This is a genomic window from Burkholderia sp. AW49-1 (genome assembly GCF_053427845.1).
In genome coordinates, this window is record NZ_JBSAXF010000019.1 from 55,161 (window position 1) to 111,313 (window position 56,153).

Below are 56,153 nucleotides of genomic sequence, written 5' to 3' on the forward strand. Positions count from 1 at the left end.
GTTCTTGAAGAGGAAACGCTTGAGGGCGGCCGCCTGCGCGGCGATCGCCTCGCTGTGCGCGACGAGCTGCGGCGCGGCGCGCACGTCGTCGAGCGACGCGGGTGCGACGCGCGCGAGATTGCGCGTGGTCTCGTCGATCAGGTCGACGATCAGCGTGTTGATGATGCGGCGCACCGTCTCGTGGACGAGGCGGCGGCCTTCCAGATGCGGGAATTCGGCGAGCGCGGCGTCGTAGTGGCGCTGCCACAGCTCGACTTCGGCGAGCTGCTCGATCGTGATCAGGCCGGAGCGCAGGCCGTCGTCGACGTCGTGGTTGTTGTACGCGATTTCGTCCGCGATGTTCGCGAGCTGCGCTTCCAGCGACGGCTGGCGGCCCTGCAGGAAGCGCTCGCCGAGCGCGCCGAGCTTGCGCGCGTTCTCGCGCGAGCAGTGCTTGAGGATGCCTTCGCGCGTCTCGAAGCACAGGTTCAGGCCGTTGAACGCGCCGTAATGCTCCTCGAGTTCATCGACCACGGCCAGGCTCTGCAGGTTGTGCTCGAAGCCGCCATGCTCGCGCATGCACGCGTTCAGCGCGTCCTGCCCGGCATGGCCGAACGGCGTATGACCGAGATCGTGCGCGAGCGAGATCGCTTCGACGAGATCCTCGTTGAGCCGCAGGTTGCGCGCGACCGAACGCGCGATCTGCGCGACTTCGAGGCTGTGCGTGAGGCGCGTGCGGAACAGGTCGCCCTCGTGATTGACGAAGACCTGCGTCTTGTATTCGAGCCGGCGGAACGCGGTGGAATGAACGATGCGGTCGCGGTCGCGCTGGAACTCGGTGCGCGCCGCCGGCGGTGTTTCGTGATGGCGGCGGCCGCGCGACTGCGACGCGTGGGCGGCATACGGAGCGAGATGGGCTTCCAGCGCCGCCAGCGTCGGCGGCTCGGCCAGCGCCGCGACGGATGCGCGGCCGGCTTTGGACGGTTTGCTGCTGGATGTCTCGCTCACGTCTCCTCCATGTCAGGGGCGCCGGGGCATCCGGGGCGCCGTTACCGGGTCGTCTGCGCCAGCGTGGCGAACACGGCTTCGTCGGGCGCCTGGGTGATCAGCGTATCGCCGAATCGCTTCAGCAGGATGAACTTGATCGCACCGGCTTCGGCCTTCTTGTCGACGCGCATCAGGTCCATGTAGCGCGCATCGCCGAGCGCCGGCCCGCGGACCGGCAGGTGCGCGGCGGCGATCACCGCATCGAGCCGCTGCCGCGACGCTTCGTCGAGAAGGCCGAGCCGCACCGACAGGTCGCCCGCCATCACCATCCCGCAGCCGACCGCTTCGCCGTGCAGCCACTCGCCGTAGCCGAGCCCGGCCTCGATCGCATGACCGAACGTATGGCCGAAATTCAGGATCGCGCGCAGCCCGCCTTCGCGTTCGTCGGCCGCGACCACGCTCGCCTTGATCTCGCACGAGCGCTTCACCGCATGCGCGAGCGCGGCCGGCTCGCGGCGGTTCAGCGCATCGACGTTCGCCTCGATCCAGTCGAAGAATGCCGCATCGGCGATCGCGCCCGTCTTGATGACCTCGGCCACGCCGGCCGCCAGCTCGCGATCGGGCAGCGTGGTCAGCGCGCCGATATCGGCGATCACGGCCTGCGGCTGATAGAACGCGCCGATCATGTTCTTGCCGAGCGGGTGGTTGATGCCCGTCTTGCCGCCGACCGACGAATCGACCTGCGACAGCAGCGTCGTCGGCACCTGGATGAACGGCACGCCGCGCATGTAGCAGGCGGCGGCGAAGCCGGTCATGTCGCCGATCACGCCGCCGCCGAGTGCGACGAGCGTCGTCTTGCGGTCGGCGCGCTCGGTCAGCAGGCCGTCGAAGATCAGGTTCAGCGTTTCCCAGTTCTTGTAGGCTTCGCCGTCCGGCAGCACGACCGTCGACACGCGCTTGCCGAGCGGCGCGAGCGCCGCGCGCAGCGCGTCGCCGTAGAGCGGATCGACCGTCGTGTTCGTAACGATCGTGACCGACGAACCGGTGATGTGAGGAGCGAACAGCTCGGTGCGGCCGATCAGGCCGGCACCAATGTGAATCGGGTAGGCGCGGTCGCCCAGATCGACGTTGACGGTAATCATGCTTGTAGCGGCTTGGCGACGACGCCTGCCAGTTCGAGTTGCATCAGCACCATGTTGACGAGGCCGTTGACCGACGGACGGCCGGTCTCGATGATGAAGTCCGCGCATTCGCGGTACAGCGGATCGCGGACTTCGTAGAGCGCTTCGAGACGCGCCTTCGGATCGTCGGTCTGCAACAGCGGGCGGTTCTTGTCCTTGCGCGTGCGCAGCCACAGATCGTGCGGATTGGCGCGCAGATAGATGACGATGCCGTTGCCTTTCAGGCAATCGCGATTTTCGGGGCGCAGCACCGCCCCGCCGCCCGTCGCGAGCACGATGTTCTCGCGCTGCGTCAGATCGGCGATCACCTGCGATTCGCGATCGCGAAACCCGGCCTCGCCCTCCATCTCGAAGATCACCGGAATGCGCGCACCCGTGCGGGCCTCGATTTCGTGGTCGGAGTCGAAGAACGTCCTGTCGAGCCGGCGCGCGACCGCACGGCCCACGGTGGTCTTACCCGCTCCCATAAGGCCGACGAAAAATACGTTTGCGTGTGGGTCCCGCGCTTGCAACGGCTTCCTCTGCTTGAATCTTGCTGGTGTGTGGCGCAGCTTACTGGCAAAGCGGCTGCCTTGTCGAGCCTGCGCCACCGGCTTCCGGCCCCGTTTTTCCCGCATCTGCGTCGCCCGCGCCGGCCATTTCGCAACGCGCGCCGACGACCGTCGGCGTGATGAAGACGACCAGTTCGTTGCGCTGGTCGCGCCGCGCGCGGTGCCGGAAAAGCGCGCCCAGAACCGGTATTTTGCCCAAGAGCGGCACCCGCGTCACATCGTCCCGGTTCAGCTGCTCGTAAATCCCGCCGATGGCGACCGTTCCGCCGTCCTCGACCTCGACGCGCGTCTGGACGTGCTTCGTATGAATCGCAGGGCCGGCCGCCGTCGGCTCGCCGATGCTGTCCTTCGTCACGTCCAGGTCGAGCACGACGCGCCCGTCGGGTGTGATCTGCGGCTCGACCTCGAGCTTCAACGTCGCGCGGCGGAACTGCACGCCGCTCACGCCGTTGCCGACTTTCGCCTGGTACGGCAGCTCCGAGCCCTGCTCCACGATCGCCTTCACGCGGTCGGCCGTCACCACGCGCGGGCTCGAAACGATCTGGCCCCGCCCCTGCGCCTCGAGCGCGCTCAATTCGACGTCGAGCACGCGGCTGAGCGGCGCGGCGAACAACGTGAAGCCGGCCGTCGCCGCCTCGAAGCCGCCGAGCGGTCGCGCGGCCAGGTCGAGCGCGTTGCGCGTGTCCGTCGCGGTCGCCGCCCCGTCGGCTGCGGGAGCCCGCCCCTGGGCGCGCAGCGCGACGCGTGCGCCGAGGTTGCGCGAGAACCCCTGCTCGCCCTCGACGATGCGCGCCTCGATCCGGACCTGCCGCGACGGCCGGTCGATCGCGTCGATCAGGCCCGCGATCTGCTCGATGCGCGGCGCCAGATCGGTGACGAACAACAGGTTCATGCGCGGATCGGCCGCCGCGGCGCCGCGCTTCGACAGCAGGCGCTGGCCGGTCGCCCCGGCCAGCAGCCGCTGCACGTCCTGCGCACGCGGGTAATGCAGCACGAAGGTTCGGCTCGCGAGCGGCTCCAGCTCGGCCGCGCGTGCGTGCGTTTCGAAGCGCTCGCGCTCCCGCGCGGCGACTTCGGCCGCCGGTGTGACCCAGATCACGTTGCCGCGCCGGGACATCGCCAGCCCATGCGTATCGAGCAACGTATCGAACACATCGCGCCAGCGGACATTGTTCAGACGTAATGTCACGGTACCGCGCACCTGCTCGCCCACGATGATGTTCAGCCCGGTGAATCGCGCGAGCGCGTCGAATGCGGCGGCGAGCCCGGCGCCCTGCAGATTCAGCGAGATTCGCCGCGCGTCGTCTGCATCGCCGGGGTGCCGCGCCGCGGCGTCGCTCATGCGCGTCGGTGGAGGCAATGGAATCGGCGGCCCTTCCAGCTGGGGCACCGGTGCCGTAGTGTTCGCCTGAAGCGCCGCACGCGCCGCCTGGTCGAACGGCAGTCGACCATCGTGCGCGGGCGCGCCACCGCCCACGTCGTCCAGGCCGTCGGGCGCGCCCAGCGGCAGCGGCGTGTCCTCGGCATACGCCCGAAGCGATCCGATCGGCCAGCCGGCCGGCGGCAAAGGCGGTAGCGCCGCGTCCACGGCTGCCACGCTCGATCCAGCCCAGAATGTGATCACCCACCATCCATACTTCGTCATGAGCGGTCTCCGTCGTCCACGACGAACCGACGTGCGCCATCGGCCGTCGCGACCGTCACGGCACCGGCATCGACGCTCACCACACGCGACACCCCGAACGCCTCGCCCGGCGCAACGGTCGCGAATACGCCATCGCCGGCGTCGAACAGCGCGAGCCCCGTGCGTCCGTCACGAATGGTGCCGGCCAGGCGCGGCGTCATGTCGTTGGCGACCGTCGGCGAACCGGCGCCGCCGAATGGATCGTCGCTCGGTGCACCGGCGAGCACGGCCTCGGCGCCATCTTGAACCCGGGCCCCCGACAGCGCCGGAAACACGTCGATCGTCATGTCCACCCGCAGCGCGGCCGATTTTCTCTCGACACGCAGCCCCGACGGCACCACCAGCGCGGGAAAACTCGCCAACCCGCCCATCAGGCGCAGCAGCGCCGGAAAACCGCCATCCGCGACGATGTGCACCGTGCGCCGGCCCTCCGGCGCCGCATCGTCAGTGCGCCGCGGTTCGATCAACACAACCCGCAGTCCGCTTCCTCGGACCACGTCAGCCAGTTCCAGCATCAGCGCGGGCCACCCCGGCGCAAGCGGCGACCTGGCGTCGCGCCCGGCAGCCGGGGCCATATCGCGACGCGGCGGGGCGGCCGCGAGCAGCCGTTGTGCGTCGGCGGCCCGGATCCGCGCCGTTGCCAGCAATGCACGACTGCCTACGAGTCCGCTTCCATCGACGGCATTCATCAGATAAATGCCACCCGCCATCACGAACGCGAATGCCAGCGCGCAACCAACGGCGTGCACGGCGGCCGGCGACATCCGCGTCACGCGGCCAAGCCACTCGGCACCGTCAGGCATGGACCGATGCACCATCGTCGTCATGCGCCGCCTCCCGTTGCTGTCTGTCGCGCCGGCGCGTCGTGCCAGCGCACCTGCACGGAAAAACGGAACGGCACGGCCGAACCCACGAACGGCGTGGCCGAAGCCGGTGTCAGCGCACCGATGTCGAAGCGCCAGTCGTGCTGCTCGGCCGCGATCCGTGCGAGCCACCGCGCGGCCGTCCGATAACTCGTCGCGCGTGCGTCGAGCTCGGCGCCGGACGATGTCGTACGCAGTGCGTCGAGCCGGACGGTGTCGTCGCGCACCTGTGCCAGCGTCGCGAGCAGCCCCGCGACACGCCGGTACGGTGCGGTAAGCACGACCGCCCGTGCATCGCGTTGCGCGAGATCGGCTGCCGCGCCGGCGGTGCGCCGTGCGGCATCGATCTGCGGCTGCAATTGCCGCAGCCGCGCCTCCACTCGCGTGCGCTCGGCGTCTACGCGCCATCTCCACGCTGTCGTCGCCCCTGTCCAGATACAGGCCCCGATTGCGCCGAGCACGATCGCCGCCCCGCATTGCGTGGCACGGCGCCGCCGCAGCGCCTGCGCCAGCCGCGCGCGGTACGGCAGCAGATTGAAGCCGCCGAGCGCGGCGTGGCTGGCGGCGGCCCGGCCGAACCGCATATCGACCATCATTCCCACACCCCGCGCAGCGCCAGCCCAACCGCGAGTGCAAACGCCGGACCGCCCGGCGCGCCGGCGGCCTTGCGCGGCAGCCCGTCCCATCCAGTGCAGTCGAACGGCACCACGGCCGCCCCGAGCGCATCGCCGATATCGGCAGCCGACGTGCCGCAGCGGCCGATGCAGCGCTCGTCGCCGGCCACGAGCACACAGCGCACCGGCTCGAATGCGCACTGGCGCAATGCGTCAGGCAACGCCGCCTGCACGTCGCCGGACAGCGCGAGCACCGGCGCGGCGATTGCGCCGTCAATCCGCCAGCCGCGCACGCCCGTGTCGCTGAACCAGAACGCGGCATACGGGCCGTGCGCGTCGGGCTCGAACTGCGCGGCATAGCGCAACGCGCGCAGCGCGGCAGCCGACTGGCCGTCGACAGCCGTCAGATCGATGCCGGCCTGCGCGGCCACGTCGATCCGCCGCTCGAGCAATACCTGCGGCGCCACGGCGACCGCAATCTCGCCCGGGCACGCATCGTCGTCCTGCCGCCAGTCGAACGCGAGGTTGTCGGGTGCCAGCCCCGAGATTCGTTCGGCCGCCTGCCGGGCGGCATCCGCGACGTCGTCGCGCCCGGCCAGATCAAGCGTCGCCGTCTGCATCTCGTCATCGCGCAGCGCCATCACGCCGCGCGCTTCGCAGCACACGCCCGCCGCCGACAGCCGCGACACGGCCGCCGCCAACGCACGTGCGACCGCTGCCCAGCGCGCGTCCTCCGGCCCGCCCGCCAGTCCGACCGGCTCCCGCTCGAGTCCTTCGACCCGCACATCCGCAGCCCGGCCGCGCCGGCTCAGCACGGCCACCCTCACCTCGTTCGCCCCGACGTCGATGCCCGTCGAACGGTGCCTGCCCGGCGCGAACCGCGCCGCCCATCGTCCTGCCATCCCAGCCTCCCGCGATCGTTGCGGCCCACGCCGCGTTTCCGAGGCCTGATTCTGCAAAGCGGCGCACGCGCCCGACAGTCGGCCGGACGGCCAGTCGTGGCACGGAGCGGCCGCATGGACGCCATACTGGCGGCACCGCGATCCGTCGTGCTCCGGCGGACGTCCCCCCGCGTCGAGGACCGTCTTACCGGGCAGCTATAATCGCGGGACTGTTTTCCGGTATGCCTATGCAATCCACGTCTCCTACGTCCCCGCCTCCCGCGCCCGAGCCGAAGAAGCGGTCCTGGTGGCTGAAAGTCCTGATCGGCCTCGCTGCGATGTGCGTGGCCCTCGTCGTGGCCGGCGGCCTCGTGCTCGGCTATGCGCTCGTCGTCGCGTGGCCGAACATGCCGTCGCTCGACGCGCTGACCGACTATCGTCCGAAGGTACCGCTGCGGATCTACACGTCGGATCACGTGCTGATCGGCGAATTCGGCGAGGAACGCCGCGACATCGTCCATTTCAAGGACGTGCCCGACTCGCTCAAGAAGGCGATCCTCGCGATCGAGGACGCGCGCTTCTACGATCACGGCGGCGTCGACCTCACCGGCATCGCCCGCGCCGGCTTCGTCGCGCTGACGAACGGCCATGCGTCGCAGGGCGCGAGCACGATCACGATGCAGGTCGCGCGCAACTTCTTCCTGTCGAGCGAAAAGACCTACACGCGCAAGATCTACGAGATGCTGCTCGCGTACCGGATCGAGCGCGCGCTGACGAAGGATCAGATTCTCGAGGTCTACATGAATCAGATCTATCTCGGTCAGCGCGCGTACGGCTTCGCGAGCGCCGCGCGAGTCTATTTCGGCAAGGATCTGAAGGACATCACGCTCGCGGAAGCGGCGATGCTCGCGGGGCTGCCGAAGGCGCCGTCCGCGTACAACCCGGTCGTCAATCCGAAGCGCGCGAAGGTGCGCCAGGAATACATCCTGCAACGGATGCTCGAGCTGAACTTCATCACGCGCGAGCAGTACGACGAAGCCGTCGCGCAGCCGCTCGTCGTCAAGGGCGCGGGCCGCGAGTTCAGCGTGCACGCCGAGTACGTGGCGGAAATGGTCCGCCAGATGATGTACGCGCAGTACCGCGAGGAAACCTACACGCGCGGCTTCAACGTCGTCACGACGATCGACTCCGCCGACCAGCAGGTCGCATACACCGCGCTGCGCAAGGGCATCATGGATTACGAGCGCCGCCACGGCTATCGCGGGCCGGAAGGCTTCATCGAGCTGCCGGCCGGCGCCGACGACCGCGAGCAGGCGATCGACGATGCGCTGCTCGAGCACCCCGACAACGGCGAACTGGTCGCGGCGGTCGTCACCGCTGCAACTCCTCGCCAGATCACCGTCGCCTTCATCGACGGCAGCAGCACGACGATCGAAGGCGACAACCTGCGCTTCGCGTCGGGCGCGCTGTCGGCCAGCGCGCAGCCGAACCGCCGCATCCGGCCGGGCGCGATCGTGCGGGTCGTGAAGAACGACGCAGGCAAGTGGGCGATCACGCAGTTGCCGCAGGTCGAAGGTGCGTTCATCTCGATCGTCCCGCAGGACGGCGCGATCCGCTCGCTCGTCGGCGGCTTCGACTACAACAAGAACAAGTTCAACCACGTCACGCAGGCGTGGCGGCAACCCGGTTCGTCGTTCAAGCCGTTCATCTACTCGGCGTCGCTCGACAAGGGCCTCGGGCCGGCCACGGTGATCAACGACGGCCCGCTATATTTCAGCGCCGCGGAAACCGGCGGCCAGCCGTGGGAGCCGAAGAACTACGGCGGCGGCTTCGAGGGCCCGATGTCGATGCGCACCGCGCTGCAGCGCTCGCGCAACCTCGTGTCGATCCGGATCCTGAACCACATCGGCACGAAGTACGCGCAGCAGTACATCACGCGCTTCGGCTTCGACGCCGAGCGCCATCCGGCCTATTTGCCGATGGCGCTTGGCGCGGGCCAGGTCACGCCGTTGCAGATGGCCGGCGCGTACTCGGTGTTCGCGAACGGCGGCTTCCGCGTGAATCCGTATCTGATCGCAGAAGTGACCGATCCGAACGGCGCGATCGTCGCCCGCGCGCAGCCGCTCATCGCCGAGCAGAACGCGCCGCGCGCAATCGACGCGCGCAACGCGTATGTGATGAACAGCCTGCTGCAGAGCGTCGCGCAGCGCGGCACGGGCGCGCGCACCAACGTGCTGAAGCGCACCGACCTCGCCGGCAAGACCGGTACGACGAACGATTCGCACGACGCGTGGTTCGCCGGCTACCAGCACACGCTCGCGGCGATCGCGTGGATCGGCTACGACAACCCGCGCAGCCTCGGCGATCGCGAAACCGGCGGCGGCCTGTCGCTGCCGGTCTGGATCGACTATATGGGCGCTGCGCTGAAGGGCGTGCCGGAGTTCAAGCCGACGATGCCGGACGACGTCGAGGCGCTCGGCAGCGAGCTGTACTTCACCGAGTTCACGCCGGGGCACGGCTTCGTGTCGACGGTCGGCGTGCCGCAGGCGCCGGCGGTGCAGAACACCGACGAACCCGTGCCGCACGTCGACGAGCAGGAGAAGCAGGACATCATGAACCTGTTCCGCGGCCATTGACACGAACGGCCCGAGCAAGAAAAAAGCGCCCCGCGGGGCGCTTTTTTCTTGTGCTTCGTCCGGCGAATCGGATGCCCGGCCGAGCGAGTGCGGGGACGTTACGCGCCGAACGTGATCGGCAGGCCGGCCTGCTGCGTCGCGTAGTCGGTGAGCGCCGCGAAGAACTCGGTGCCGGTACGCGTATCGCGCCATTCACCGTCCACGAAACGGTAATGGAATCCGCCCGCCTTCGCGGCGATCCACAGTTCCTTCATCGGCGGCTGGAGATTGATGATGATCTTCGAGCCGTTCTCGAACGTCAGCGTCAGCACGCTGCCGTTGCGCTCCAGATCGATGTCGTGATCGCCGTCGTTCGCGGCATCCACGGTACGCTCGACGGCCGCCAGCACGGCCTCGGCACGGGCCAGGTATTCAGTATCGGACATGCTAAACTCTATCGGTTAAATTGTTCAGGGACGATCATGCGAGTCGTTTTCCGGATGAGCGCGATTGTAGCGGCTTTGGCGATAGTTGCCGGCTGCGGTCAAAGCGGCCCGCTCTATCTGCCCACTGTGCCGCCGTTGCCGGCGAAGCCCATCCAGCAACAGGACACGCCGCCGTCGGACGTCACGCCGACCGACGAAAACGCGTCGTCCGAGAGCATTCCCGATTCTTCCGGCACGCCGCTCACGCTGTCGCCGGAGCTGTCGAGCGATGCGTCGAGGGCCGCGACACCCGCATCCGGCCCGGCTACCGCGCAGTAATCGCACATCGCCGCTCGCGCGGTTCGTTCGCAACAAAGGCGATGACTTCCCGTCATCGCCTTTTGTTTTTTTCAGGCCCGCAGCGTCATGCACGGATGCGCCGCCAGCCCCATTCAAGCATCCGCCAGCCGAGCAGCACCGCGACGATCGTCGCATAGAGCTTCGGCTGCGCAAGATCGTGCTTGCCGGCCCTCATCCACCAGAAATGCAGCACGCCGAACAGCGCAATCGCATAGATTGCGCGATGCAGCGTCGCCCAGTGACGGCCGAGCCGGCGCACCATCGCGCGCGGCGACGTCGCGGCCAGCGGAATCAGCAGCACGAACGCGGCGAAGCCGATCGTGATGAACGGACGCTTGCCGACGTCCTTCAGGATCGCGACCACGTCGAACCACTTGTCGAACCACAGGTACGTCGTGAAATGCAGCGTCGCGTAAAAGAACGCGAACAGGCCGATCATCCGGCGAAAGCGCAGCAACGCCGGGACGCCCGTCACACGCCGAAGCGGCGTGACGGCGAGCGTGACGCAGAGCATCACCAGCGTCCAGCGGCCCGTCGAGCGCGTGATGAACTCGATCGGGTTCGCGCCGAGCCGGTCGGTCAGCCCGAACAGCACGAGACGTGCAAGCGGATAGAGGCCGGCCGCGAACACCAGCACCTTGGCGGGGCCGAGCCAGCGCGGCGAGGCGGTACGCACCGCGCCAGCCCCGGCGACACCGGGGGCAGCCGTGCGCGTGGCGGACGCGCGCGCGGGCGTCAGCGTCGAAGAAGGAGTGTCGTTTCTCACCGGCGCACTCAGAAGTTCTTTTTCAGGTCCATGCCCTGATACATCGACGCGACGAGATCGCCGTAGCCGTTGAACATCAGCGTCTTGCGCTTAGGCGTGAAGAAGCCGTCCTCGCCGATCCGGCGCTCGGTCGCCTGGCTCCAGCGCGGGTGATCGACGTTCGGGTTCACGTTCGAATAGAAGCCGTATTCGTTCGACGCATACGTGTTCCAGCTCGTCTTCGGCTGCTTGTCGACGAAGCGGATCTTCACCAGCGACTTCGCGCTCTTGAAGCCGTACTTCCACGGCACGACGATCCGCACCGGCGCGCCGTTCTGGTTCGGCAGCACCTGGCCGTACACGCCCATCGTCAGTAGCGTCAGCGGGTTCATCGCCTCGTCCATCCGAAGCCCTTCCGAGTATGGCCAATCGAGCACCGGCGCCGACAGCCCCGGCATCTGCGACGGATCGGCCAGCGTGATGAACTGCACGTATTTCGCGTTGCCGGTCGGCTGCACGCGCTTGATCAGCTCGGACAGCGGCACGCCGATCCAAGGAATCACCATCGACCATCCTTCGACGCAACGCAGCCGGTACACGCGCTCCTCGAGCGGTGCGAGCTTCAGCAGTTCGTCGAGATCGAACACCTTCGGGTGCAGCACCTCGCCCTCGACGCTCACGCGCCACGGGCGCGGCCGCAGCGTGCCCGCGTTCTGGGCCGGGTCGCTCTTGTCGGTGCCGAATTCGTAGAAGTTGTTGTAGGACGTGATGTCCTTGAACGGCGTCACCTTGTCGGCCGCGACGAACCTCGGATTGGTTTTCGCCACGAGCTTCGCGGCCCGTGCGTCCGGCGACGCATAGGCTGCGAACGCCGCTCCGCTGCCGCCGAACAGGCCGCCCGCCGCCGCCAGGCCGGCGGCCTGCAATACGCGCCGCCGGTTCTCGAACACCGCGCGCGGCGTAATCTGGCTCTGCGCGATATCACCGCCGGTCAGTACGGTGCGCAAAGAGTGTTTGATCCACATCGTGCTGCTCCTCCTGCATGCGCGGTGCGCACGCTTCATGAGCGTTCGACCCGGCCCGCCCTGCGCCGTTCGACGCCCGGCCTCGTCCGCCCGTTACAAAAGAAAACCGCCGGGCACGCAGTGCGCCGGCGGTCTTTTGTCGGACCAACGTCGGAAATCTTACAGCTTGCCGTAGCTGTGCAGCCCGGACAGGAACATGTTGACGCCGAGGAACGCGAACGTCGTCACGAGCAGGCCCGTGAGCGCCCACCAGGCGGCGACCGCGCCGCGCAGGCCCTTCATCAGGCGCATGTGCAGCCAGGCCGCGTAGTTGAGCCACACGATCAGCGCCCAGGTTTCCTTCGGGTCCCAGCTCCAGTAACCGCCCCACGCTTCAGCGGCCCACAGCGCGCCGAGGATCGTCGCGATCGTGAAGAACGCGAAACCGACCGCGATCGACTTGTACATCACGTCGTCGAGCACCTCGAGCGTCGGCAGGCGATCGGCGAGCACGCCGCGCTCCTTCATCAGGTACGCGACCGACACCATCGCCGACAGCGCGAAGCTGCCGTAGCCGATGAAGTTCGCCGGCACGTGAATCTTCATCCACCAGCTCTGCAGCGCCGGCACGAGCGGCTGGATCTGCTGCGCGTCGCGCGCGACCGAGTACCACATCAGGAAGCCGACGGCCGCGCTGATGACCAGCAGCACGAACGCGCCGAGCGAGCGCGTGCCGTAGTGGCCTTCGTAATACAGGTAAAGCAGTGCGGTGATCAGGCTGAACAGCACGAATACTTCATACAGATTCGATACCGGGATATGGCCGACGTCGGCACCGATCAGGTAGGACTCGTACCAGCGCACCATCAGGCCGGTGAAACCCATCAGCACCGCGACCCACGTCAGTTTCTGGCCGATCGCGGAGCCCGACTCCGAGCGCGCGAGCAGGCCGATCCAGTAGAAGATCGTCGCGAGCACGAACAGCGCGCTCATCCACAGGATCGCGGACTGGCTCGACAGGAAGTACTTGAGGAAGAACGCCGCGTCGGCGCGCGCGAGATCGCCCTGGTAGATCTGGATCGACAGCAGCGACAGCACCGCGATCGACGCCATCATCAGCCGCGCGGGCTTCCAGCGCCAGCCGAGTACGACAAGCGCCGGCACCGTGCCGATCATCACCGCCTTGTCGTAGTAATTCATGTGTTCGTTGTAATGCACGAACGCATAGCCCGCGCCGACCACGAGTGCCAGGGCGAACAGCCAGTCGATGATCGACAGGCGCGCGAGGAATGGACGGTCGTCGAACATCGGCGCCGGATTCGGCGCCTGGACCGGCGCCGAACGGGAAGAGGAAACTTGAGTGAGATCCATGATGTTACCGGGTGGAATTCTCGGAATCGGAACCGTCGCCGGCAGGCGGACGGGCAGTCGCGGCCGCACCGGCGGGTGCGGCGTCGCGCGGCGTGGCGCGCAAGGCGGCGCCCGCCGCGTCGCGCGTCTGCACGAATTCTTTCTCGAAATCGAAGGTCTTGCGGGCCGTGGACATCGCCATCACCACATCGACGCCCGAACCGGCGTCCTTGAGCCAGAACCACAGGCGCCGCTCGCGCACGTAGAACATCGAGAAGATGCCGGCGACCAACAGCAGGCTGCCAAGATACACCAGATTCTTGCCGGGTGCGCGCGTCAGCTGAAATACCGAAGCTTGCACCTGCTTGAAGGAGTCGAGCTGCAAATAGACCGGCGATCCGTACAAGAAGCTGTCGGATAGCGCATTGATCGCGTTCTGCACGAAGCGGATCGTGTCGGTGCCCTGCTGGGCGGCCGGCTCGCCGGCACGCTCGCGCGCGATCTGCCAGACCTCCCACATCGACCCCTCCAGCATGCGCAGCAGCAGGCTGGCCGCCTTTTCCTGCTCGGCCTTCGGCACCGAGCGGTCGATGAACGTCGCCACCGCCTGGAAGCCGCCGACCGGCTGGCCGTCGGCGCCGCGGCCGACGCTGTCGTCGCTCGCCGCAAAGAGGGTCAGCACCTTGAAGGCACTATCCTGCAGACGGCCGCGCAGCGACGCTTCGGTCGTCGGCAGCGAACGCTGCGCGAAACGTGCGGCGGCGTCGGCACGCACGGCCGGATCCTCGAGCGCGGCGCGCAGGCGCATCCATTCGCCGATCGAGTCCTGGCTGTCCGCCGGGATCCGCATGTAGCGGAACGGATCGTTCGGGCTCGCGCGCACGCCGGCGAGGAACACGCGCGTACCGCCCATGTCGACGGGCAGCATGTAGTTGTTGAATTCGCGCGCCTGGCCGTCCTTGCCGCGAATCTTGTACTGCACCGACGGGCCGATGTTGTGGAGCTGCATCGGCTTCGACGTCTTCGCGCCCGAACCGAGCCGCTCGTCGAACGCTTCCTTGAGCGACTCCGTCTTCGCGACGCCGCGCACGTCCGGCTTGCCGTTCGCGTCCGCCATGTTCTCGACGTTGATCGCGCGGAAGTCGGAAAATTCGATCGTGTCGCCATCGCTGCCCGGCATTTGCAGCGGCGCCGTACTGCCGATCGTGCCCTTCACCGCGAAGGTCTTCGCGTTGCCGCCCGTCATCGGGTAGGCCGTCATCTCCATCTGCGAGCCGCCATCCTGGAAGCTCGACTGGTAGATCGACACGCCCTTGTACGTGAACGGCTTGTTGACCTCGACGCGCGCCGGGATCTTCTGGCCCGTCTCGCGATCGATCACGACGATGTCGCTCGCGAACAGCTTCGGCATCCCCGTCGTGTAGTAGTCGACGATGAACTTGTTGAGCTGGATCGAGAACGGCAGGTCCTGGATCAGCGAACCGCTCGGCTGGTTCAGGATCGCGGTCGACACGAACTGGCCTTCCGGCACCCACGCGTAGCCGCGGAAGGTCGGGTTCGACGCCGACAACCGATGGTCGGGCGAGATCTCGCTGATCGTCGCGCTCGTGTTGACCGGGCTCTTGCCGAACATCCACATCTGGAATTTGATCGGCAGGTTGCTGTCCAGCAGGCCGCCGATACAAATCACGACGATCGCGACGTGCGCGGAGATGTAGCCCCACTTCGTCAGCGCACCTCGCTTGGCGGAGATCAGCGTCGCGCCGTCGGATTCACGCACGACATGCTTGTAGCCGGCCTTGGTGACGAACGTGGCCAGCGTGGCCGCGACGGTCGCGCGCGTGCCGGGCGCCGAGTATTCGGCCTTGTGGTGGAAGGCGCGCAGGCTGCCTTCACGGACCTTGTCCTTCCAGCTCTTCGCGTCTGCGAGCATCTTCGGCGCATTGCGGATCACGCACAGCGAGATCGACACGACGAGGAAGATCAGGATCAGCATGAACCACCACGCGCTGTACACGTTGTACAGGCCCAGCGAGCGGAAGATGTCCGCCCAGAATGGCCCAAACTGGTTCACGTAGTTCGGATACGGGTCATCCTGGGTCAGGACCGTGCCGACGATGCTCGCGATCGACAGCACCACCAGCAATGCGATCGCGAAGCGCATCGAGCTCAGCAGCTCGACCGCGCGCCTGGACGCACCTTGACCCGACTTCGACTGCAACCCCGACGTGGTAACGCTCATTCAAACTCCGACTAAGGGGAAACAGCCCCCACGCTCACTAGTATGTTCGCTGCCCCCAAGGGGGCGGTCAGCACTCTTGGGACGGCCCGACGAGTACCGACAAAAAAGGGCGAGGCAACCGCAACGGTGCGGCGCCCCACCCTTTTCTTGTTCTGACTCCGGCCACCCTTCGGGCGCCCGGTCATTCCATTCGCAACCTTCCGTTCAACGCAGGCCCGCGATGTAATCCGCGACGGCCTTGATCTCGTTGTCCGACAGACGCGATGCGATCTGATGCATCGCCTCGTTGTTGTTGCGTGCGCCGACACCCTGCTGGAACGCGGTCAACTGGGCAACCGTGTAATCGGCCCACTGCCCCGACAAACGCGGGTACTGGACCGGAATCCCCTGCCCCGTCGGCCCGTGGCAGCTCGCGCAGGCGGGCACACCCTTTTCCGCGATGCCGCCGCGATAGATCTTCTGGCCGATCGGCACGGTTGCCGCATCGCGCGCCGTGCCGAGCTTCGTCGACTGCGATCCGTAATACGCGGCGACGTTGCGCATGTCGTCCGCGCTCAACGCGCTCGCAAACCCGACCATCACCGGGTTGGTCCGAGCCGGCCCCTTCGCGCCTGGTTGGGCCTTGAAGTCGTTCAACTGCTTGACCAGATATTCGGGATGCTGGCCGGCGAGCTTCGGGAAACTGCCCGATGCGCTATTGCCGTCGGCGCCGTGACACGACGCGCAGACTTGCCCGGCAATCGCCTTGCCACGGTCCAGATCCGGCTTTGCCGCATCCGCCGCGTTTGCCTCCGCTACGAAACCTACGAACCCTGCTGCAACCTGAAGCACCATCAGAGACTTGCACAGTCGATTCATTCGCACACCCTGTTTCGTCTTGTGGGAATTTGAGGTTCTGCAAAAAACGACGTCGACCAGTCTACCGCAGAAGCTGCATAAAAGCGCGAGGCAGGCGCCCGCAGCCCTTCGGCAAAACCGGCGTATTGTACAATATCGCGCTGAAAGCTCCCGCGCCTATCGGGGCTACCCCGCCTCCACCAAGCGGCTCGCGCCGCCCCGTCCCTCCGGTTTCCCCCATGGCCTTTTTGCTCCATCAAGCCCGCTTCTACACGACCGTCAACCATCTGCGCGACCTGCCGCCGACGGTGCAACCGGAAATCGCGTTCGCGGGCCGCTCGAATGCCGGCAAATCGACGGCGATCAACGTCCTGTGCAATCAGAAGCGGCTCGCGTTCGCGTCGAAGACGCCCGGTCGCACGCAGCACATCAACTACTTCTCCGTCGGCCCGGCCGCCGAGCCCGTCGCGAACTTGGTCGACCTGCCCGGCTACGGTTACGCGGAAGTGCCGGGGGCCGCGAAGGCCCACTGGGAAATGCTGCTGTCGTCCTATCTCGCGACGCGTTCGCAGCTCTGCGGCCTGATCCTGATGATGGATTCGCGCCGCCCGCTGACCGACCTCGATCGCCGGATGATCGAGTGGTTCGCGCCGACCGGCAAGCCGATCCACACGCTGCTGACGAAGTGCGACAAATTGACGCGCCAGGAAAGCATCAACGCGCTCCGTAACACGCAGAAGGGACTCGACGCGTATCGCGACCAGGGCGTGAAGGGCAAGCTGACCGTCCAGCTGTTCTCGGCGCTGAAGCGCACGGGGCTCGACGAGGCGCATGAGTTGATCGAGAGCTGGGTGCGGCCGTCCGCCGCCGACGAAAAGGGCGAGCCTGTAGCACAATGAGCGGGCAACGCGCGGCCGGGATCGGCCGTGCGCACCTGACGGCACCTGCGAATTCGGCCGGCTCATAAAAAAACCCGCCGTTGAACGGCGGGTCAAACAGCCTAATCGAAAAACGACAGGCACCCGCTCAGGGAGGAGAAGCGGGGAGCTGCACGCGACGCGTGCCGCTCGATCGCTATCATATACCAACGATCTCGAAAATGACCTAAGGGTTCCGTAAGGTCCTTCTTGCCCTGATTTCTGCCAAATCGCCATGAGCTTCCATCCGCTTCATCGTCCGCGCCGGATGCGCCGCGACGACTTCTCCCGGCGCCTGATGCGCGAAAACCGCCTGACCACCGACGACCTGATCTACCCGGTGTTCGTCGTCGACGGCACCAACGAACGCCAGGCCGTCCCGTCGATGCCCGGCGTCGAGCGCGTGTCGGTCGATCTGCTGATGCATGTCGCCGAGCAGTGCGTCGAACTCGGCGTGCCCGTGCTGTCGCTGTTCCCGGCCATCGAGCCGTCGCTGAAAACGCCCGACGGCCGCGAAGCGGCCAATCCGGAAGGCCTGATCCCGCGCGCGGTGCGCGAGCTGAAGAAGCGTTTCCCCGAGCTCGGCGTGCTGACCGACGTCGCGCTCGATCCGTACACGAGCCACGGCCAGGATGGCGTGCTCGACGAAAACGGCTACGTGATCAACGACGACACGATCGAGATCCTGGTCGACCAGGCGCGCGCGCAGGCGGAAGCCGGCGTCGACATCGTCGCGCCGTCGGACATGATGGACGGGCGCATCGGCGCAGTCCGCGAGATGCTGGAAAGCGACGGCCATATCCATACGCGCATCATGGCCTATTCGGCCAAGTTCGCGTCGGCGTTCTACGGCCCGTTCCGCGATGCGGTCGGCTCGGCGTCCAATCTGGGCAAGGGCAACAAGATGACCTACCAGATGGATCCCGCGAACAGCGACGAAGCGCTGCGCGAAGTGCGTCTCGACATCGACGAAGGCGCCGACATGGTGATGGTCAAGCCCGGCATGCCGTATCTCGACATCGTGCGCCGCGTGAAGGACGAGTTCCGCTTCCCGACCTACGTGTACCAGGTGAGCGGCGAATACGCGATGCTGAAGGCCGCCGCGATGAACGGCTGGCTCGACCACGACAAGGTCGTGCTCGAATCGCTGCTCGCATTCAAGCGCGCAGGCGCCGACGGTGTCCTCACGTACTTCGCGCTCGACGCTGCCCGTCTGCTGAAAGCGCAGCGCTGAGCCGCACGACTGCGCGTATCAAGAAAAACGGCGGGACACTTCATCGGTGTCCTGCCGTTTTGTATTTGTCGTCCGGTCGGCGTAGCAGGCGCCCATATGCGCGGACGCGCGCGCCTTACACCGTCGGCACCGCCGCGCGATCGAGGCTGCGCAGGAATGTCTCGGCCGCCTGATAGCCGACTACGCGGCCGATCTCATTGCCGTTGCGATCGAAGAAGATGATGCCCGGCGGCCCGAACAGGTTGAAGCGCTTGAGGAGCGCCTGGTCGGCCGGATTGTTCGCGGTGACGTCGGCGCGCACCAGGTGAAGCTGCGCGAGCCGCGCCTGCACGCGCGAATCGGTGAACGTCAGATGCTCCATTTCCTTGCAGCTCACGCACCAGTCGGCGTAGAAGTCGAGCATCACGGGCCGGCCCGACGTCTTCAGCAGCGCGTCGAGCTCGCCGCTGGAGCGCACCGCCGCGAACGCGGGGCCCGCCTGCCCGGCCGCCGCGCCGGCTGCCGACGCATCGCCCGACGCAACCGTGCGCGCCGCGAGCACGGCCAGCGGCTTCACGGGGTCGTTGGAGCCCGCCGCGAGCCCGACGAGCAGCGTCGCGGCCCAGATCGCGAGCGCTGCACCGAGGCCGCGACCGAGTCGGCGCCAGATCGACGCGGCGCCGGCATGCGGCGTGAACAGACCGAGCGCCGCAGCCGCGACGAGCAGCCACAACGCAGCGAGGACCATCTTCAGCCCGCCCGCGAGCACCGGCCAGACGATCCACAGCGCGGCGGCGAGCAGCACGATGCCGAAGAACACCTTCACGCCATCCATCCATGCGCCCGCGCGCGGCAGCACCGTGCCGGCACCGACGCCGACGACGAGCAGCGGCACGCCGAGCCCCAGCCCCATTGCGAACAGCGCGGCACCGCCGAGCCATGCATTGCCGGTGTGCGCGATGAACGCGAGCACCGCGAACAGCGGCGCCGTCATGCACGCGCCGACGACCAGCGCCGACAACGCACCCATCGCGGCGACGGCGACGAAGTGGCCGCCCTGCCGCGCGCGCGAGGCTTCGGCCGCACCGTTCTGCCAGCGCTCGGGCAACGCGATGTCCCTGCCGGAAATCAGCGACAGTGCGAATGCCGTGAGCAGCACGCCGAACGCGCCGAGCACCCACGGGTTCTGCAACCACGCGCCAAGGCTCTGGCCGACCAGCGCCGCCGCGATGCCCAGCACCGTATAGACGAGCGCCATGCCGACCACGTACGTCAGCGACAGCGCAAAACCGCGCGCATGCGTCGCCCGCGTACCCTGCCCGATGATGATCGCGGAAACGATCGGAATCATCGGATACGAACAGGGCAGGAGACTGAGCACGACGCCCGCGACGAAATACAGCGCGACGATCGTGAAGAAGCCGTGCCCCTCGAGCAGCGACTGCGCAAAATCAGCGCTCGTGACCTTGTCGAACCAGCTGCCCGAGGCCGGTGCGCCATCGGCCGGCGCGGCCGCGCCCAACGCCGCGCCGTCGACCTTCACGACGTGCTCGGCGGGCGGATAGCAGATCCCTTCGTCGGCGCATCCCTGCGACGTCACTGCGAGCTCGAACGGCCCCGCCGCCTGCTTGACCGGCACATGAATCACGACCTCATCGCGATAGGTCTCGACTTCCTTCTGAAACGTCTGGTCGAACTTCACGTGACCGGCCGGGAACAGTGGATCGCCGAGCGTCGCCTGCCCGCCCTTCACCGCGAAAGCGAACCGCTCGCGGTACAGGTAATAGCCATTGGCGACCTTGAAGCGGACGTCCACCTGCCCCGGCGCTTCGCTCGCGCTGAACTTGAATGCGACTGACGGATCGAGAAAATCGTCGGCCGCGCGCGCGACCGACAGGCCGGCCAGCACGAACATGAACGACAACAGGACTGCGAGGAGCCGCAGCGCGCGCACGCGCACGGAAAGCGCCATACCGTTAAACATGAAATAGACGTTGAGTTTCGCTGGTTACCCACTGGCCGTACGCGGCCGAAGCCGTCGCCTGCCACGAGACGACTTCCGGCGTCTCGTACGGATGATGCGCGAGAATAAATCGCTCCAGTTCGAGCGAGCGCACGGGGCTCGTCTTGAATAGCAACTGGACCTCCTCGGCCGTCTCGACCTTGCCCTGCCAGTGGTAGCGTGACTTGATCGCACCGAGTTCCGACACGCACGCGGCAAGCCGCGCATCGAGCGCGCCGTCGGCGAGCGCTGCGGCCGTCGCCGCGTCAGGCACCGTCGTGAGCATCAAAACCACCACCATACGCGCCCTCCTGACCTGTCTTTCCCGGCTTCCGCCACCACGATGGGCCCATCGAAGGCCCGCGCCGACAGTTCCGTATCGTATCTCAGCCCGCGCGACGCTGCCGGCCGCAAGCTGCGACAATCGATCGCAGTTGGGGGCGCCACGAAAAACAAAAAGGGCCAAGCAATTGCTCGGCCCCTTTCAGATACTGCTGCGTGCTGGAAGCTTACTCGGCTTCTTGCACGTTTTCCGTTTCGTCGACTTCCGGACGATCGAGCAGCTCGACCAGTGCCATCGGTGCGTTGTCGCCGACGCGGAAGCCGAACTTCAGCACGCGCAGGTAGCCGCCCGGACGGTTCGCGAAACGCGGACCGAGCACGTCGAACAGCTTCGCCACCGAATCACGATCGCGCAGGCGGTTGAACGCCAGGCGACGGTTTGCCAGCGACGGCTTCTTGCCGAGCGTGATCAGCGGCTCGACGACTTTACGGAGTTCCTTCGCCTTCGGCAGCGTCGTCTTGATGACTTCGTGCTCGATCAGCGAGTTGGACATGTTACGGAGCATAGCCAGACGGTGGCTGCTCGTGCGGTTCAGTTTCCGCAGACCATGACGATGGCGCATTTCAGTTTCCTTGATTCAAAGTTTTGATCCAGCTCTTCTATCGCACCGCTGGGGTGCACGGGCCGGTAACGAAAAAAGCAAGATGCGGATTTTAAAGGAAAATCCGCATCTTTGCCAACTACAGCAACAACCGGGCTTACTTGTCGAGACCAGCCGGCGGCCAGTTTTCGAGCTTCATGCCCAGCGTGAGACCGCGCGAAGCGAGCACTTCCTTGATCTCGTTGAGCGACTTGCGACCGAGGTTCGGCGTCTTCAGCAGCTCGTTTTCCGTGCGCTGGATCAGGTCGCCGATGTAGTAGATGTTCTCGGCCTTCAGGCAGTTCGCCGAACGAACCGTCAGCTCGAGATCGTCCACCGGACGCAGCAGGATCGGATCGATCTGCGGTGCGCGCGACGGTGCCTCTGCAGCCGTTTCCGTGCCTTCCAGCGCCGCGAACACGGACAGCTGGTCGACCAGGATGCGGGCCGATTGGCGGATCGCCTCTTCCGGGGTGATCACGCCGCTCGTCTCGATGTTCATCACGAGCTTGTCGAGGTCGGTACGCTGCTCGACGCGTGCGCTTTCAACTGCGTAGCTCACGCGACGAACCGGCGAGAACGATGCGTCGAGAACGATGCGGCCGATGATCTTGGCCGTGTCTTCGCCGTAGCGACGGACGTTGCCGGGCACGTAGCCGCGACCCTTTTCGATCTTGATCTGAACGTCGAGCTTGCCGCCCTTCGACAGGTGTGCGATCACGTGATTCGGGTTGATGACTTCGCAATCGTGAGCCAGCTCGATATCGCCGGCCGTGACGACGCCTTCGCCTTCCTTGCGCAGGGTCACCGTCACTTCGTCACGGTTGTGCAGCTTGAACACCACACCCTTCAGGTTCAGCAGCAGGTTGACGACGTCCTCTTGCACGCCGTCGAGCGTCGAATACTCGTGCACCACGCCGGCGATCGTGACTTCGGTCGGCGCGTAGCCGACCATCGACGACAGCAGCACGCGGCGAAGCGCATTGCCCAAGGTGTGGCCGTAACCGCGTTCGAACGGTTCCATGACCACCCTCGCGTGGTTCTCGCCAAGCGATTCCACGGCGATGATCTTGGGTTTCAGCAAACTGGTTTGCATGGGCTTTCCTTTTCAATACCCTCGGCTCGTTACACCGATAAGGCTGACCGGTAACAACCAGAAAATAAACAGCCGAGGCCCCTCCTTGCGTAACGCAATCGGGGTACCTCGGCCGTCAATCGGATTAACGCGAATACAATTCGACGATCAGGCTTTCGTTGATGTCGCCTGCGATGTCAGCGCGTTCCGGCATTTGCTTGAACGTGCCTTCGAACTTCTTCGCATCGACTGCAACCCAGCTCGGCATGCCGCCTTGCTCGGCCAGCGACAGCGCTTCGACGATACGCGCCTGCTTCTTTGCCTTTTCGCGGATCGCGACGACGTCACCCGCCTTCACTTGCTGCGACGGCACGTTCGCGACGACGCCGTTCACGGTGATCGACTTGTGGCTCACCAGCTGACGCGCTTCAGCGCGGGTCGAGCCGAAGCCCATGCGATACACGACGTTGTCGAGACGCGACTCGAGCAGTTGCAGCAGGTTTTCACCCGTGTTGCCCTTGCGACGGTCGGCTTCAGCGAAGTAGCGGCGGAACTGACGCTCCAGGACGCCGTAAATGCGCTTGACCTTTTGCTTTTCACGCAGCTGCGTACCATAGTCGGACGTACGTGCGCCCGAGGTACGGCCGTGCTGACCCGGCTTGCTGTCGAGCTTGCACTTGTCGGCGAGCGAGCGGCGTGCGCTCTTCAGGAACAGGTCGGTGCCTTCACGGCGGGACAGCTTGGCCTTAGGGCCGATATAACGTGCCACTTTGCATTCCTTTATCAATCAGTCACGCGGATCGAAATCCGCGCTAGTTCGCGCCCTTTGGGGCGAACGGTGGGCTTAGTCAATCAAAAAAGCAACGCCCGTCGACGCTACGCGGCGACAGGCAAATGTGCCAGCACGAACGTGCCAGCACATTCTTAGATACGACGGCGCTTCGGCGGACGGCAGCCGTTGTGCGGAATCGGGGTGACGTCCGAAATCGCGGTGATCTTGATGCCGAGGCCATGCAGTGCGCGCACTGCCGACTCACGACCCGGGCCCGGGCCCTTGATCCGCACTTCCAGATTCTTCACGCCGTATTCCATCGCCACGCGACCGGCCGACTCAGCAGCAACCTGAGCAGCGAACGGCGTCGACTTGCGCGAGCCCTTGAAGCCCTGGCCGCCCGACGTCGCCCATGCCAGTGCATTGCCCTGGCGATCGGTGATCGTGATGATCGTGTTGTTGAACGACGCGTGAACGTGAACCACGCCTTCAGCGACGTTCTTCTTAACCTTCTTGCGAACGCGTTGCGCCGCGGTGTTCGAAGCCTTAGCCATTACGTTTTCCTGTAACTGTCAGTTCCGCTTACTTCTTCAGCGCTTGCGCTGCACGACGCGGACCCTTGCGGGTACGTGCATTCGTACGCGTACGCTGACCGCGCATCGGCAGGCCCTTGCGATGACGAACACCACGGTAGCAACCGAGGTCCATCAGACGCTTGATGTTCATCGTCACTTCACGGCGCAGATCGCCTTCGACGATGAACTTGCCCACTTCTTCACGCAGCTTTTCGAGGTCTGCGTCGGTCAGGTCCTTGACCTTCTTCGAGAATTCCACGCCAGCTGCCGTGCAGATGCTGCGCGAGCGCGTGCGGCCGATACCGAAGATTGCCGTCAGGCCGATCTCGGTATGCTGGTGATTCGGGATGTTAACCCCTGCGATACGAGCCATTGTTTTTCCTCAAACAAAAAGCGCAAACAAACGCGCGGTCAGCCTTGGCGCTGCTTGTGGCGCGGATCCGAGCTGCAGATCACGCGAACGACGCCTTTGCGCTTGATGATCTTGCAATTGCGGCAAATGCGCTTAACCGATGCCATCACTTTCATGATAATACCCTTTTTTCAAATCACTTCGCCCGGAACACGATCCGCGCACGAGACAGATCGTAAGGCGTCAATTCAACCGTCACCTTGTCGCCCGGCAGGATGCGGATGTAGTGCATCCGCATCTTCCCCGAGATATGCCCCAACACGACATGGCCGTTTTCCAGCTTCACACGGAAGGTCGCATTCGGGAGGTTTTCGATCACCTCACCTTGCATCTGGATTACATCGTCTTTGGCCATAGTCCTTAATTAACGCATTGGGATGTTGCCGCCCTTGAAGTTTGCCTTCTTGAGCAGCGACTCATACTGTTGCGACATAACGTACGACTGCACCTGCGCCATGAAGTCCATCGTGACGACGACAATGATCAGCAGCGACGTTCCACCAAAATAAAACGGCACGTTCCAGCGCAGCACCAGGAATTCCGGCAGCAGACACACGAAGACGATGTAGATCGCACCGGCCAGCGTCAGACGCGTGAGGATGCGGTCGATATATCGTGCGGTCTGATCGCCCGGACGAATGCCCGGAACAAACGCACCGCTCTTCTTCAGGTTGTCCGCGGTTTCCCTGCTGTTGAACACCAGTGCGGTGTAGAAGAAGCAGAAAAACACGATTGCCAGCGTGTACAGCAGCACATAGACCGGCTGACCCGGCTTCAGCGCCTCCGCGACGTTATGCAACGTGTTGGAGATCCAGCTTCCCGACGGCTGACCCGTGCTGAACCAGCCGAGAATCGTGGCCGGGAACAGGATGATCGACGACGCGAAGATCGGCGGAATCACGCCCGACATGTTCAGCTTCAGCGGCAAGTGCGACGACTGGCCACCGTAGATCTTGTTGCCGACCTGGCGCTTCGCGTAGTTCACGAGGATCTTGCGCTGACCGCGTTCGATGAACACGACCAGGTAAGTCACCGCGGCAATCAGAACGACGATGATGATCGCCGAAATGATGCTCATCGAACCCGTGCGCACCAGCTCGAACAGCCCACCGACGGCATTTGGGAACCCTGCTGCGATCCCGCCGAAGATGATGATCGAGATGCCGTTGCCCAGACCACGCTCGGTGATCTGCTCACCCAGCCACATCAGGAACATCGTGCCGGTAACCAGCGTCACGACCGTCGTCAGCCGGAACAGCATGCCGGGGTCGATCACGAGGCCCGGCTGGTTTTCCAGCGCAGCCGCGATACCGAACGCCTGGAAGGTCGCGAGCACCACGGTGAAATACCGCGTGTACTGCGTGATCTTCCGTTGCCCTGCCTGCCCTTCCTTCTTCAGCGCCTCGAGCTGCGGCGAGACGATCGCCAGCAACTGCATGATGATCGACGCCGAGATGTACGGCATGATCCCCAGCGCAAAGATCGTGAAGCGGGAAAGCGCGCCACCCGAGAACATGTTGAACATGCCCAGGATGCCGCCCGCCTGGCTCTGGAACAGCTTCGCCAGTTGATCCGGATCGATGCCCGGCACGGGGATGTGCGCGCCGATGCGATAGACGATCAGCGCCAGGAGCAGGAACATCGCTCGCCGACGCAGATCGCCGAATTTCGCCGTGCTTCGACCGGGTTTTGCAAGACTCGGGCTGTTAGCCAAGTACCTTCTCCGATGAATGCAAGTAACGACGCGCTACGCGTGTCACTCGGCGAACGAACCGCCGGCCGCTTCGATCGCAGCGCGCGCACCCTTGGTGGCACCGAGACCCTTCACGACGATCTTGCGCTTCAGCTCGCCCGTCGCGATGATCTTTGCGCTCTTCGTCAGCTCGCCGACCAGGCCGGCTTGCTTCAGTGCGAGCAGATCGATTTCATCGACCGGCAGCTTCTCGAGGTCGCCCAGGCGCACTTCACCGACGAATTCCTTCGTCAGCGACGTGAAGCCGCGCTTCGGCAGACGACGTTGCAGCGGCATCTGACCGCCTTCGAAACCGACTTTGTGGAAGCCGCCCGAACGCGATTTCTGACCCTTGTGACCACGGCCAGCCGTCTTGCCGAGGCCCGAACCGATGCCGCGGCCGACGCGACGCTTGGCGTGCTTGGCGCCAGCGGCCGGCTTCAGGTTATTCAATTCCATATCAACTCCTTGATCCGTAGGGCCGCTTACGCGATGACCTTAACGAGGTACGAGACCTTGTTGATCATGCCGCGGACCGCCGGCGTGTCCTGCAGCTCGCTAACCGAGTTGAGTCGGCGCAGGCCCAGGCCACGCACGGTCGCGCGGTGCGATTCGCGGGTCCCGATCAGGCTCTTAACGAGCTGAACCTTGACAGTTTTTTCAGACATGGTGACCACCCGGGCTTAGCCCAAAATATCTTCGACGGACTTGCCGCGCTTCGCCGCGATGTCTGCCGGGGTCGACTGCTTGCGCAGACCGTCCAGCGTGGCGCGAACGAGGTTGTACGGGTTCGTCGAACCGTGGCTCTTTGCCACGACGTTCTGAACGCCCATCACGTCGAACACTGCGCGCATCGGGCCGCCGGCGATCACGCCCGTACCTGCCTTCGCCGGGGCGAGGAGGACAGCGGATGCGCCGTGCTTGCCGTGCACTTCGTGCTGCAGCGTGCCGTTCTTGAGCGGCACCTTGAACATGTTGCGGCGAGCTTGTTCCATTGCCTTCTGGACAGCGACCGGCACTTCCTTCGCCTTGCCCTTGCCCATACCGATGCGGCCATCACCATCGCCGACCACGGTCAGTGCGGCGAAGCCGAGAATACGGCCACCCTTCACGACCTTGGTCACGCGGTTGACCGAAATCATCTTTTCGCGAAGGCCGTCGTCGCGCTCGTCAGCCTGAACTTTCGCTTGCATCTTTGCCATGACGAATTCCTTCCTTAGAACTTGAGCCCAGCTTCGCGAGCTGCCTCAGCCAGCGCCTTGACGCGGCCATGGTAGCGGAAGCCCGAGCGGTCGAAGGCGACGGATTCGATGCCGGCGGCCTTTGCCTTCTCGGCAATACGCTTGCCGATCAGCGTCGCAGCATTAACGTTGCCACCCTTGCCCGACTTGTCGGCCAGTTCGGCGCGCACTTCTGCTTCGAGCGTCGACGCGCTGGCGAGCACCTTGGTGCCGCAGGGCGAGAACACTTGAGCGTAGATGTGCGTGTTCGTGCGATGCACGGCGAGACGCGCGACCTGCAGCTCAGCGATCTTGATACGCGTCTGGCGAGCGCGGCGCAGGCGAGATTGAGTCTTATCCATGATTGCGCACCCTTACTTCTTCTTCGTTTCTTTGAGGATCACAACCTCGTCGGAATAGCGCACGCCCTTGCCCTTGTAGGGCTCCGGCGGACGGTAACCGCGGACTTCCGCAGCCACTTGACCGACTTGTTGCTTGTTGATCCCCTTGATCACGATTTCGGTTTGCGTCGGGGTTTCAGCCTTGACGCCTTCCGGCATCTGGTGCACCACCGGGTGCGAGAAACCCAGCGACAGGTTCAGCTTGTCGCCTTGCGCTTGCGCACGATAACCGACGCCAACCAGCGTCAGCTTGCGCTCGAAACCCTTGGTCACGCCGTGCACGGCATTCGCGATGATCGCGCGCATCGTGCCCGACAGTGCGTTTGCTTCGCGGCTTTCGTCGACCGGCGACAGATTCAGCGTGCCGTCGTTGTTCGCCACGTTCACGAGCGGATTGATCGCTTGCGTGATGGTGCCCAGCGGGCCCTTGACGGTGATAGCGCCGTCGGCCAGCTTGACTTCCGCGCCTTGCAGCGCGATCGGGCTCTTACCTACTCGAGACATGTTTCTCTCTCCTCGGCTTTAAGCGACGTAGCAGATGACTTCGCCGCCGACGCCGGTAGCGCGCGCCTTGCGGTCGGTCATCACGCCCTTCGGCGTCGACACGATTGCCACGCCCAGGCCATTCATGACCTGCGGAATGTCGTTACGGCCGCGGTACACGCGCAGACCAGGCTTCGACACGCGCTCGAGGCGTTCGATGACCGGGCGACCTGCGTAGTACTTCAGCGCGATATTCAGTTCGGACTTCGCACCTTCCGCCTTGACGGCGAAATCGTCGATATAACCTTCGTCCTTCAGGACTTGCGCGATTGCAACCTTGACCTTCGACGAGGGCATCGCGACCGATACCTTCTCGACCATCTGCGCGTTGCGGATGCGAGTCAGCATATCGGCGATAGGATCACTCATGCTCATTTACGTTTCTCCTATTACCAGCTCGCCTTGGTCAGGCCAGGAATCTCGCCACGGAATGCGATTTCACGAATCTTGTTACGCGCGAGGCCGAATTTACGGAACGTGCCACGCGGACGGCCCGTGATCGCGCAGCGGTTACGCTGGCGGGTCGGGTTTGCGTTGCGGGGCAGTTGCTGCAGCTCAAGGCGTGCTTCGTAGCGCTCTTCTTCCGACTTGCTTTGGTCTTCGACGATCGCCTTCAGCGCTTCGCGCTTTGCTGCGAACTTCGCGACCAGGCGGGCGCGCTTCTTTTCACGTTCGATCAGTGCCAGTTTAGCCACGGTAACCTCAGTTTCTGAACGGGAACTTGAAGCTGGCGAGCAGAGCCTTTGCTTCGTCGTCGGTCTTCGCAGTCGTCGTGATGCTGATGTTCAGCCCACGCAGTGCGTCGATCTTGTCGTAGTCGATTTCGGGGAAAATGATCTGCTCTTTCACACCGATGTTGTAGTTGCCGCGGCCATCGAAAGCACGGCCCGACACACCGCGGAAGTCACGCACGCGGGGCAGGGCAACGGTCACGAAACGGTCGAGGAATTCGTACATCGCACGGCCACGCAGCGTCACCATCGCGCCGATCGGGTAGCCCTGGCGGATCTTGAAGCCTGCGATTGCCTTGCGTGCCTTCGTGACGACCGGCTTCTGACCAGCGATCTTCGTGAGGTCGCCAACGGCGTTCTCGATGATCTTCTTGTCAGCGATCGCTTCGCCAAGACCCATGTTCAGCGTGATCTTGGTGATGCGCGGCACTTCCATGACCGACTTGTAACCGAACTTCTCGATCAGGCCGGGCACAACCTTTTCTTTGTAAAACTCTTGAAAACGAGCCATTTTTTACTCCGCTGCGTCAGGCGCTCAGTACGGCACCGGTCGTCTTCAGGAAGCGAACCTTCTTGCCTTCCTCGACCTTGATGCCAACACGCGACGCCTTGCCATTCGCGTCGACCAGTGCGACGTTCGAAATATGCAGGGGCATCGTCTTCGCTTCCACGCCGCCCGTCGTACCCTTCATCGGGTTCGGCTTCACATGCTTCTTGACGAGGTTGATACCTTCAACCGTCACATGCTCTGCACCGACAGCCAGCACGACGCCGCGCTTGCCCTTGTCTTTGCCAGTGACGACGATAACTTCGTCACCTTTGCGAATCTTGTTCATCGCGACTCCTTACAGCACTTCCGGCGCCAGCGAAACGATCTTCATGAATCGTTCGCTACGCAGCTCACGCGTCACCGGCCCGAAGATACGGGTGCCGATCGGCTCAAGCTTGTTATTCAAAAGCACAGCGGCGTTGCCGTCGAACTTGATCAGCGAGCCGTCTTGACGGCGAACACCCTTGGCGGTGCGGACCACCACGGCGTTGTAGATTTCGCCTTTCTTCACGCGCCCGCGCGGCGTTGCTTCTTTGACGGTCACCTTGATGATGTCGCCAATGCCGGCATAACGACGCTTCGAGCCGCCGAGCACCTTGATGCACATGACTTCACGCGCACCCGTGTTGTCGGCTACTTCGAGCCGAGATTCGGTCTGGATCATGGTTTGTCTTTCCCAACTTAATCCGGATGCACCACCATGATGCATTCGGTCAGTCTTGGTCCCGTCAGCCAATCGGCTGCTTGGGTTGGAACAGCAGCGACGGCAAACGAAACCCGCCATCGCAATTCGGTGAATCTTTCGGACAGGCTGGCGCCAGTCCGCTTCCCCCACCAACTTCGCCCGCGACGGGGCTCCCATAAAGAGGGAAGACCGGGATTATAACAAATAATCCCGGTCACGCAAGCAAAAACTTTGCGATTTCAAGCACTTCTTGGCGAAGTGCCTGTTACTGCCTACTGCTCTGCCCGCTTAGATGACGCGAGCTGCTTCGACGAGGCGCGACACCGTCCAGGCCTTCGTCTTCGAAACAGGACGAGTTTCCTGGATTTCGACGAGATCGCCTTCGTTGCAGGTGTTCGCTTCATCATGCGCGTGGTACTTCTTCGAGCGCACGACATACTTGCCGTAGATCGGGTGCTTGACGCGGTGCTCGATCAGCACGGTGACGGTCTTGTCCATCTTGTTGCTGACGACCCGACCGACCAGCGTCCGCTTCAGCGAGGTTTTCACGCTATCGTTCATTTCTGGTTCGCCTTCTGAGTCATGACGGTCCGCACACGTGCGATGTCGCGACGAACCTTCTTCAGCTGGCTCGTGTTCGTGAGCTGCTGGGTCGCGAGTTGCATGCGCAGGCCGAATTGCGCCTTCAGCAGGTCCGCCAGCTCCTTGTTGAGCGCGGCCTGGTCTTTCTGGAGAAGTTCGGAAGCCTTCATGTTTTCTCCTTAGGCGCCGAGCTGGCGCACGATGAACGTCGTCTTCAGCGGCAGCTTCGCTGCGGCCAGACGGAACGCTTCGCGTGCCAGTTCTTCGGTTACGCCGTCCATTTCATAGAGCATCTTGCCCGGCTGGATTTCGGCGACGTAGTACTCCGGGTTACCCTTACCGTTACCCATACGCACTTCTGCCGGCTTTTGCGAAATCGGCTTGTCCGGGAAGATCCGGATCCAGATGCGGCCGCCACGCTTGATGTGACGCGTCATTGCACGACGCGCCGCTTCAATTTGACGTGCGGTCAAACGACCGCGACCGATCGCCTTCAGACCGAATTCACCGAACGACACTGCGTTGCCGCGCGTCGCCTTGCCGGTGTTACGACCCTTCTGCTCTTTACGATACTTCCTGCGTTTCGGTTGCAGCATCGTTATTCTCCCGTCTTGCCGTCTTCGGGCTTGCCGGCGCCGCGGCGCGGTGCGCCACGACGAGCACCCGGAGCGCCGCCTTCGCCGTCACGGCGCGGACGACGGTCGCCCGGACGCGCATTGCGACGCGGACGCTTGTCTTCGGCTACTTCTTCGACCACCGGCGCGTCATTGCGGCCGAGCGTGTCGCCCTTGTACACCCACACCTTGACGCCGATGATCCCGTAGGTCGTCTTCGCTTCCGAGGTCGCGTAGTCGATGTCGGCACGCAGCGTATGAAGGGGCACGCGACCTTCGCGATACCACTCCGTACGAGCGATTTCGATACCGTTCAGACGGCCTGCGCTCATGATCTTGATGCCTTGGGCACCCAGACGCATCGCGTTCTGCATCGCACGCTTCATCGCGCGACGGAACATGATCCGGCGCTCGAGCTGTTGCGTGATCGAGTCAGCGATCAGTTGCGCATCGGTTTCCGGCTTGCGGATTTCTTCGATGTTGACGTGAACCGGCACGCCCATGCGGCGTTGCAGTTCCGTCTTCAGCTGTTCGATATCCTCGCCCTTCTTGCCGATGACGACGCCCGGACGCGAGCTGTAAATCGTGATGCGCGCGTTCTTTGCCGGACGCTCGATGACGACCCGACCGACCGAAGCGTTCTTCAGCTTCTTCTTCAGGTATTCACGAACACCGATGTCTTCCTGCAGCATCGCCGCGAAATTGTTGTTGTTCGCGTACCAACGCGAAGCCCAATTGCGGCTGACAGCCAGGCGGAAGCCAGTCGGATGAATTTTCTGTCCCATCGTATGGCTCCTTAATTCCCGACCGTCACAGTGATGTGACAGGATTGCTTCTCGATGCGGTTACCGCGGCCCTTGGCGCGCGCGGTGAAACGCTTGAGCGATGCAGCCTTGTCGACGTAGATGCTCTTGATCTTGAGCTCGTCGATATCAGCGCCTTCGTTGTGCTCCGCATTCGCGATTGCCGACAGCACAACCTTCTTCACGATGCCAGCCGCCTTCTTCGGCGAGAACGTCAGAACGTTCAGCGCCTTGTCGACCGGCAAACCGCGGATCTGGTCAGCCACAAGGCGCGTTTTTTGCGCCGAGATGCGGGCACCGCGATGAATTGCTTTCACTTCCATCTTGATTGCCCCTTATTTCTTGGCCTTCTTGTCGGCCGCGTGACCCTTGAACGTACGGGTCAGTGCGAACTCGCCAAGCTTGTGGCCGACCATGTTTTCCGAGATGTACACCGGAACGTGTTGACGGCCGTTGTGAACAGCGATCGTCAGGCCGATGAAATCCGGCAGAATCGTCGAGCGACGCGACCAGGTCTTGATCGGCTTTTTGTCGCGCGAAGCTGCAGCCGCCTCAACTTTCTTCAGCAAATGGGCGTCGCAGAACGGACCTTTTTTTACAGAACGTGCCATTGCCTACTCCTTAACGCTTGTGACGGCGCTGGACGATCATCGTCGTCGTGCGCTTGTTGCTGCGGGTGCGGTAACCCTTAGCCGGCGTACCCCACGGGCTCACCGGGTCGCGACCTGCAGCCGTCTTGCCCTCACCACCACCGTGCGGGTGATCAACCGGGTTCATCGCAACGCCACGCACCGTCGGGCGGATACCGCGCCAGCGGTTCGCGCCAGCCTTGCCGATTTGGCGCAGGCTATGCTCTTCGTTGCCGACTTCACCGATCGTTGCACGGCACTCGATGTGCACGCGGCGGATTTCGCCCGAACGCAGACGAACCTGCGCGTAGACGCCTTCCCGTGCCAGCAGCATGGCCGACGTGCCAGCCGAACGCGCCATTTGCGCGCCCTTGCCCGGCAGCATCTCGATACAGTGGATCGTCGTACCGACCGGAATGTTGCGGATCGGCAGCGTGTTGCCTGCACGGATCGGCGCTTCCGAACCCGACATCAGCTGTTGGCCGACGGTCAGGCCCTTCGGGGCGATGATGTAGCGACGCTCGCCGTCTGCGTAGAGCACCAGCGCGATGTTCGCGCTACGGTTCGGGTCGTACTCGAGACGCTCGACCTTTGCCGGGATGCCGTCCTTCGTGCGACGGAAATCGACGATACGGTAATGCTGCTTGTGACCACCACCCTTGTGACGCGTGGTGATACGGCCGTTGTTGTTACGGCCGGCGGTCGAGCTCTGCGAGTCGAGCAGTGCCGCGAACGGCTTGCCCTGGTGCAGATTCTTGTTGACCACCTTGACCATCGCGCGGCGACCCGGCGAAGTCGGTTTAACTTTCACGATTGCCATGATTACTTGGCCTCCGCTTCAAAGTTGATTTCCTGGCCGGGCTTCAGGCAAACGTACGCCTTCTTCACGTCCTTGCGGCGGCCCATCGAACGGCCGAAGCGCTTTTGCTTGCCCTTCTGAACCAGCACGTTGACCGAATCAACTTCAACCTTGAACAGCAGCTCGACAGCCGCCTTCACTTCCTGCTTCGTGGCATCCGGTGCGACTTCGAACACGACTTGCTCGTTCTTGTCGGCAACCAGCGTCGCCTTTTCCGAGATCACCGGTGCGAGCAGGACCTGCATCAAACGATGATCGTTCTTGCGAATCTCGCTCATGACAGCAACTCCTCGATCTGGGCGACCGCAGCCTTCGTGACCAGCACTTTCTTGAAGTAGATCAGCGACAGCGGGTCAGCGTAGCGCGGCTCGACAATCGCCACGTGCGGCAGGTTGCGCGAAGCCAGGTACAGGTTCTCGTCGACCGTGTCCGTAATGATCAGCACGGAGTCGAGACCCATGGTCTTGAATTTGTCAGCCAGCAGCTTGGTCTTCGGCGCTTCGAGGATGATGTCCTCGACGACCGACAGGCGGCCTTCACGGGCCAGCTGCGAGAAGATCGAGCAGAGACCTGCGCGATGCATCTTCTTGTTGACCTTGTGCGAGAAGTTCTCTTCCGGCGAGTTCGGAAAGATGCGACCACCGCCACGCCACAGCGGGCTCGACGACATACCGGCACGAGCGCGGCCCGTACCCTTCTGACGCCACGGCTTCTTGGTGGTGTGCTTGACTTGCTCACGGTCCTTCTGTGCGCGGTTACCTTGGCGAGCATTCGCCTGGTACGCGACGACGACCTGGTGGATCAGCGCTTCGTTGTAGTCACGACCGAACACGACGTCCGACGCGTTGACCACTGCACCTTCCTGACCATTTTCGTTCAGGAGCTTGAGTTCCATTATTTCGCCCCCTTGGTCTTGACGGCCGGCGTCACGAAAACCTTGCCGCCCTTCGCGCCCGGAATCGCACCCTTGACGAGCAGCAGCTTGCGCTCTGCGTCGATACGAGCGATTTCGAGGTTCTGCACCGTCACCGTAACGTCACCGAGGTGACCCGTCATGCGCTTACCCGGGAAAACGCGACCCGGATCCTGCGCCATACCGATCGAGCCCGGCACGTTGTGCGAGCGCGAGTTACCGTGGGTAGCACGGCCGGAGGAGAAGTTGTAACGCTTGATCGTACCGGCGTAGCCCTTACCGATCGACACGCCTTGCACGTCGACCTTCTGGCCCACTTCGAAAAGATCGGCACCGACCACGGCGCCATTCGACAGCTCAGCTGCCTTGGCCGCGTCAATGCGGAATTCCTTGAGGATTTCACCGGCTTCGACACCGGCTTTGGCGAGATGACCTGCCAGCGGCTTCGTCACGCGCGATGCGCGGCGGGAGCCGAATGCAACCTGCACGGCCGTGTAGCCGTCGGTTTCAACAGTCTTGATCTGCGTCACGCGGTTGTCCGACACGTCCAGCACGGTGACGGGAATCGAATCCCCTTCAGCCGTGAAGATACGGGTCATGCCAACCTTGCGACCTACGAGTCCAAGGCTCATCATTTTCTCCATTCCCGACTGCGATTGGTCGGGGCTGATTTACAAAATGCCGGGCACGCAAGGCCCAACTTTTTTACGCGAATACGCGAAAAGCCAAGCAGTATAGCCCGACTTCTCGATTTCCGCAAGCAATACAAAGACTTAGCACCGCCCGGCAAGCCGGATGGCGCCGAAAGCCTTACTGCAGCTTGATTTCCACGTCGACGCCAGCCGGCAGGTCGAGCTTCATCAGCGCGTCAACCGTCTTGTCGGTCGGATCGACGATGTCCATCAGGCGCTGGTGGGTACGGATTTCGAGCTGATCGCGCGACGTCTTGTTGACGTGCGGCGAACGCAGAATGTCAAAACGCTGAATGCGCGTCGGCAGCGGCACCGGGCCACGGACGATTGCGCCAGTCCGCTTCGCGGTATCGACGATTTCGGCAGCCGATTGATCGATCAGACGATAGTCGAAAGCCTTCAGGCGAATGCGGATTTTCTGTTGCTGCATGACGATTCCTTGAAAAGAGCGAGGCGATATTGCATCGCCGGACACTAAAAGAACGCGAAACCTGTTGCCCGCGGGGAGCGAGGCGCCAGCTTCCGAACGGTACTTCCACTGCTAAGCCCGCGATTCTACACGAAAAATCGGAGTGGTGGTGTGCGTTTGTCAAGACAGCAATGCGCACGCCACAAAGACAAAACCGGGTGCCAGATCAAACTGGACACCCGGTTTCGACGGTACGACTGCCTACCGTGGAATCACGGACCCCGGAGGGATCCGCGGATCGTCGATGTTATTCGATGATCTTGGCGACGACGCCGGCGCCGACGGTACGGCCACCTTCACGGATTGCGAAGCGCAGACCTTCTTCCATCGCGATCGGAGCGATCAGCTTCACCGTGATCGACACGTTGTCGCCCGGCATCACCATTTCCTTGTCCTTCGGCAGCTCGATCGAGCCCGTCACGTCCGTCGTACGGAAGTAGAACTGCGGACGGTAGTTGTTGAAGAACGGCGTGTGACGGCCGCCTTCGTCCTTGCTCAGCACGTACACTTCAGCCGTGAAGTGCGTGTGCGGCGTGATCGAACCCGGCTTCGCCAGAACCTGGCCACGCTCCACGTCTTCACGCTTCGTGCCGCGCAGCAGGATACCGACGTTGTCGCCTGCCTGACCTTGATCCAGCAGCTTGCGGAACATTTCAACGCCCGTGCAGGTCGTCTTCACCGTCGGCTTGATACCGACGATTTCGATTTCCTCGCCGACCTTCACGATGCCGCGCTCGACACGACCCGTCACCACCGTACCGCGGCCCGAGATCGAGAACACGTCTTCCACCGGCATCAGGAACGCGCCGTCAACTGCACGCTCCGGCGTCGGGATGTACGTGTCCAGTGCGTCTGCCAGGCTCATGATCGCCACTTCGCCCAGCTCGCCCGTGTCGCCTTCCAGCGCCAGCTTCGCCGAACCCTTCACGATCGGCGTGTCGTCACCCGGGAAGTCGTACTTCGACAGCAGTTCGCGAACTTCCATCTCGACCAGCTCGAGCAGTTCAGCGTCGTCCACCATGTCGCACTTGTTCAGGAACACGATGATGTACGGAACGCCAACCTGACGCGCCAGCAGGATGTGCTCACGCGTTTGCGGCATCGGGCCGTCCGCTGCCGAGCAAACCAGGATCGCGCCGTCCATCTGCGCTGCGCCCGTGATCATGTTCTTCACATAGTCAGCGTGGCCCGGGCAGTCGACGTGTGCGTAGTGGCGGTTTGCCGTTTCGTACTCGACGTGTGCCGTGTTGATCGTGATGCCGCGCGCCTTTTCTTCCGGTGCCGCGTCGATCTGGTCGTAGGCCTTCGCTTCGCCGCCGAACTTCTTCGTCAGAACCGTCGTGATCGCTGCCGTCAGCGTCGTCTTGCCGTGGTCAACGTGACCAATCGTACCAACGTTGACGTGCGGCTTGGTCCGCTCAAACTTTTCTTTTGCCATGATTCTCTTCTTTCAAAAAATATCGGTTGGTAGCTTCAGATTTACTTCGACTTCGCGCTGATGATCGCTTCAGCAACGTTGCGCGGAGCTTCAGCGTAGTGCTTGAACTCCATCGTGTACGTTGCACGACCTTGCGTCAGCGAACGCAGCGACGTCGAGTAACCGAACATTTCCGACAGCGGCACTTCGGCGCGAACGATCTTGCCGCCGCCAACCATGTCTTCCATGCCCTGGACGATACCGCGACGGCCCGACAGGTCGCCCATCACGTTGCCCATGTAGTCTTCCGGCGTCTCGACTTCGACAGCCATCATCGGCTCGAGGACGACCGGGTTCGCCTTGCGCATCGCTTCCTTGAACGCCATCGAACCGGCCATGCGGAACGCGTTTTCGTTCGAGTCAACGTCGTGGTACGAACCGAACGTCAGGTGAACCTTCACGTCGACGACCGGGAAGCCAGCCAGCACGCCCGACTTCAGCGTGTCCTGAATACCCTTGTCGACCGCCGGGATGTATTCACGCGGAATCACACCACCCTTGATCTCGTCGAAGAACTCGTAGCCCTTGCCCTGTTCGTTCGGCTCGAGCGTGATGACCGCGTGACCGTACTGGCCGCGACCACCCGACTGCTTGACGAACTTACCGTCGACGTCCTTCGCCGTCGAACGGATCGTTTCGCGGTATGCAACCTGCGGCTTGCCGACGGTCGCTTCCACGCCGAATTCACGCTTCATCCGGTCGACCAGAATTTCGAGGTGGAGCTCGCCCATGCCCGAAATGATGGTCTGGCCCGATTCTTCGTCGGTCTGCACGCGGAACGACGGGTCTTCCTGCGCCAGACGGTTCAGCGCGAGGCCCATCTTTTCCTGGTCAGCCTTGGTCTTCGGCTCGACAGCCTGCGAAATCACCGGCTCCGGGAACACCATGCGCTCGAGAACGATCGGGTTCGCCGGGTCGCACAGCGTGTCGCCCGTGGTCGCTTCCTTCAGGCCGACCGCAGCAGCGATGTCGCCTGCACGGACTTCCTTGATTTCTTCACGCTGGTTCGCGTGCATCTGCAGAATACGACCGAGGCGTTCCTTCTTGCCCTTGGTCGAGTTCAGCAGCGTGTCGCCCGAGTTGACGACACCCGAGTACACACGGAAGAAGATCAGCTGGCCGACGAACGGGTCGGTCATGATCTTGAACGCGAGCGACGAGAATTTCTCGTCGTCCGACGCCTTGCGCTCTGCTTCTTCACCGTTTTCGAGCTCGCCCTTGACCGGCGGGATGTCGACCGGCGACGGCAGGAAGTCGATCACGGCGTCGAGCATACGCTGCACGCCCTTGTTCTTGAACGCGGTACCGCACAGCATCGGCTGGATTTCGCACGCGATCGTACGGTCACGCAGCGCCTTGACGATGTCGGCTTCCGGCAGATCGCCTTCTTCCAGGTACTTGTTCATCAGGTCTTCGCTGGCTTCAGCAGCCACTTCGACCATCTTTTCGCGCCATTCCTTGCAGGTCTCGGCGAGCTCGGCCGGGATGTCGACGTAGTCGAACTTCGTGCCTTGCGACGCTTCGTCCCAAATGATCGCCTTCATCTTGATCAGGTCGACCACGCCCTTGAAGTTTTCTTCCGAGCCGATCGGCACCACGACCGGAACCGGATTCGCCTTCAGGCGCAGACGGAGCTGGTCGTAGACCTTGAAGAAGTTCGCGCCGGTACGGTCCATCTTGTTGACGAACGCGAGACGGGGCACCTTGTACTTGTTAGCCTGGCGCCACACCGTTTCCGACTGCGGCTGCACGCCGCCCACTGCGCAGTACACCATGCATGCGCCGTCGAGCACGCGCATCGAACGCTCCACTTCGATCGTGAAGTCGACGTGGCCCGGGGTGTCGATGATGTTGATGCGGTGTTCCGGATAGTTGCCGCCCATGCCCTTCCAGAAGGCCGTGGTAGCAGCGGACGTGATCGTGATGCCACGTTCCTGTTCCTGCTCCATCCAGTCCATCGTTGCTGCGCCGTCGTGGACTTCACCGATCTTGTGGTTCACACCGGTGTAAAACAGAATGCGCTCGGTCGTCGTCGTCTTGCCGGCGTCGATGTGAGCGCTAATACCGATATTGCGGTAGCGCTCGATAGGAGTCTTGCGAGCCACTTTGATCCTCTACTGGGATAACACGATGCAGCCCTGCTGCATCATGCTTCAACACAAACGGGCGAGGCGCCTGAAAAGCGCACCCGCCCGGAATTTATTTCCGCAAACAGCCCAGCCAGGCGCTTAGAAACGGAAATGCGAGAACGCGCGGTTGGCTTCTGCCATGCGGTGAACTTCATCGCGCTTCTTCATCGCGCCGCCACGGCCTTCGGCCGCTTCGGTGAGTTCGCCTGCCAGACGCAGAGCCATCGACTTCTCGCTGCGCTTCTTCGCAGCCTCACGCAGCCAGCGCATCGCCAATGCCATACGACGCGACGGGCGCACTTCGACCGGAACCTGATAGTTGGCACCACCAACGCGACGGCTCTTCACTTCGACCACCGGCTTCACGTTGTTGAGCGCAACGGTGAACACTTCCAGCGGGTCCTTGCCACCCTTGGTCTGGATTTGTTCGAATGCGCCATAAACGATGCGCTCCGCGACCGACTTCTTGCCGGACAGCATCAGCATGTTCATGAACTTGGCTACATCAACGTTGCCGAACTTCGGATCCGGCAACACTTCCCGCTTGGGGACTTCGCGACGACGCGGCATGATTCTTCCTTTACCTGTTCAGTTGGAGCTGCATCCAGCCCCGCGGTCACCAACAAACCCGATCACATCTTCACGACTAACCAGCTTGGCCGGGTGACCACTTACTCGACAGCACCGGCAATCCGGCACTCCCGCCTTGACCGCCCTGCGGCGATCCCTGATCAAAAACTGCTTACTTGGCAGCCTTTGCACGCTTCGCGCCGTACTTCGAGCGCGCTTGCTTGCGGTCCTTGACGCCCTGGGTATCCAGCGAGCCGCGAACCATGTGGTAACGCACACCCGGCAAGTCCTTCACACGGCCGCCGCGGATCAGCACAACCGAGTGTTCCTGCAGGTTGTGGCCTTCACCGCCGATGTACGAAATCACTTCGAAGCCGTTCGTCAGACGAACCTTGGCGACCTTACGGAGTGCCGAGTTCGGCTTCTTCGGCGTCGTCGTGTACACACGGGTGCACACGCCGCGACGCTGGGGGCAGTCCTGCAGGGCCGGGCTCTTGCTCTTCGTCGTTTCCGACTGACGGCCTTTGCGAACCAGTTGGTTGATGGTTGGCATTGTTTATTCCTGAAATTGAACAAAATCTGCACATCGATTTCGGGCAAAGCGAGAATCGACGCACAGTTGACTTCCGAACCGGCGATACGGACACGAACCTTCGAACGCGACTCGGCCCACCGAATACCGGAACCCAGCATGATATTCCGGAAATACCAACTAAGTCAACGGCTTGCGTGATTTGCCAGCCGCGCGGGCGGTTTACCGGAAGGGTCGGAACACCTGTGTCATGCCGATTCGACGACGTCGATGATCTCGTCGCCGAAGCGTTCCAGCTTGCGCACCCCCATGCCGGGGATATGGCGCAGGTCGTCGATCGTCTCCGGCGCGTTGCGCGCGATTTCGGCCAGCGTCGCGTCGTGGAAGATCACGTAGGCCGGCACGCCGTCTGACTTCGCGGTTTCCGCGCGCCACGCACGCAGCGCATCCCAGCGTGCGCGCTCGCGCGTGCCCATGCCGGCCGTCGGATCGACCCGCGTGCCGCCGCGGCTCGAAGACTGGCGCGTGCGCTGCGGCTTAACGTAGCGGCGCAGCGTGACTTTCTCCTCGTTCTTCAGCACCGGCTTCGCGGCCTCGGTCAGCATCAGCGCGCCGAAGCCGCCATGGTCGACCGCCAGATAGCCGTACGCCACGAGCTGACGAAAAATCGCGCGCCATTCTGGCTCGGACAGCGACGCACCGATCCCGAACGTACTGAGCTGGTCGTGACCGCGCTGCAGCACCTTCTCGGTCCGTCCGCCGCGCAGGATCTCGATCAGATGGCTCGAACCGAAATTGAAGCCGCTCGCGCGCTGCGCGCGGAATACGCACGACAGCGCCATCTGCGCCTCGCGCGTCGCGTCCCACGAATCAGGCGGCTCGAGGCACGTGTCGCAATTGCCGCACGGCTGGCTCGCCTCCCCGAAGTAGTTCAGAAGCCGCACACGCCGGCACGAGATCGTCTCGCACAGCCCGAGCAGCGCATCGAGCTTCGACGTCTGCACGCGCTTGTGCGCGTCGTCCGCATCGGATTCATCGATCATCTTGCGCTGCTGGACGACGTCGCCGAGCCCATACGCCATCCACGCATTCGCCGGCATCCCGTCGCGGCCCGCACGACCGGTTTCCTGGTAGTAGCCTTCGACGCTCTTCGGCAAATCGAGATGGGCGACGAAGCGCACGTCCGGCTTGTCGATGCCCATGCCGAACGCGATGGTCGCGCACATCACGATGCCTTCCTCGCGCTGGAACATTTCCTGGTGCTTCTGCCGCACCTCGAACTCCATCCCCGCGTGATACGGCAGCGCGCGCACGCCCTGTGCCTTCAGCCATTCGGCCGTTTCCTCGACCTTGCGGCGCGACAGGCAGTAGACGACGCCCGCGTCGGTCGTGCCGTCCGCGTTCGTGTGCTCGGCACGGATGAAGTCGAGCAGTTGCGCGCGCGCGTTGTCCTTCTCGACGATCCGGTAGCGGATGTTTGGCCGGTCGAAGCTCGACACGAACACGCGCGCATCGTCGAGCGCGAGGCGATGGATGATCTCGTCTCGCGTGATCGCGTCGGCGGTGGCCGTCAGCGCGATGCGCGGCACCGACGGGAAACGCTCGTGCAGCACCGACAGCTGGATGTATTCGGGACGGAAGTCATGCCCCCACTGCGACACGCAGTGCGCTTCGTCGATCGCGAACAGGCCGATCTTCGCGCGCTCGAGCAGGTCGAGGAAGCGCCCGGTCATCAAACGCTCCGGCGCGACGTACAGCAGGTCGATCTCGCCCTCGCGCAGCGCGCGCTCGGTCGCCGCGGCCTCGGCGCCCGACAGCGTCGAATTCAGGTAGGCCGCGCGCACGCCGACTTCGCTGAGCGCGGCGACCTGGTCCTGCATCAGCGCGATCAGCGGCGATACCACGATGCCGGCGCCCTGCCCGGCTTCGCGGCGCAGCAGCGCCGGAATCTGGTAGCACAGCGACTTGCCGCCGCCCGTCGGCATCAGCACGAGGCAATCGCCGCCGCCGGCGACGTGCTCGACGATCTCGCCCTGCTGGCCGCGAAATGCGGAGTAACCAAAGACTTCGTCGAGGATTTCGAGGGCGCGGGACATGAATGATGAGAGGCAGGACGGCGAAACGATGACCGCGATTTTAACAACCCGCTCGCGCAGCGCGCGGCGAATCGTGCAACGTTGGCCAATCGACAGAGTTCGTGCACGCGCATGACGGGCCTGCGCAAGCGTACGGCAAGCCCGTCATGCACGTGAACGACGGATAAAAAAAACCGCCCGGCGGACCGGGCGGTTTCGATGACAGCGAATACGCAACGTGAAGCGGCTCGCGCCGCCCGCGCTTATTCGGCTGCCGGATGTTGCGGCTCTTCCGCAGGCGCGCTCGGCGTGCCGAAGTCGAATGCCTCTTCCGCTGCGATCTGATCGAAACGCTCGCGGTCGGACATCTCCTTCGCCTTGCGTGCCTTGTGGAACGCGAGACCCGTACCGGCCGGGATCAGACGGCCGACGATCACGTTTTCCTTCAGGCCGCGCAGATCGTCGCGCTTGCCCATGATCGCCGCTTCGGTCAGCACGCGGGTCGTTTCCTGGAACGATGCCGCCGAGATGAACGAGTCGGTCGACAGCGACGCCTTCGTGATACCGAGGAGCACGTTGTCGTACGACGCCGGACGCTTGCCCTCGGCGATCATGCGATCGTTCTCGTCCAGCATGTCGGAACGCTCGACCTGTTCGCCCGGGATGAAGCGCGTATCACCGTTGTCGGTGATCTGCACACGACGCAGCATCTGGCGAACGATCACCTCGATGTGCTTGTCGTTGATCTTCACGCCCTGCAGACGATACACGTCCTGCACTTCGTCGACGATGTAGCGCGACAGCGCCTCGATACCCTGCAGACGCAGGATGTCGTGCGGATCGGCCGGACCGTCCACGATCATTTCGCCCTTGTTGACGACCTGAGCATCGTGGACCAGCACCTGCTTTTCCTTCGCGATCAGGAACTCGTGCTGATTGCCTTCGAGGTCCGTGATGACGAGACGCTGCTTGCCCTTCGTGTCCTTGCCGAACGACGTCGTACCGGTGACTTCCGCGAGAATGCCGGCATCCTTCGGCGAACGCGCTTCGAACAGTTCCGCCACCCGCGGCAGACCGCCGGTAATGTCACGCGTCTTCTGCGCTTCGGTCGGGATACGTGCGAGCACTTCACCCACCTGCACTTGCTGGCCGTCCTTCACGGTAATCAGTGCGCCGACCTGGAAGCCGATCTGCACCGCGTGCTCCGTGCCCGGAATCTTGACTTCGTCGCCGTTCGCGTCGAGCAGCTTCACCTGCGGACGCACGCTCTTCGAAGCTTGCGAACCGCGACGCTTCACGTCGATCACGACCAGCGTCGACAAGCCGGTCACGTCGTCGATCTGCTTCGCGACGGTCACGCCTTCCTCGACGTTCTCGAACTTCACCGTACCACCGTACTCGGTGATGATCGGACGCGTCATCGGATCCCACGTCGCCAGCTGCGTGCCAGCCTTGATCGCCGCGCCGTCGAGCTGCAGCAGCGTCGCGCCGTACGGGATCTTGTGACGTTCGCGCTCGCGGCCGATATCGTCGGTGATCAGCGCCTCGCCCGAACGCGAGATGACGATCTGCTCGCCCTTCGCGTTGGTGACGTAACGCATCGTCGCCGTGAAACGCACGATACCGTTGCTCTTCGCTTCGACCGACGACGCCACTGCCGCACGCGATGCCGCACCACCGATGTGGAACGTACGCATCGTCAGCTGCGTGCCCGGTTCACCGATCGACTGTGCCGCGATCACGCCGACTGCTTCACCGACGTTCACGAGCGAGCCGCGGCCGAGGTCACGGCCGTAGCAGGCCGCGCACAGGCCGTAACGCGTTTCGCAGGTCAGCGGCGTGCGCACGCGCACTTCGTCGATGCCGAGGCGTTCGATCTCCTCGACCGCCGTTTCGTCGAGCAGCGTGCCCGATTCGTACAGCGTTTCCTGCGTTTCCGGGTTCACGACGTCCGCGACCGCGACGCGGCCGAGGATACGGTCGCGCAGCGCCTCGACGACTTCACCGCCTTCGACCAGCGCCTTCATCGCCACGCCGTTCGACGTGCCGCAATCGTCCTCGACCACCACCAGATCCTGCGTGACGTCGACGAGACGACGGGTCAGGTAACCCGAGTTTGCCGTCTTCAGTGCCGTATCAGCCAGACCCTTACGTGCACCGTGGGTCGAGATGAAGTACTGCAACACGTTCAGGCCTTCGCGGAAGTTCGCGGTAATCGGCGTCTCGATAATCGAGCCGTCCGGCTTCGCCATCAGGCCGCGCATACCGGCCAGCTGACGAATCTGCACCGCCGAACCCCGGGCGCCCGAGTCGGCCATCATGTAGATCGAGTTGAACGACTCCTGGCGCGTCTCGTTGCCGTCGCGGTCCGTCACCGGCTCCGTCGACAGCTGCTCCATCATCGCCTTGCCGACCGCTTCCGACGTCGCCGACCAGATGTCGACCACGTTGTTGTAGCGTTCCTGCGCAGTGACGAGACCCGACATGTACTGGCGGTCGTACTCCTTCACCTTCTTCGCGGCGTCGCCGACGATCGTTTCCTTCTGCGGCGGCACGAGCATGTCGTCGACGCAGATCGAAATGCCGGCGCGCGTCGCGAGGCGGAAACCCGACTGCATCAGCTGGTCGGCGAACACGACCGTCGCACGCAGACCGCACTTGCGGAACGCGGTGTTGATCAGGCGCGAGATTTCCTTCTTCTTCAGCGGCTTGTTCAGCACCGAGAACGGCAGGCCGTGCGGCAGGATCTCCGACAGGATCGCGCGACCGACGGTCGTCGCGTACAGCGAGATCTTCGGCACGAATTGCGGCGCGCCTTCCGACGTGTCTTCGTTGCGGACCATTTCGGTGATCCGCACGTTGACGCGCGATGCCAGCTCGACTTCCTTGTTCTCGTACGCGCGGATCACTTCCGACACGCCGGTGAACGACAGGCCTTCGCCCTTGCCGTTGATCGCTTCGCGGGTCGCGTAGTACAGACCCAGCACGATATCCTGCGACGGCACGATCGACGGATCGCCGTTGGCCGGGAACAGCACGTTGTTCGACGCCAGCATCAGCGTGCGCGCTTCCATCTGCGCTTCGAGCGACAGCGGCACGTGAACGGCCATCTGGTCACCGTCGAAGTCGGCGTTGAACGCCGCGCAGACGAGCGGGTGCAGCTGGATCGCCTTGCCTTCGATCAGCACGGGCTCGAACGCCTGGATACCGAGACGGTGCAGCGTCGGCGCACGGTTCAGCATCACCGGGTGCTCGCGGATCACCTCTTCGAGGATGTCCCACACCACCGGCGTCTGGTTCTCGACTTCCTTCTTCGCAGCCTTGATGGTCGTCGCGACGCCCATCACTTCCAGCTTGTTGAAGATGAACGGCTTGAACAGCTCGAGCGCCATCAGTTTCGGCAGACCGCACTGGTGCAGCTTCAGCGTCGGGCCGACCACGATGACCGAACGGCCCGAGTAGTCGACGCGCTTGCCCAGCAGGTTCTGACGGAAACGACCGCCCTTGCCCTTGATCATGTCGGCAAGCGACTTCAGCGGACGCTTGTTCGCGCCCGTCATCGCCTTGCCGCGACGACCGTTGTCGAGCAGCGAGTCGACGGCTTCCTGCAGCATCCGCTTTTCGTTGCGGACGATGATTTCAGGGGCCTTCAGCTCGAGCAGACGCTTCAACCGGTTGTTACGGTTGATCACGCGGCGATACAGGTCGTTCAGGTCCGACGTCGCGAAACGGCCGCCGTCCAGCGGCACGAGCGGACGCAGTTCCGGCGGCAGCACCGGCAGCACTTCGAGGATCATCCACTCGGGCTTGATGCCCGAGCGCTGGAATGCCTCGAGGACCTTCAGGCGCTTCGCGTACTTCTTGATCTTCGCTTCCGAGCCGGTGTTCTTCAGCTCGGTGCGCAGCGTCTCGACCTGCTCGTCGATGTTGATCGCGCGCAGCAGTTCACGCACGCCTTCCGCGCCCATTTCGGCACGGAATTCGTCGCCGTATTCCTCGACCTTGTTGTAGTAATCCTCTTCGGTCATGATCTGCCGCGCCTTCAGCGGCGTCATGCCCGGTTCGATCACCACGTATGCTTCGAAGTACAGCACGCGTTCGATGTCGCGCAGCGTCATGTCGAGCACCATGCCCAGACGCGACGGCAGCGACTTCAGGAACCAGATGTGCGCGACCGGCGAGGCCAGCTCGATGTGGCCCATCCGTTCACGACGCACCTTCGCCAGCGTCACTTCGACGCCGCACTTCTCGCAGATCACGCCGCGGTGCTTCAGACGCTTGTACTTGCCGCACAGGCACTCGTAGTCCTTGATCGGCCCGAAGATCTTCGCGCAGAAGAGACCATCGCGTTCCGGCTTGAACGTACGGTAGTTGATGGTCTCCGGCTTTTTCACTTCACCGAACGACCACGAACGGATCTTGTCCGGCGAGGCCAGACCGATCTTGATCGCGTCGAAAACTTCTTCCTGTTGGACTTGCTTGAATAGATCGAGCAGAGCTTTCATTGCTTTCTCTCCGTAGTCCGATTAATTGCGGTCGAGATCGATGTCGATACCGAGCGAGCGGATTTCCTTCACGAGCACGTTGAAGGATTCCGGCATGCCTGCATCGATCACGTGATCGCCCTTGACGAGGTTCTCGTAAACCTTCGTCCGGCCGGTCACGTCGTCCGACTTCACCGTCAGCATTTCCTGCAGCACGTAGGACGCGCCGTACGCTTCGAGTGCCCACACTTCCATTTCACCGAAACGCTGGCCACCGAACTGCGCCTTACCACCCAGCGGCTGCTGCGTGACGAGCGAGTACGGGCCGGTCGAACGCGCGTGCATCTTGTCGTCGACCAAGTGGTGCAGCTTCAGGTAGTGCATGTAACCCAGCGTCACGCGACGTTCGAACATCTCGCCCGTGCGGCCGTCGTACAGGCGGACCTGGTTCTTCGACGGGTTCATGCCGAGCTGTTCCGCGATGTCGTCCGGGAACGCGAGGTCGAGCATCTTGCCCATTTCTTCCTCGGTCGCACCGTCGAACACCGGCGTTGCGAACGGCACGCCTTCGCGCAGGTTCTTCGCGAGTTCGAGGATCTCGTCGTCGGTGAAGCTTTCCAGGTCTTCCTGGCGGCCCGACTCGTTGTAGATCTTCGTCAGGAACACGCGCAGTTCCTCGATCTTCGCCTGACGCTGCAGCATTTCGCCGATACGCCAGCCGAGGCCCTTCGCGGCCCAGCCGAGGTGCACTTCCAGAACCTGACCCACGTTCATCCGCGACGGCACGCCGAGCGGGTTCAGCACGACGTCTGCCGGACGGCCATCGGCCATGTACGGCATGTCTTCGATCGGGACGATCTTCGACACGACACCCTTGTTACCGTGGCGGCCTGCCATCTTGTCGCCAGGCTGCAGGCGGCGCTTCACCGCGAGGTACACCTTGACCATCTTCAGCACGCCCGGCGGCAGTTCGTCGCCTTGCGTGAGCTTCTTGCGCTTCTCTTCGAACGCGAGATCGAACTGGTGACGCTTTTCTTCGATCGAGTTCTTGATCGCTTCGAGCGATGCCGCTGCCTCGTCGTCCGCGAGGCGGATGTCGAACCAGTGGTAGTGGTCGAGGTCTTCCAGGTAAGCCTGGTCGATCTTCGTGCCCTTCGCGAGCTTCTTCGGACCGCCGTTCGCGACCTTGCCCACCAGCATCCGTGCGAGACGCTGGAACGCGTCGCCTTCCACGATGCGCAGCTGGTCGTTCAGGTCGAGACGGTAGCGCTTCAGTTCGTCGTCGATGATCTGTTGCGCACGCTTGTCGCGCTGGATGCCTTCACGCGTGAACACCTGGACGTCGATCACGGTGCCGCTCATGCCCGACGGCACGCGCAGCGACGTGTCCTTCACGTCCGAAGCCTTCTCGCCGAAGATCGCGCGCAGCAGCTTCTCTTCCGGCGTCAGCTGAGTCTCGCCCTTCGGCGTGACCTTGCCGACCAGCACGTCGCCCGCTTCGACTTCCGCACCGATGTATACGATGCCCGATTCGTCGAGACGGCCGAGCTGGACTTCCGCCAGGTTCGAGATGTCGCGCGTGATTTCTTCCGGCCCGAGCTTCGTGTCGCGTGCAACGACGTTCAGCTCTTCGATGTGGATCGACGTGTAGCGATCGTCGGCCACGACCTTCTCCGAGATCAGGATCGAATCCTCGAAGTTGTAGCCGTTCCACGGCATGAACGCGATCAGCATGTTCTGGCCGAGCGCGAGCTCGCCCAGGTCCGTCGAGGCGCCGTCGGCCAGCACGTCGCCGCGCGAGACCTTGTCGCCCATCTTCACGATCGGACGCTGGTTGATGTTCGTGTTCTGGTTCGAACGCGTGTACTTGATCAGGTTGTAGATGTCGACGCCGACTTCACCTGCGACCGCTTCGTCGTCGTTCACGCGAATCACGATACGGCCTGCGTCGACATAGTCGACGACGCCGCCGCGGAACGCCTGAACCGTCGTGCCCGAGTCGACCGCGCAGGTGCGCTCGATGCCCGTACCGACGACCGGCTTTTCCGGACGCAGACACGGCACGGCCTGACGCTGCATGTTCGAACCCATCAGTGCACGGTTCGCGTCGTCATGCTCAAGGAACGGGATCAGCGAAGCTGCAACCGACACGATCTGCGACGGCGCCACGTCCATGTACTGGATGCGGTCCGGCGTGACCATCATCGTTTCGCCGGCTTCACGCGACGACACGAGTTCGTCGACCAGCGTGCCGTTCTCGTCGATCGCGGCGTTCGCCTGCGCGATCATGTATCGGCCTTCCTCGATCGCCGACAGGTAGTCGATCTGGTCGGTCACCTTGCTGTCCACGACCTTGCGGTACGGCGTCTCCAGGAAGCCGTACTCGTTCAGGTGCGCGTACAGTGCGAGCGAGTTGATCAGACCGATGTTCGGACCTTCCGGCGTTTCGATCGGGCACACGCGGCCATAGTGGGTCGGGTGCACGTCACGAACTTCGAAGCCTGCGCGTTCGCGCGTCAGACCGCCCGGGCCCAGTGCGGAAACACGGCGCTTGTGCGTGATTTCCGACAGCGGGTTGGTCTGGTCCATGAACTGCGACAGCTGCGACGAACCGAAGAACTCGCGGATCGCCGACGAAATCGGCTTCGAGTTGATCAGGTCGTGCGGCATCAGGTTTTCGCTTTCGGCCTGGCCGAGGCGTTCCTTGACCGCGCGCTCGACACGCACCAGACCCGCGCGGAACTGGTTTTCCGCCAGTTCGCCGACGCAACGCACGCGACGGTTGCCGAGGTGGTCGATATCGTCCACTTCGCCCTTGCCGTTGCGCAGTTCGACCAGGATCTTGATCGTCGCGAGGATGTCGTCGTCCTGCAGCGTCATCGGGCCGGTGATCTCGTCACGGCTGACGCGGCGGTTGAACTTCATACGGCCGACCTTCGACAGGTCGTACGCTTCTTCGCTGTAGAACAGACGGTTGAACAGCGCCTCGACCGCTTCTTCGGTCGGCGGCTCGCCCGGACGCATCATGCGGTAGATCGCGATGCGCGCGGCCGTCTTGTCGGTCGTTTCGTCGACACGCAGCGTCGACGAGATGTACGGACCCTGGTCCAGATCGTTCGTGTAGAGCGTCTGGATGTCCTTGATGCCCGCTTCGCGCAGCTTCTCGAGCACGCTTTCCGTGACTTCGTCGTTCGCGGTCGCGATCACTTCGCCGGTGTCGCCGTCGACGACATTCTTCGCCAGCACGCGGCCGAGCAGATAGTCTTCCGGCACCGAGATGTACTTCGTCTTCGCGGCTTCAAGATCGCGAATGTGCTTCGCGTTGATCCGCTTGTCCTTCTGGACGATAACCTTGCCGTCGCGATCCGAGATGTCGAAACGCGCGACTTCACCACGCAGGCGCTCGGGCACGAACTCGAGTTGCGCGCCTTCGTCCATCAGCGTGAAGTTGTCGAACACGAAGAAGTTCGCGAGGATCTGTTCCGGCGTGAGGCCGATGGCCTTCAGCAGGATCGTGACCGGCATCTTGCGGCGACGGTCGACGCGGAAGTACAGGATGTCCTTCGGATCGAATTCGAAGTCGAGCCACGAGCCGCGGTACGGAATGATCCGTGCCGAGAACAGCAGCTTGCCCGAGCTGTGCGTCTTGCCCTTGTCGTGTTCGAAGAACACGCCCGGCGAACGGTGCAGCTGCGAGACGATGACACGCTCGGTGCCGTTGATGACAAACGAGCCCGTCGGCGTCATGAGCGGAATTTCGCCCATGTACACTTCCTGCTCCTTCACTTCCTTGACGACCGGCTTGTTCGGCGATTCCTTGTCGAGAATGACGAGGCGGACCTTCGCGCGCAGCGCGGAGCAGTACGTCAGGCCACGCTGCTGGCATTCCTTGATGTTGAATGCCGGCGCGGACAGCGCATAGCTCACGAACTCGAGGCGCGCGAAGCCGTTGTGCGAAACAATGGGAAATACCGATGTGAATGCGGCTTGCAAACCTTCAGGCTTGCGTTGCGTGCCAGGCACATCAGCTTGCAGAAACGTGCTGAATGATTCAAGCTGGGTGGCCAGCAAGAACGGAACTTGGTGAACGATGGGGCGCTTCGCGAAACTCTTGCGAATGCGCTTCTTCTCGGTGAAGGAATATTGCATACGATCTCCGAATCACGGCGGGTGCTGTCGAGGCGGGATACCTGGACGTTTCGAACCCGAGTGTTCACCGACTGAGACCCGATGGCCGCCCGATGGCTTGAACGAGCCGAGAAGCTTGGTGGTTGGCCGCTACCAACCGCTGGCTGACGGCAGCGGATGCCTGTGTTGCCCGCTACCCGACCAAACTTGCCTTCTGCAGTCGCTTCAGAAGACAAAGAGAAACGCCGATCGCGACCGTTGCTTACGATCCGGCGGTTTTCTTTGGCTTCTGGGGCCGATTATTCGGGCTCCCGAATGAGTGCCAGAATAACGTCCCCACAAAGCACAAAAAGGCCGGCGGTGAAAATACCGCCAGCCTTCGCACAGCGCGTCGAAACTTACTTGACTTCGACCTTCGCGCCTGCTTCTTCCAGCTTCTTCTTCGCTTCTTCAGCAGCAGCCTTGTCGACGCCTTCCTTGACAGCCTTCGGTGCGCCGTCAACGACGTCCTTCGCTTCCTTCAGGCCCAGGCCCGTCAGTTCGCGAACTGCCTTGATGACTGCAACCTTGTTGCTGCCTGCTTCAGCCAGGACGACCGTGAATTCGGTCTTCTCTTCTGCAGCAGCAGCAGCGCCGCCGCCTGCCGGGCCAGCGACTGCCACTGCAGCTGCCGACACGCCAAACTTCTCTTCGAATGCCTTGACCAGTTCGTTCAGTTCCAGAACGGTCATCCCTTCGACTGCTGCCAGGATGTCTTCTTTTGCGATTGCCATTTGAAATACTCCTAAATTGAATTCGGATACAGCCAGCGATCAGTGACGCTGATGCACGCTCGATTACGCAGCTTCTGCTTGCTTCTTCTCGGCCAGCGCGGCAAGAGCACGCGCGAAGCCCGAAACAGGCGATTGCATAACGAACAGCAGCTTCGAGAGCAGTTCTTCACGGCTCGGGATGCTTGCCAGCGCTTGCACGCCAGCCTTGTCCATCACCTTGCCATCGAACGAACCAGCCTTGATGACCAACTTGTCATTGCTCTTGCTGAAGTCGTTGACGACCTTAGCAGCAGCAATTGCATCTTCCGAGATGCCGTAGATCAGGGGGCCAGTCATCTGCTCTGCCAGCGGAGCAAAAGGCGTACCTTCAACGGCGCGACGCGCCAGCGTGTTCTTCAACACGCGCAGGTAAACCTGTTGCTCACGCGCTTTCGCGCGCAGCTTGGTCAGATCGCCAACCGCAATTCCACGATACTCAGCCAGCACAACGGTCTGGGCCTTCGCGACTTGCGCGGCAACCTCAGCGACGACGGCTTGCTTGTCTTCTCTATTAAGCGGCACGGTTAGCCTCCAGAAACGATACGTTCGGCACGAAACCTCACGTACCTCGTTCAACAACGGCGTCCGACCTCGTTAGGAGTATTTCCACCTCACGCCGTGAATCGCTTCACGACCTGCGGCTTCACCACTGCAAAACTTTTTCGGGTTCGCCATCTGCGTTGGCTTGAATTAAGGGATCGCCTGCCTGCTGCGCCCCACCAACGGTCTTTGATAACCGGTTGCCCGCCCTGCTGCACGAACAACCGCCCAAAGCCCATGTAGGCCGCTTCGCGAACGAAGCGGCCCGAATACTTGCTTACTGTGCTGCCAGCGTAGCCTGGTCGACACGCACGCCGACACCCATCGTGCTCGACAGTGCGATCTTGCGCAGGTAGACGCCCTTGCTCGTTGCCGGCTTGGCCTTCTGCAGCGCTTCGATCAGTGCCGACAGGTTCGAACGCAGTGCGGTCGATTCGAACGATGCACGGCCGATGGTCGCGTGGATGATACCGGCCTTGTCGACACGGAATTGCACCTGACCAGCCTTCGCGTTCTTGACTGCAGTCGCGACGTCCGGCGTGACCGTGCCGACCTTCGGGTTCGGCATCAGGCCGCGCGGGCCGAGGATCTGACCGAGCGTACCGACGATACGCATCGTGTCCGGCGAAGCGATCACGATGTCGAAGTCCATCTGGCCAGCCTTGATCTGCTCAGCCAGGTCTTCCATACCGACGATTTCCGCGCCTGCTGCACGAGCCTGCTCGGCCTTGTCGCCTTGTGCGAACACGGCAACGCGAACCGACTTGCCCGTACCTGCCGGCAGAACGACCGAACCACGAACGACTTGGTCCGACTTCTTCGCGTCGATGCCGAGCTGGACTGCGACGTCGATCGATTCGTTGAACTTCGCGCTCGCGCATTCCTTCACGAGTGCCAGTGCGTCTTCGATCGCGTACAGCTTCTGACGGTCGACCTTGGCGGCAAATGCCTGACGGCGCTTGGAGATCTTAGCCATTTACACGCCCTCCACAGTGATGCCCATCGAGCGTGCGCTACCAGCGATGGTGCGAACGGCTGCGTCCAGATCAGCTGCCGTAAGGTCCGGCATCTTGGTCTTCGCGATTTCTTCGGCTTGAGCGCGCGTGATCGAACCGACCTTGTCGGTGTGCGGCTTGCTCGAGCCCTTGTCCACCTTCGCCGCCTTCTTGATCAGGACGGTCGCCGGCGGCGTCTTCATCACGAACGTGAAGCTCTTGTCAGCGTATGCCGTGATGACCACCGGCACCGGCAGACCCGGCTCCATGCCTTGAGTCTGCGCGTTGAACGCCTTGCAGAACTCCATGATGTTCAGGCCGCGCTGGCCCAGTGCCGGACCGACCGGCGGCGACGGGTTGGCTTTACCTGCAGGAATCTGCAGCTTGATAAAGCCGACAATCTTCTTTGCCATTTGTAAACCTCGTTGGAACGCCAGACGGCGTTCGGTGAGTGATAACGCGCGTTCGCCGTTGGCTACTGACGCTCCTCAACGGCCATAACGCGAGCCGTAAGCGCGAAGGCGGGCAGCCGAGGCTGCCCACCGAATCGGGATCAAACTTTTTCGACCTGACCGAACTCGAGTTCGACCGGGGTAGAGCGGCCAAAGATGGTGACCGACACACGCACGCGCGATTTTTCGTAGTTGACTTCCTCGACAGTGCCGTTGAAGTCCGTGAACGGGCCTTCCTTGACACGCACCATCTCGCCAACTTCGAACAGGGTCTTTGGGCGCGGCTTCTCGACGCCTTCCTGCATCTGCGACATGATCTTTTCGACTTCCTTCGGGGAAATCGGGGTCGGGCGGTTACGCGCACCGCCGACGAAACCCGTGACCTTCGCCGTGTTCTTGACGAGGTGCCATGTTTCGTCCGTCATCTCCATTTCCACCAGCACGTAGCCGGGGAAGAATCGACGCTCGGTTACAGCCTTGTGGCCACCTTTGACTTCGACCACTTCTTCGGTCGGAACCAGGATCTGACCGAATTTATCCTGCATGCCAGCACGTTCGATGCGCTCTTGAAGCGCGCGCTGCACGCTCTTCTCCATACCGGAGTAGGCGTGCACGACGTACCAACGCTTTCCGCTCGGGGATGCCGGAGTATCGCTCATATCATTTCCAACCCAGAATCGCCGAGAAAATCACCCATTCGATCGATTTGTCACTCAACCAGAGGAAAATCGCCATCACGAGCACGAAACCGAACACGACGAGTGTGGTTTGCGTTGCTTCCTTGCGGGTGGGCCAAACGACCTTGCGGACTTCCTTGTACGAATCCTTGGCAAATGCGATGAGGCTCTTGCCAGGCACGGACATCAGACCGACGGCTACGCCGGCGATGATACCTACCGCCAATGCGGCGCCGCGGACATACCACTGCTGGTTGGCCAGCCAGAAGAAGCCCACGAATCCGGCCAAGACCAGCAATACGCCCAGGGCCAGCATCAGCTTATCGCCGGAGGTATTTACAGTTTCGACGGATGGATTCGCCATAACACCTTAAAACAAATGCCACGTGGGACACGTGGCGATTTTTGGCAGGGGCAGAGGGAATCGAACCCCCAACCTTCGGTTTTGGAGACCGACGCTCTGCCAGTTGAGCTATACCCCTAAACCATGTTGGGGCCGGCTGCCGCCAGCCCCAAAACTGTCGATCAACGAATAACTGGCTTACTCGATGATCTTGGCGACGACGCCGGCGCCGACGGTACGGCCACCTTCACGGATTGCGAAGCGCAGACCTTCTTCCATCGCGATCGGAGCGATCAGCTTCACCGTGATCGACACGTTGTCGCCCGGCATCACCATTTCCTTGTCCTTCGGCAGCTCGATCGAGCCCGTCACGTCCGTCGTACGGAAGTAGAACTGCGGACGGTAGTTGTTGAAGAACGGCGTGTGACGGCCGCCTTCGTCCTTGCTCAGCACGTACACTTCAGCCGTGAAGTGCGTGTGCGGCGTGATCGAACCCGGCTTCGCCAGAACCTGGCCACGCTCCACGTCTTCACGCTTCGTGCCGCGCAGCAGGATACCGACGTTGTCGCCTGCCTGACCTTGATCCAGCAGCTTGCGGAACATTTCAACGCCCGTGCAGGTCGTCTTCACCGTCGGCTTGATACCGACGATTTCGATTTCCTCGCCGACCTTCACGATGCCGCGCTCGACACGACCCGTCACCACCGTACCGCGGCCCGAGATCGAGAACACGTCTTCCACCGGCATCAGGAACGCGCCGTCAACTGCACGCTCCGGCGTCGGGATGTACGTGTCCAGTGCGTCTGCCAGGCTCATGATCGCCACTTCGCCCAGCTCGCCCGTGTCGCCTTCCAGCGCCAGCTTCGCCGAACCCTTCACGATCGGCGTGTCGTCACCCGGGAAGTCGTACTTCGACAGCAGTTCGCGAACTTCCATCTCGACCAGCTCGAGCAGTTCAGCGTCGTCCACCATGTCGCACTTGTTCAGGAACACGATGATGTACGGAACGCCAACCTGACGCGCCAGCAGGATGTGCTCACGCGTTTGCGGCATCGGGCCGTCCGCTGCCGAGCAAACCAGGATCGCGCCGTCCATCTGCGCTGCGCCCGTGATCATGTTCTTCACATAGTCAGCGTGGCCCGGGCAGTCGACGTGTGCGTAGTGGCGGTTTGCCGTTTCGTACTCGACGTGTGCCGTGTTGATCGTGATGCCGCGCGCCTTTTCTTCCGGTGCCGCGTCGATCTGGTCGTAGGCCTTCGCTTCGCCGCCGAACTTCTTCGTCAGAACCGTCGTGATCGCTGCCGTCAGC

General features: G+C 63.1%; 62 protein-coding genes and 1 tRNA gene (2 of these 63 cut by a window edge). 4 read left to right on the plus strand and 59 right to left on the minus strand.

The window, feature by feature from the left end; genetic code table 11:
- The 7 genes in view from ACV22W_RS24390 to ACV22W_RS24420 are tightly spaced (at most 41 nt apart) and all read right to left on the minus strand, a layout consistent with a single transcriptional unit that may run on beyond the window.
- Nucleotides 1–987, minus strand: partial view of a deoxyguanosinetriphosphate triphosphohydrolase gene (locus ACV22W_RS24390; RefSeq protein ID WP_448022236.1) — the 5' portion only. It extends 222 nt beyond the left edge of the window; the window shows 987 of its 1,209 coding nt (coding positions 1–987); its start codon is at nt 985–987; its stop codon lies off the left edge, out of view.
- A gap of 41 nt (nt 988–1,028) precedes the next feature.
- Complete coding sequence (gene aroB / locus ACV22W_RS24395) at nt 1,029–2,108, minus strand: 3-dehydroquinate synthase (protein ID WP_059692381.1); 1,080 nt, start codon at nt 2,106–2,108, stop codon at nt 1,029–1,031.
- Complete coding sequence (locus ACV22W_RS24400; protein ID WP_082750778.1) at nt 2,105–2,659, minus strand: shikimate kinase; 555 nt, start codon at nt 2,657–2,659, stop codon at nt 2,105–2,107. The genes aroB and ACV22W_RS24400 overlap by 4 nt, the downstream gene beginning before the upstream one ends.
- A gap of 40 nt (nt 2,660–2,699) precedes the next feature.
- Nucleotides 2,700–4,343, minus strand: coding sequence for a type IV pilus secretin PilQ (locus ACV22W_RS24405; protein WP_448022237.1), 1,644 nt, complete (start codon nt 4,341–4,343; stop codon nt 2,700–2,702).
- Nucleotides 4,340–5,209 carry a pilus assembly protein gene (locus tag ACV22W_RS24410; RefSeq protein WP_448022238.1) on the minus strand — a complete coding sequence of 290 codons (870 nt, stop codon included), beginning with the start codon at nt 5,207–5,209 and terminating at the stop codon, nt 4,340–4,342. Before ACV22W_RS24410 ends, ACV22W_RS24405 begins: the two co-directional genes overlap by 4 nt.
- Entirely contained in the window at nt 5,206–5,841 is a 636-nt protein-coding gene (locus ACV22W_RS24415) for a fimbrial protein (protein WP_448022239.1), read from the minus strand. Before ACV22W_RS24415 ends, ACV22W_RS24410 begins: the two co-directional genes overlap by 4 nt.
- Nucleotides 5,838–6,761: a competence protein ComA gene (locus ACV22W_RS24420; protein ID WP_448022240.1), complete on the minus strand. Its 924-nt coding sequence runs from the start codon at nt 6,759–6,761 to the stop codon at nt 5,838–5,840. The genes ACV22W_RS24415 and ACV22W_RS24420 overlap by 4 nt, the downstream gene beginning before the upstream one ends.
- Before the next feature lie 227 nt (nt 6,762–6,988).
- On the opposite strand from ACV22W_RS24420, the gene ACV22W_RS24425 reads away from it, so the two are divergent.
- The gene (locus tag ACV22W_RS24425; RefSeq protein ID WP_448022241.1) at nt 6,989–9,376 is read left to right on the plus strand and encodes a penicillin-binding protein 1A; all 2,388 of its coding nucleotides are present in this window, start codon (nt 6,989–6,991) and stop codon (nt 9,374–9,376) included.
- A gap of 98 nt (nt 9,377–9,474) precedes the next feature.
- On the opposite strand, the gene cyaY is transcribed toward ACV22W_RS24425, so the two are convergent.
- Nucleotides 9,475–9,801, minus strand: coding sequence for an iron donor protein CyaY (cyaY, locus tag ACV22W_RS24430; protein ID WP_059449844.1), 327 nt, complete (start codon nt 9,799–9,801; stop codon nt 9,475–9,477).
- Nucleotides 9,802–9,837: 36 nt separating this feature from the next.
- Here cyaY and lptM point away from each other — a divergent pair, with 36 nt between their 5' ends.
- Nucleotides 9,838–10,119, plus strand: a complete 282-nt coding sequence (lptM, locus tag ACV22W_RS24435; RefSeq protein WP_448022242.1) for an LPS translocon maturation chaperone LptM — start codon at nt 9,838–9,840, stop codon at nt 10,117–10,119.
- A gap of 85 nt (nt 10,120–10,204) precedes the next feature.
- Here the strand turns inward: lptM and msrQ are convergent, their stop codons facing one another.
- From msrQ to ACV22W_RS24460, 5 genes are all read right to left on the minus strand, one after another.
- Nucleotides 10,205–10,906 (minus strand): protein-methionine-sulfoxide reductase heme-binding subunit MsrQ, encoded by a 702-nt coding sequence (msrQ, locus tag ACV22W_RS24440; RefSeq protein ID WP_448022243.1) that lies wholly within the window; start codon nt 10,904–10,906, stop codon nt 10,205–10,207.
- Between the two features lie 8 nt (nt 10,907–10,914).
- Entirely contained in the window at nt 10,915–11,910 is a 996-nt protein-coding gene (msrP, locus tag ACV22W_RS24445) for a protein-methionine-sulfoxide reductase catalytic subunit MsrP (RefSeq protein ID WP_448022244.1), read from the minus strand.
- Between the two features lie 159 nt (nt 11,911–12,069).
- Nucleotides 12,070–13,260 (minus strand): c-type cytochrome biogenesis protein CcsB, encoded by a 1,191-nt coding sequence (gene ccsB / locus ACV22W_RS24450; RefSeq protein WP_448022245.1) that lies wholly within the window; start codon nt 13,258–13,260, stop codon nt 12,070–12,072.
- Nucleotides 13,261–13,264: 4 nt separating this feature from the next.
- A complete protein-coding gene (locus ACV22W_RS24455) occupies nt 13,265–15,481 on the minus strand; it encodes a cytochrome c biogenesis protein ResB (RefSeq protein WP_448022246.1) in 2,217 nt (738 codons plus the stop codon).
- Between the two features lie 204 nt (nt 15,482–15,685).
- Complete coding sequence (locus ACV22W_RS24460; RefSeq protein ID WP_059535578.1) at nt 15,686–16,339, minus strand: c-type cytochrome; 654 nt, start codon at nt 16,337–16,339, stop codon at nt 15,686–15,688.
- Between the two features lie 218 nt (nt 16,340–16,557).
- Between ACV22W_RS24460 and yihA the strand changes: the two genes are divergently transcribed.
- Together yihA and hemB are read left to right on the plus strand one after the other, a co-directional pair.
- Nucleotides 16,558–17,217 (plus strand): ribosome biogenesis GTP-binding protein YihA/YsxC, encoded by a 660-nt coding sequence (gene yihA, locus ACV22W_RS24465; protein WP_059505749.1) that lies wholly within the window; start codon nt 16,558–16,560, stop codon nt 17,215–17,217.
- A 253-nt stretch (nt 17,218–17,470) separates the two neighbouring features.
- Nucleotides 17,471–18,469 carry a porphobilinogen synthase gene (hemB, locus tag ACV22W_RS24470; RefSeq protein ID WP_059686546.1) on the plus strand — a complete coding sequence of 333 codons (999 nt, stop codon included), beginning with the start codon at nt 17,471–17,473 and terminating at the stop codon, nt 18,467–18,469.
- Between the two features lie 115 nt (nt 18,470–18,584).
- On the opposite strand, the gene dsbD is transcribed toward hemB, so the two are convergent.
- The 46 genes from dsbD to tuf (ACV22W_RS24700) all read right to left on the minus strand — a co-directional run.
- Entirely contained in the window at nt 18,585–20,432 is a 1,848-nt protein-coding gene (dsbD, locus tag ACV22W_RS24475; protein ID WP_448022247.1) for a protein-disulfide reductase DsbD, read from the minus strand.
- Entirely contained in the window at nt 20,425–20,751 is a 327-nt protein-coding gene (gene cutA / locus ACV22W_RS24480) for a divalent-cation tolerance protein CutA (protein ID WP_448022248.1), read from the minus strand. Before cutA ends, dsbD begins: the two co-directional genes overlap by 8 nt.
- Nucleotides 20,752–20,959: 208 nt before the next feature.
- Complete coding sequence (gene rplQ / locus ACV22W_RS24485; protein ID WP_006477175.1) at nt 20,960–21,355, minus strand: 50S ribosomal protein L17; 396 nt, start codon at nt 21,353–21,355, stop codon at nt 20,960–20,962.
- Between the two features lie 136 nt (nt 21,356–21,491).
- Nucleotides 21,492–22,469, minus strand: a complete 978-nt coding sequence (locus ACV22W_RS24490) for a DNA-directed RNA polymerase subunit alpha (protein WP_006477176.1) — start codon at nt 22,467–22,469, stop codon at nt 21,492–21,494.
- Between the two features lie 124 nt (nt 22,470–22,593).
- On the minus strand, nt 22,594–23,217 hold the full coding sequence (gene rpsD, locus ACV22W_RS24495) for a 30S ribosomal protein S4 (protein ID WP_012362893.1): 624 nt from the start codon (nt 23,215–23,217) through the stop codon (nt 22,594–22,596).
- 155 nt (nt 23,218–23,372) lie between these two features.
- A complete protein-coding gene (rpsK, locus tag ACV22W_RS24500) occupies nt 23,373–23,774 on the minus strand; it encodes a 30S ribosomal protein S11 (protein ID WP_004197937.1) in 402 nt (133 codons plus the stop codon).
- A 28-nt stretch (nt 23,775–23,802) separates the two neighbouring features.
- Nucleotides 23,803–24,168 (minus strand): 30S ribosomal protein S13, encoded by a 366-nt coding sequence (gene rpsM / locus ACV22W_RS24505; RefSeq protein ID WP_039323572.1) that lies wholly within the window; start codon nt 24,166–24,168, stop codon nt 23,803–23,805.
- 38 nt (nt 24,169–24,206) lie between these two features.
- Nucleotides 24,207–24,323, minus strand: coding sequence for a 50S ribosomal protein L36 (gene rpmJ, locus ACV22W_RS24510; protein WP_004199844.1), 117 nt, complete (start codon nt 24,321–24,323; stop codon nt 24,207–24,209).
- A gap of 20 nt (nt 24,324–24,343) precedes the next feature.
- Nucleotides 24,344–24,562 carry a translation initiation factor IF-1 gene (infA, locus tag ACV22W_RS24515; protein WP_004521905.1) on the minus strand — a complete coding sequence of 73 codons (219 nt, stop codon included), beginning with the start codon at nt 24,560–24,562 and terminating at the stop codon, nt 24,344–24,346.
- Nucleotides 24,563–24,571: 9 nt separating this feature from the next.
- Nucleotides 24,572–25,921: a preprotein translocase subunit SecY gene (gene secY / locus ACV22W_RS24520; RefSeq protein ID WP_006400642.1), complete on the minus strand. Its 1,350-nt coding sequence runs from the start codon at nt 25,919–25,921 to the stop codon at nt 24,572–24,574.
- 42 nt (nt 25,922–25,963) lie between these two features.
- Nucleotides 25,964–26,398: a 50S ribosomal protein L15 gene (gene rplO, locus ACV22W_RS24525; RefSeq protein WP_006482880.1), complete on the minus strand. Its 435-nt coding sequence runs from the start codon at nt 26,396–26,398 to the stop codon at nt 25,964–25,966.
- Nucleotides 26,399–26,424: 26 nt separating this feature from the next.
- The gene (gene rpmD, locus ACV22W_RS24530; RefSeq protein WP_006400644.1) at nt 26,425–26,607 is read right to left on the minus strand and encodes a 50S ribosomal protein L30; all 183 of its coding nucleotides are present in this window, start codon (nt 26,605–26,607) and stop codon (nt 26,425–26,427) included.
- A 15-nt stretch (nt 26,608–26,622) separates the two neighbouring features.
- Entirely contained in the window at nt 26,623–27,141 is a 519-nt protein-coding gene (gene rpsE / locus ACV22W_RS24535) for a 30S ribosomal protein S5 (RefSeq protein WP_006752931.1), read from the minus strand.
- A 14-nt stretch (nt 27,142–27,155) separates the two neighbouring features.
- Nucleotides 27,156–27,521, minus strand: a complete 366-nt coding sequence (gene rplR / locus ACV22W_RS24540; protein WP_006477183.1) for a 50S ribosomal protein L18 — start codon at nt 27,519–27,521, stop codon at nt 27,156–27,158.
- 12 nt (nt 27,522–27,533) lie between these two features.
- On the minus strand, nt 27,534–28,064 hold the full coding sequence (rplF, locus tag ACV22W_RS24545; RefSeq protein ID WP_006758786.1) for a 50S ribosomal protein L6: 531 nt from the start codon (nt 28,062–28,064) through the stop codon (nt 27,534–27,536).
- An 18-nt stretch (nt 28,065–28,082) separates the two neighbouring features.
- On the minus strand, nt 28,083–28,478 hold the full coding sequence (rpsH, locus tag ACV22W_RS24550; RefSeq protein ID WP_006477185.1) for a 30S ribosomal protein S8: 396 nt from the start codon (nt 28,476–28,478) through the stop codon (nt 28,083–28,085).
- Nucleotides 28,479–28,492: 14 nt separating this feature from the next.
- Entirely contained in the window at nt 28,493–28,798 is a 306-nt protein-coding gene (gene rpsN, locus ACV22W_RS24555; RefSeq protein WP_006482884.1) for a 30S ribosomal protein S14, read from the minus strand.
- A 7-nt stretch (nt 28,799–28,805) separates the two neighbouring features.
- Nucleotides 28,806–29,345 carry a 50S ribosomal protein L5 gene (gene rplE / locus ACV22W_RS24560; RefSeq protein ID WP_006482882.1) on the minus strand — a complete coding sequence of 180 codons (540 nt, stop codon included), beginning with the start codon at nt 29,343–29,345 and terminating at the stop codon, nt 28,806–28,808.
- Between the two features lie 16 nt (nt 29,346–29,361).
- Nucleotides 29,362–29,670: a 50S ribosomal protein L24 gene (gene rplX / locus ACV22W_RS24565; protein WP_006477187.1), complete on the minus strand. Its 309-nt coding sequence runs from the start codon at nt 29,668–29,670 to the stop codon at nt 29,362–29,364.
- Between the two features lie 9 nt (nt 29,671–29,679).
- Entirely contained in the window at nt 29,680–30,048 is a 369-nt protein-coding gene (rplN, locus tag ACV22W_RS24570; RefSeq protein ID WP_006752929.1) for a 50S ribosomal protein L14, read from the minus strand.
- Nucleotides 30,049–30,357: 309 nt separating this feature from the next.
- A complete protein-coding gene (rpsQ, locus tag ACV22W_RS24575) occupies nt 30,358–30,630 on the minus strand; it encodes a 30S ribosomal protein S17 (protein ID WP_006752928.1) in 273 nt (90 codons plus the stop codon).
- Nucleotides 30,627–30,821: a 50S ribosomal protein L29 gene (gene rpmC, locus ACV22W_RS24580; protein ID WP_006400652.1), complete on the minus strand. Its 195-nt coding sequence runs from the start codon at nt 30,819–30,821 to the stop codon at nt 30,627–30,629. The genes rpsQ and rpmC overlap by 4 nt, the downstream gene beginning before the upstream one ends.
- Before the next feature lie 9 nt (nt 30,822–30,830).
- The gene (rplP, locus tag ACV22W_RS24585) at nt 30,831–31,247 is read right to left on the minus strand and encodes a 50S ribosomal protein L16 (protein ID WP_059468475.1); all 417 of its coding nucleotides are present in this window, start codon (nt 31,245–31,247) and stop codon (nt 30,831–30,833) included.
- 2 nt (nt 31,248–31,249) lie between these two features.
- Entirely contained in the window at nt 31,250–32,050 is an 801-nt protein-coding gene (gene rpsC / locus ACV22W_RS24590; protein WP_006482899.1) for a 30S ribosomal protein S3, read from the minus strand.
- 11 nt (nt 32,051–32,061) lie between these two features.
- Nucleotides 32,062–32,391, minus strand: a complete 330-nt coding sequence (gene rplV / locus ACV22W_RS24595; protein ID WP_004199272.1) for a 50S ribosomal protein L22 — start codon at nt 32,389–32,391, stop codon at nt 32,062–32,064.
- 12 nt (nt 32,392–32,403) lie between these two features.
- Complete coding sequence (rpsS, locus tag ACV22W_RS24600; RefSeq protein WP_004199273.1) at nt 32,404–32,679, minus strand: 30S ribosomal protein S19; 276 nt, start codon at nt 32,677–32,679, stop codon at nt 32,404–32,406.
- A 10-nt stretch (nt 32,680–32,689) separates the two neighbouring features.
- Nucleotides 32,690–33,517, minus strand: coding sequence for a 50S ribosomal protein L2 (gene rplB / locus ACV22W_RS24605; protein ID WP_006482900.1), 828 nt, complete (start codon nt 33,515–33,517; stop codon nt 32,690–32,692).
- 2 nt (nt 33,518–33,519) lie between these two features.
- Nucleotides 33,520–33,834, minus strand: coding sequence for a 50S ribosomal protein L23 (gene rplW, locus ACV22W_RS24610; protein WP_004199275.1), 315 nt, complete (start codon nt 33,832–33,834; stop codon nt 33,520–33,522).
- Entirely contained in the window at nt 33,831–34,451 is a 621-nt protein-coding gene (gene rplD, locus ACV22W_RS24615; RefSeq protein WP_006477192.1) for a 50S ribosomal protein L4, read from the minus strand. The genes rplW and rplD overlap by 4 nt, the downstream gene beginning before the upstream one ends.
- Complete coding sequence (gene rplC, locus ACV22W_RS24620) at nt 34,451–35,101, minus strand: 50S ribosomal protein L3 (RefSeq protein ID WP_006752926.1); 651 nt, start codon at nt 35,099–35,101, stop codon at nt 34,451–34,453. The genes rplD and rplC overlap by 1 nt, the downstream gene beginning before the upstream one ends.
- A 178-nt stretch (nt 35,102–35,279) precedes the next feature.
- Nucleotides 35,280–35,591 (minus strand): 30S ribosomal protein S10, encoded by a 312-nt coding sequence (gene rpsJ, locus ACV22W_RS24625; RefSeq protein WP_004199280.1) that lies wholly within the window; start codon nt 35,589–35,591, stop codon nt 35,280–35,282.
- A gap of 286 nt (nt 35,592–35,877) precedes the next feature.
- Nucleotides 35,878–37,068 (minus strand): elongation factor Tu, encoded by a 1,191-nt coding sequence (gene tuf, locus ACV22W_RS24630; protein ID WP_006482910.1) that lies wholly within the window; start codon nt 37,066–37,068, stop codon nt 35,878–35,880.
- 41 nt (nt 37,069–37,109) lie between these two features.
- Nucleotides 37,110–39,212, minus strand: coding sequence for an elongation factor G (fusA, locus tag ACV22W_RS24635; RefSeq protein WP_059535572.1), 2,103 nt, complete (start codon nt 39,210–39,212; stop codon nt 37,110–37,112).
- Nucleotides 39,213–39,335: 123 nt separating this feature from the next.
- Nucleotides 39,336–39,806: a 30S ribosomal protein S7 gene (rpsG, locus tag ACV22W_RS24640; protein ID WP_034209730.1), complete on the minus strand. Its 471-nt coding sequence runs from the start codon at nt 39,804–39,806 to the stop codon at nt 39,336–39,338.
- Between the two features lie 172 nt (nt 39,807–39,978).
- Nucleotides 39,979–40,359, minus strand: a complete 381-nt coding sequence (gene rpsL, locus ACV22W_RS24645; protein WP_006400662.1) for a 30S ribosomal protein S12 — start codon at nt 40,357–40,359, stop codon at nt 39,979–39,981.
- A gap of 227 nt (nt 40,360–40,586) precedes the next feature.
- Nucleotides 40,587–42,434 carry a DNA helicase RecQ gene (gene recQ, locus ACV22W_RS24650; RefSeq protein ID WP_448022249.1) on the minus strand — a complete coding sequence of 616 codons (1,848 nt, stop codon included), beginning with the start codon at nt 42,432–42,434 and terminating at the stop codon, nt 40,587–40,589.
- Nucleotides 42,435–42,676: 242 nt separating this feature from the next.
- Complete coding sequence (rpoC, locus tag ACV22W_RS24655) at nt 42,677–46,918, minus strand: DNA-directed RNA polymerase subunit beta' (RefSeq protein WP_448022250.1); 4,242 nt, start codon at nt 46,916–46,918, stop codon at nt 42,677–42,679.
- A gap of 21 nt (nt 46,919–46,939) precedes the next feature.
- Nucleotides 46,940–51,046 (minus strand): DNA-directed RNA polymerase subunit beta, encoded by a 4,107-nt coding sequence (rpoB, locus tag ACV22W_RS24660; protein WP_448022251.1) that lies wholly within the window; start codon nt 51,044–51,046, stop codon nt 46,940–46,942.
- Nucleotides 51,047–51,423: 377 nt separating this feature from the next.
- Nucleotides 51,424–51,798 (minus strand): 50S ribosomal protein L7/L12, encoded by a 375-nt coding sequence (gene rplL, locus ACV22W_RS24665; RefSeq protein WP_021161757.1) that lies wholly within the window; start codon nt 51,796–51,798, stop codon nt 51,424–51,426.
- Between the two features lie 63 nt (nt 51,799–51,861).
- Nucleotides 51,862–52,359, minus strand: coding sequence for a 50S ribosomal protein L10 (gene rplJ / locus ACV22W_RS24670; protein ID WP_038715103.1), 498 nt, complete (start codon nt 52,357–52,359; stop codon nt 51,862–51,864).
- A gap of 295 nt (nt 52,360–52,654) precedes the next feature.
- Nucleotides 52,655–53,353: a 50S ribosomal protein L1 gene (gene rplA, locus ACV22W_RS24675; RefSeq protein WP_059535563.1), complete on the minus strand. Its 699-nt coding sequence runs from the start codon at nt 53,351–53,353 to the stop codon at nt 52,655–52,657.
- The gene (gene rplK / locus ACV22W_RS24680) at nt 53,354–53,785 is read right to left on the minus strand and encodes a 50S ribosomal protein L11 (RefSeq protein ID WP_006400671.1); all 432 of its coding nucleotides are present in this window, start codon (nt 53,783–53,785) and stop codon (nt 53,354–53,356) included.
- Between the two features lie 140 nt (nt 53,786–53,925).
- Nucleotides 53,926–54,483 carry a transcription termination/antitermination protein NusG gene (gene nusG / locus ACV22W_RS24685; protein ID WP_006400672.1) on the minus strand — a complete coding sequence of 186 codons (558 nt, stop codon included), beginning with the start codon at nt 54,481–54,483 and terminating at the stop codon, nt 53,926–53,928.
- 1 nt (nt 54,484) lies between these two features.
- Complete coding sequence (secE, locus tag ACV22W_RS24690; protein WP_059535562.1) at nt 54,485–54,865, minus strand: preprotein translocase subunit SecE; 381 nt, start codon at nt 54,863–54,865, stop codon at nt 54,485–54,487.
- Between the two features lie 42 nt (nt 54,866–54,907).
- Nucleotides 54,908–54,983: transfer RNA gene (locus ACV22W_RS24695), tRNA-Trp, on the minus strand.
- A gap of 59 nt (nt 54,984–55,042) precedes the next feature.
- Nucleotides 55,043–56,153, minus strand: partial view of an elongation factor Tu gene (tuf, locus tag ACV22W_RS24700; RefSeq protein ID WP_006482910.1) — the 3' portion only. The gene runs 80 nt beyond the window's last position; 1,111 of the gene's 1,191 nt are visible here — the last part of the coding sequence; the start codon falls outside the window, past its right edge; the stop codon is at nt 55,043–55,045.

Bases quoted from the DNA above. Each gene is read 5' to 3' on its own strand.
- ccsB (WP_448022245.1), bottom strand. From the start codon at position 13,260: ATGGATCTCACTCAAGTTTCCTCTTCCCGTTCGGCGCCGGTCCAGGCG.
- ACV22W_RS24490 (WP_006477176.1), bottom strand. From the start codon at position 22,469: ATGCAAACCAGTTTGCTGAAACCCAAGATCATCGCCGTGGAATCGCTT.
- secE (WP_059535562.1), bottom strand. From the start codon at position 54,865: ATGGCGAATCCATCCGTCGAAACTGTAAATACCTCCGGCGATAAGCTG.
- cutA (WP_448022248.1), bottom strand. From the start codon at position 20,751: ATGGTGGTGGTTTTGATGCTCACGACGGTGCCTGACGCGGCGACGGCC.
- rplX (WP_006477187.1), bottom strand. From the start codon at position 29,670: ATGAACAAGATTCGCAAAGGTGACGAAGTTATCGTCGTCACTGGCAAA.
- rplK (WP_006400671.1), bottom strand. From the start codon at position 53,785: ATGGCAAAGAAGATTGTCGGCTTTATCAAGCTGCAGATTCCTGCAGGT.
- ACV22W_RS24420 (WP_448022240.1), bottom strand. From the start codon at position 6,761: ATGGCAGGACGATGGGCGGCGCGGTTCGCGCCGGGCAGGCACCGTTCG.
- ACV22W_RS24410 (WP_448022238.1), bottom strand. From the start codon at position 5,209: ATGACGACGATGGTGCATCGGTCCATGCCTGACGGTGCCGAGTGGCTT.
- rplA (WP_059535563.1), bottom strand. From the start codon at position 53,353: ATGGCTAAGATCTCCAAGCGCCGTCAGGCATTTGCCGCCAAGGTCGAC.
- hemB (WP_059686546.1), top strand. From the start codon at position 17,471: ATGAGCTTCCATCCGCTTCATCGTCCGCGCCGGATGCGCCGCGACGAC.
- rplB (WP_006482900.1), bottom strand. From the start codon at position 33,517: ATGGCAATCGTGAAAGTTAAACCGACTTCGCCGGGTCGCCGCGCGATG.
- rpoB (WP_448022251.1), bottom strand. From the start codon at position 51,046: ATGCAATATTCCTTCACCGAGAAGAAGCGCATTCGCAAGAGTTTCGCG.
- cyaY (WP_059449844.1), bottom strand. From the start codon at position 9,801: ATGTCCGATACTGAATACCTGGCCCGTGCCGAGGCCGTGCTGGCGGCC.
- rplW (WP_004199275.1), bottom strand. From the start codon at position 33,834: ATGAGCGAGATTCGCAAGAACGATCATCGTTTGATGCAGGTCCTGCTC.
- rpsJ (WP_004199280.1), bottom strand. From the start codon at position 35,591: ATGCAGCAACAGAAAATCCGCATTCGCCTGAAGGCTTTCGACTATCGT.
- rpmC (WP_006400652.1), bottom strand. From the start codon at position 30,821: ATGAAGGCTTCCGAACTTCTCCAGAAAGACCAGGCCGCGCTCAACAAG.
- rpsE (WP_006752931.1), bottom strand. From the start codon at position 27,141: ATGGCAAAGATGCAAGCGAAAGTTCAGGCTGACGAGCGCGACGACGGC.
- aroB (WP_059692381.1), bottom strand. From the start codon at position 2,108: ATGATTACCGTCAACGTCGATCTGGGCGACCGCGCCTACCCGATTCAC.
- rpsH (WP_006477185.1), bottom strand. From the start codon at position 28,478: ATGAGCATGAGTGATCCTATCGCCGATATGCTGACTCGCATCCGCAAC.
- rpmJ (WP_004199844.1), bottom strand. From the start codon at position 24,323: ATGAAAGTGATGGCATCGGTTAAGCGCATTTGCCGCAATTGCAAGATC.
- lptM (WP_448022242.1), top strand. From the start codon at position 9,838: ATGCGAGTCGTTTTCCGGATGAGCGCGATTGTAGCGGCTTTGGCGATA.
- rplN (WP_006752929.1), bottom strand. From the start codon at position 30,048: ATGATCCAGACCGAATCTCGGCTCGAAGTAGCCGACAACACGGGTGCG.
- rpsQ (WP_006752928.1), bottom strand. From the start codon at position 30,630: ATGAACGATAGCGTGAAAACCTCGCTGAAGCGGACGCTGGTCGGTCGG.
- rpsM (WP_039323572.1), bottom strand. From the start codon at position 24,168: ATGGCTCGTATCGCAGGGGTTAACATCCCGAATCACCAGCATACCGAG.
- nusG (WP_006400672.1), bottom strand. From the start codon at position 54,483: ATGAGCGATACTCCGGCATCCCCGAGCGGAAAGCGTTGGTACGTCGTG.
- rpoC (WP_448022250.1), bottom strand. From the start codon at position 46,918: ATGAAAGCTCTGCTCGATCTATTCAAGCAAGTCCAACAGGAAGAAGTT.
- rplO (WP_006482880.1), bottom strand. From the start codon at position 26,398: ATGGAATTGAATAACCTGAAGCCGGCCGCTGGCGCCAAGCACGCCAAG.
- recQ (WP_448022249.1), bottom strand. From the start codon at position 42,434: ATGTCCCGCGCCCTCGAAATCCTCGACGAAGTCTTTGGTTACTCCGCA.
- yihA (WP_059505749.1), top strand. From the start codon at position 16,558: ATGGCCTTTTTGCTCCATCAAGCCCGCTTCTACACGACCGTCAACCAT.
- rpsK (WP_004197937.1), bottom strand. From the start codon at position 23,774: ATGGCTAAGGCTTCGAACACCGCGGCGCAACGCGTTCGCAAGAAGGTT.
- infA (WP_004521905.1), bottom strand. From the start codon at position 24,562: ATGGCCAAAGACGATGTAATCCAGATGCAAGGTGAGGTGATCGAAAAC.
- rplE (WP_006482882.1), bottom strand. From the start codon at position 29,345: ATGGCTCGTTTTCAAGAGTTTTACAAAGAAAAGGTTGTGCCCGGCCTG.
- ACV22W_RS24460 (WP_059535578.1), bottom strand. From the start codon at position 16,339: ATGAATCGACTGTGCAAGTCTCTGATGGTGCTTCAGGTTGCAGCAGGG.
- rpsL (WP_006400662.1), bottom strand. From the start codon at position 40,359: ATGCCAACCATCAACCAACTGGTTCGCAAAGGCCGTCAGTCGGAAACG.
- rplF (WP_006758786.1), bottom strand. From the start codon at position 28,064: ATGTCTCGAGTAGGTAAGAGCCCGATCGCGCTGCAAGGCGCGGAAGTC.
- rplD (WP_006477192.1), bottom strand. From the start codon at position 34,451: ATGGAACTCAAGCTCCTGAACGAAAATGGTCAGGAAGGTGCAGTGGTC.
- rpmD (WP_006400644.1), bottom strand. From the start codon at position 26,607: ATGTCTGAAAAAACTGTCAAGGTTCAGCTCGTTAAGAGCCTGATCGGG.
- ACV22W_RS24425 (WP_448022241.1), top strand. From the start codon at position 6,989: ATGCAATCCACGTCTCCTACGTCCCCGCCTCCCGCGCCCGAGCCGAAG.
- rplV (WP_004199272.1), bottom strand. From the start codon at position 32,391: ATGGAAGTGAAAGCAATTCATCGCGGTGCCCGCATCTCGGCGCAAAAA.
- rplR (WP_006477183.1), bottom strand. From the start codon at position 27,521: ATGGATAAGACTCAATCTCGCCTGCGCCGCGCTCGCCAGACGCGTATC.
- rplC (WP_006752926.1), bottom strand. From the start codon at position 35,101: ATGAGCCTTGGACTCGTAGGTCGCAAGGTTGGCATGACCCGTATCTTC.
- rpsG (WP_034209730.1), bottom strand. From the start codon at position 39,806: ATGCCGCGTCGTCGCGAAGTCCCCAAGCGGGAAGTGTTGCCGGATCCG.
- rpsC (WP_006482899.1), bottom strand. From the start codon at position 32,050: ATGGGACAGAAAATTCATCCGACTGGCTTCCGCCTGGCTGTCAGCCGC.
- msrP (WP_448022244.1), bottom strand. From the start codon at position 11,910: ATGTGGATCAAACACTCTTTGCGCACCGTACTGACCGGCGGTGATATC.
- rplP (WP_059468475.1), bottom strand. From the start codon at position 31,247: ATGCTGCAACCGAAACGCAGGAAGTATCGTAAAGAGCAGAAGGGTCGT.
- dsbD (WP_448022247.1), bottom strand. From the start codon at position 20,432: ATGTTTAACGGTATGGCGCTTTCCGTGCGCGTGCGCGCGCTGCGGCTC.
- rpsS (WP_004199273.1), bottom strand. From the start codon at position 32,679: ATGGCACGTTCTGTAAAAAAAGGTCCGTTCTGCGACGCCCATTTGCTG.
- rplQ (WP_006477175.1), bottom strand. From the start codon at position 21,355: ATGCGCCATCGTCATGGTCTGCGGAAACTGAACCGCACGAGCAGCCAC.
- tuf (WP_006482910.1), bottom strand. From the start codon at position 37,068: ATGGCAAAAGAAAAGTTTGAGCGGACCAAGCCGCACGTCAACGTTGGT.
- ACV22W_RS24415 (WP_448022239.1), bottom strand. From the start codon at position 5,841: ATGATGGTCGATATGCGGTTCGGCCGGGCCGCCGCCAGCCACGCCGCG.
- ACV22W_RS24455 (WP_448022246.1), bottom strand. From the start codon at position 15,481: ATGAGCGTTACCACGTCGGGGTTGCAGTCGAAGTCGGGTCAAGGTGCG.
- rplL (WP_021161757.1), bottom strand. From the start codon at position 51,798: ATGGCAATCGCAAAAGAAGACATCCTGGCAGCAGTCGAAGGGATGACC.
- ACV22W_RS24405 (WP_448022237.1), bottom strand. From the start codon at position 4,343: ATGACGAAGTATGGATGGTGGGTGATCACATTCTGGGCTGGATCGAGC.